Origin of the sequence: Streptomyces sp. NPDC015532, assembly GCF_043078065.1 — a bacterium.
Classification (GTDB): domain Bacteria; phylum Actinomycetota; class Actinomycetes; order Streptomycetales; family Streptomycetaceae; genus Streptomyces.
In genome coordinates this window covers 1-56569 of record NZ_JBIBSY010000029.1, presented here as the reverse complement: position 1 = coordinate 56569, position 56569 = coordinate 1, and the positions used below count along the sequence as shown (strand labels likewise).

Genomic DNA, 56569 nt, shown 5'->3' with positions numbered 1-56569 from the left:
ACCCCTCCCCCTGGACTCCTACGCCGACTCCCGCCGCACCGGCGCGTTCATCCTCATCGACCCCGCCGACGGCACCACCCTCACCGCAGGCATGGTCGGCGAGTCCTTCGCGGCGCCGCAGCCGGTCAAGGACGAGTCCGACGACGACGGTTGGGACTTCTGACATGAATCCCGTCGACATCTACTCCACGTTCGCGAAGGAGGGCGGCCGCGTCGGCAGCGGCGCCCTCGGCAGCGGGCAGGGCGGAGTGGCGCGATGTGCGCGATGACGTACGCGCACTGCCTGCGCGCCCCGTCCCCCCACGCTTCCCCACGTCCCCGGCTTCGCTCGGGCAGGGCGGTACCCCCGCCCCGGATGAGACGAAGACCTGCCGACCTTCCCGGCCACGATTGAAAACGTGACCGCCGGGCCACCGAGAGGAACACCTCCCGTGCCTGCCATCCGCTCCACGCGCTCCAAGTCGCTGAGCCGCGCCGTAGCCCTCGCCACCGCTCTTCCCCTGCTCGCTCTCGCCGCCTGCAGCTACGGCTCGGACGCGAAGGACGACACCAAGGCGAAGGTCGCCGCCGGGGCGAAGAAGATCGACGGACTCGACTCCGTGAAGATCGGCTACTTCGGCAATCTCACGCACGCGACCGCGCTGGTCGGCAATCAGAAGGGCTTCTTCCAGAAGAAGCTCGGCGCCACCGAGGCGAAGTACCAGATCTTCAACGCGGGCCCCTCCGAGATCGAGGCGCTCAACTCGGGCTCCATCGACATCGGCTGGATCGGCCCCTCGCCGTCGATCAACGGCTTCACGAAGTCCGAGGGCAAGAGCCTGCGCATCATCGGTGGTTCGGCCTCGGGCGGCGTCAAGCTCGTGGTGAACCCCAAGAAGATCACGTCCCTGAAGGACGTCAAGGGCAAGAAGATCGCGACCCCGCAGCTCGGCAACACGCAGGACGTCGCGTTCCTCAACTGGGCCGCGGAGCAGGGCTGGAAGGTCGACGCCCAGAGCGGCAAGGGTGATGTGTCGGTCGTCCGCACCGACAACAAGATCACCCCGGACGCCTACAAGTCCGGCTCCATCGACGGCGCCTGGGTGCCGGAGCCGACCGCGTCCAAGCTGGTAGCCGAGGGCGGCAAGGTGCTGCTCGACGAGTCGGACCTGTGGCCCGACAAGAAGTTCGTGATCACGAACATCATCGTGTCGCAGAAGTTCCTCAAGGAGCACCCGAAGGTCGTCGAGGCGGTCCTGGCGGGCTCGGTCGAGACCAACAAGTGGATCAACGCCAACCCGGACGACGCGAAGGCCTCGGCGAACAAGCAGCTGGAGGCGGACTCGGGCAAGGCGCTGCCGGCCGATGTCCTGGACCCGGCGTGGAAGTCCATCCAGATCACCAACGACCCGCTGGCCTCGACGCTGAACACCGAGGCGGAGCACGCGGTGAAGGCCGGTCTCCTGGAGAAGCCGAACCTGACCGGCATCTACGACCTCGCGCTCCTGAACAAGGTCCTCGCGGCCGCCGGCGAGAGCACGGTCGACGACGCCGGTCTCGGCGTCAAGTAAGCCCGTATCCCGATGAGTTCCCAGGAGGTGACGACCATGGCAACGACACTCGCCAAGGCCGCCGACGGCGCCGACACGACCGAGTACGCCGCCCGCATCGAGCACGTCTCGAAGTCCTTCGCCGGACCGGCGGGACACCAGCTCGTCCTCGACGACATCACCCTCGATGTCGCGCCGGGCGAGTTCGTCACCCTCCTGGGTGCCTCGGGGTGCGGCAAGTCCACACTGCTGAACCTGGTGGCGGGGCTGGACAAGCCCTCCGCCGGCACCATCACGACCAACGGGCGCCCGGCTCTGATGTTCCAGGAGCACGCCCTCTTCCCGTGGCTGACCGCGGGCAAGAACATCGAACTCGCCCTGAAACTGCGGGGAGTCGCGAAGGCCGAGCGGCGCGGGCGCGCCGAGGAGCTGCTCGAACTCGTGCGGCTGAAGGGCGCGTACGGCAAGCGGGTGCACGAACTGTCCGGTGGCATGCGCCAGCGCGTGGCGCTCGCCCGGGCGCTCGCCCAGGACAGCCAGATCCTGCTGATGGACGAGCCGTTCGCGGCGCTGGACGCGATCACCCGGGACGTGCTGCACGACGAACTGACGCGGATCTGGCGGGAGACGGGACTGTCCGTCCTCTTCGTCACGCACAACGTCCGTGAGGCCGTGCGGCTCGCGCAGCGCGTGGTCCTGCTGTCCTCGCGCCCGGGGCGCATCGCCCGCGAGTGGACGGTGGACATTCCGCAGCCGCGCCGCATCGAGGACGCCCCCGTGGCGGAACTGTCCATCGAGATCACCGAAGAACTGCGTGGGGAGATCCGCCGTCATGGCCAGCACTGAGACGAAGTCGGACGCGGCCGTCAAGGACAACGACGGGCTGGGCGGTCTGGAGGCGGGCCTCGACGCGCTGGAGTCCTCCGTGGCCGGCCGCAGCTCCTTCGGCACGACGTTCCGGGAGAAGGTGCTGCCGCCGCTGATCGCGTTCGTGATCGTTCTGGCGGCCTGGCAGGCACTGATCACCTTCAAGATCGTCGACGACCCGACCAAGCTGCCCTCGCCGTCCGACGTCTGGGCCGAGGTCCAGGACGCCTGGCTCCAGGGCACGCTGCTCGACTACATCTGGACCAGCGTCTCGCGCGGTCTCCTCGGCTTCCTGTTCGCCCTGGTGATCGGGACGCCGCTGGGTCTGCTGGTCGCCCGGGTGAAGTTCGTGCGCGCCGCGATCGGCCCGATCCTGTCCGGCCTCCAGTCGCTCCCGTCGGTGGCCTGGGTGCCCCCGGCCGTGATCTGGCTGGGCCTGGACAACAAGATGATGTACGCGGTGATCCTGCTCGGCGCCGTCCCCTCGATCGCCAACGGTCTGGTGTCGGGCGTGGACCAGGTGCCGCCGCTGTTCCTGCGGGCGGGCCGCACGATGGGCGCGACGGGCCTGCGGGGGACCTGGCACATCGTGATGCCGGCCGCGCTGCCCGGCTATCTGGCCGGTCTGAAGCAGGGCTGGGCGTTCTCGTGGCGCTCCCTGATGGCCGCGGAGATCATCGCCTCCTCCCCCGACCTCGGCGTGGGCCTCGGCCAGTTGCTGGAGAACGGCCGCAACGCCAGCTCCATGCCGATGGTCTTCCTCGCCATCTTCCTCATCCTGTTCGTCGGCATCGCCATCGACCTGATCGTCTTCAGCCCGGTGGAGCGGTGGGTGCTGCGCAGCCGCGGACTCCTGGTGAAGGGCTGACCCCGTCATGAGCAGGCCGGAGCGCCCCGTCCTCGTCGTCATCGCCCACGGCAGCCGCGATCCGCGGCACGCCGCGACGGTGCATGCCCTGGTACGCAGGGTGCGCGCCCAGCGCCCCGGCCTGCGTGTGGAGACCGGCTTCCTGGACTTCACCCTCCCTTCCGTGCAGGGGGTGCTGAACTCCCTGGCGGCCGAGGGCGTTCGTGACGTGGTGGCGCTGCCGCTGCTGCTGACCCGCGCCTTCCACGCCAAGTCGGACATCCCGGCGGTACTGCGCCAGGCGCCGTCGCGGCTGCGGATCCGGCAGGCGGAGGTGCTCGGCCCGTCCCCGCTGCTGACGGCCGCGCTCGAACGCCGGCTGTACGAGGCCGGGCTGACGCCCGCCGACAAGTCCCGGGCCGGGGTCGTCCTGGCCTCGGCGGGGTCCACCGACCCGGAGGCGATCGCGGTGATCGCAGAAATCGCGCGGGAGTGGCGGCACACCGGTTGGTGCGCCGTGCGGCCCGCGTTCGCCTCCGCATCCCTTCCCCGCACCGAGGACGCCGTCCGGGAGCTGCGCGCCCTCGGCTGCGAACGCGTCGCCGTCGCGCCGTACGTCCTGGCCCCCGGCTTCCTGCCGGACCGCATCGCCCGGGGCGCCGCCGGGGCGGACGTACTCGCCGACGTCCTCGGTGCCGCGCCGGAGGTCGCACGGGTCCTGCTGGACCGGTACGACGAGGCGCGGATGCCGTCGCTGGCGGCGCTGGGCGCCTGACTCCCCCGGGTTCGCGGGAGCGGCCCGGTGTCGCGCCGGGGATCAGTCGAAGGAGAGGCCGCCCGTCCGGGTCCGCTTGAGCTCGAAGAAATCGGGGTGAGCGGCGAGGACACGGAAGCTGTCGAAGAGTTCGGCGGCCTTCTCTCCGCGCGGAACGGCCCGGAGCACGGGGCCGAACCACACCGTTCCGTCGACGTGGAGGGTGGGCGTTCCCACATAGGCGCCGGTGTCCGCCTCCGTCCCGGCGTCATGGCTGCGGCGCACCGCCTCGTCGTACGCGGGGTCGTGGGCCGCGTCGGCGAGGGCGGCGGGGAGTCCGAGCTCGGCGAGCGCCTCGGCGGTCACCGCGTCGAAGTCCTTGGCTCCCTGCTGGTGGATACGGGTGCCGAGGGCGGTGTAGAGATCGCGCAGCACCTTCTCGCCGTGTGCCTCGGCCGCGGCCACCGCGACCCGTACCGGACCGATGGACCTGTCCACCAGATCCCGGTACCAGTCGGGGAGTTCGTTGCCGACGTTGTGCAGATACAGGCTCATGGCGTGGAACCGGAGGTCGAGCGGGCGGCTCCGCTCGACCTCCAGGATCCAGCGCGAGGTGATCCAGGCGAAGGGGCAGGCGGGGTCGAACCAGAAGTCGACCCGCGTGGGCGATGTGGTCGTCATACCGTCGAGGCTAGTCACGTGGTGGCGCAGAATCCCGGCCCAATCCCGCACGGAAATCTTGGGCCACTTCTCGGCTCGGCCCGTCCGCCGGATCGGCTGTGCCGTCGTAGCGGCGTGCCGACGTGGCGACGTGGCGGCGTGGCGGCGTGGCGGCCGTGGAGCGTTCCCTCGCCGGGCCCCGGGGCCACGCCTCCTCAGGTGCGCGGGGCCGACGCCTCCTCGACGAACACGTCGACCTCGTCCGGACCGTACGGAGTGCCCTGGTGGAAGTAGAGGAGCCAATCGTTCCCGGACAGCCGCCACAGGGAACTCCGGTGCGCCCGGCGGCCGTTGTTGTCGGTGTCGAAGGTCAGGTGGACCAGGTCGGCGGCGAGCTGCACCCCCTTCACACGGGAGGTCGTCGTGCGGCTTCCGTCCTCCGTCCCGGCGGCCAGCAGCGCGACGATCGAGGCGCGGTCCCAGATGCGGCCGGACGCGCCGAACTCGTAGAAGTCGGGGTGCAGCAGGGCGGCGACGAGGTCGGCCGAGCGGCGGACCGCCGGATCGAGGAGGCGCAGTTCGCCCTCGATGGCGGCCTCGACGGCGGCATTGCGCTCAAACACCGGTCAGCTCCTCCAGCTTGACGACAGTGTTCCAGTTCCGTGTGGTGACGAGGACGCCCTTGAGCAGTCTGGGCTTCGCCAGCGCTTCCGCGAGCTTGGAGCGGCCGAGGCCGTCGGGTGCGTAGAGGTAGAGGACGCGGTCGCCGAGGCGGAACTCCTCGGGGAGGAAGGCCGCGGGCTCGACGGAGGCGAAGCGCTCGGCGTCGACAGGCCCCGAGAAGTAGGTGACGTGCAGTTGCCTGCCCTCCAGCTCGGCGGCCGGGAACGGGCAGGCCTCCCTGACGGCCCGCAGGTAGGCGTGATCGCGGACGAGTACGCCGACGCCGAAGCCGAACTGCTTCTCGATGGCCCCGGAGATCTCCTCGGCGAGGGACTCCTCGTCCCCGCCGTCGCTGCTGAACACCGCGTTTCCGCTCTGGAGATAGGTACGGACGTCGCCGTACCCGAGTCCTTCCATCAGGGTGCGCAGCTCGGCCATCGGCACCTTTTTCGCGCCGCCCACGTTGATGCCGCGCAACAGCGCCGCGTACGTCGTCGTCATCCGAACACCATAGGCCGGGTGCCGCGCCCCCGGGGGTGGGCACGACGGCCGTACCCGCGGGGCCGCCCGCCGGCTTCCGGGAACCGGGCCGATCCCTGAGCGGCACCCCCGAGAAGTGCCGTTAGGTGTAAGGGGCTTCCGTCCTCCCCAGTGCGGAGAACCCGGGGTCCGCGGGGAGGAGCGGGAGGTCCGAGGGTTCACCGGCCAGTACGAGGAGACGCGCCTGCCGGGCCCCTACCGTCAATACGAAAGGTGGCGGCAGGGTGCTGTCACCGTGCGCAAGGGGGCAGGCCCGTCATGGGGAACGCAGACACACGGGTGCGCGGCATCGCCGCGCGAGCAGGCGGCTGGAGCGCCCGCCACCGATGGGCGGCCGTCGGAATCTGGGTGCTGTTCGTCGTCCTGGCGATGGGCCTCGGCTCCGCGGCGGGCCGCGTCGACGTCAAGGAGAGCGACCAGCTCAAGGGCGAGACGCACACCGCGGCCAAGATCATCGAGGACGCCGACATCAAGGAGCCGGCCAGTGAGACGGTCCTGATCCAGGCGAAGGACGCGGGCACCAAGGCCACGGACGCCGAGTTCCGGAGCGCGGTCGCCGCGGTCGTCGAGGCGGTCGGCGCCACCGGCAAGGTCACCGACGTGACCTCGCCCTACGACACGAAGACGATCTCGAAGGACGGCCGCAGCGCACTCGTGCAGTTCGACATGCGCGGCGACTCCGAGACGGCGGGCGAGCGCGTCGAGCCCGTACTGAACGCCGTCAAGGGGGTGCAGAAGGACCACGCCGGGCTGCGGATCGAGGAGATCGGCGGCGCCAGCATGATGAAGCAGTACGACGACGCGTTCGGCGACGACTTCCAGAAGGCCGAACTCTCCGCCGTGCCCGTGGCGCTCGGCATCCTGCTGATCGCGTTCGGCGCGCTCGTGGCGGCACTGCTTCCGGTGGCGCTCGCGGTCACCGCCATCATGGCGACGATGGGTCTGATGGGCGTCGTCAGCCATCTGATGCCGATGAGCGACACGGCCAACTCCGTGATGCTGCTGGTGGGTCTGGCCGTCGGTGTCGACTACTGCCTGTTCTATCTGCGGCGTGAGCGCGAGGAGCGCGAGGCGGGCCGTGACGCCGCGACCGCCCTGCGGATCGCCGCCGCGACCAGTGGCCGCGCCATCATCGTCTCCGGTGTCACCGTGTGCGTGGCGATGGCGGGCATGCTCTTCACCGGGCTCGCCGAGTTCGAGGCGATGGGCCTGGCCTCCCTGATGGTCGTCGCCGTCGCCATGGTCGGCTCGGTCACCGTGCTGCCCGCGCTGCTCTCCCTGCTCGGCGAGCGGGTCGAGAGGGGCCGCCTCCCGTTCCTGCACCGGGCCAAGCGACGCGACGCGAACGGCGGCCGGAGCAACCGTCGTCCGGCCGACGAGGGCAGCCGGTTCTGGAGCGCCGTGCTGCGCGTCGTGCTCGCCCGGCCCGCGATCTCCCTGGTCGTCGCGACGGGCACGCTGCTCGCCATCGCCGCTCCGGCACTCGGCATGAAGACCCAGCAGCTCACCCTGGACAAGGAGTTCGGCGACTCGCTGGCGATCGTCGGCACCTACAACCGGGTCAACGACGCCTTCCCCGGCGGCTCCGAGCCGGCCGAGGTGGTCGTCAAGGCGCGGGACATCGAAGCCGCCGAGGTGAAGGCGGCGCTCGCCGACTTCCGTACGACGGCGATCAGTTCGGGGGCCTCGCGCGGTCCGGTCGACATCAAGGTGCACGCGGAGCACAACGTCGCCTTCGTCTACGTCCCGCTGGTCGGCGACTCCGACCAGGACAAGGCGGAGAAGAGCCTGGAGCTGCTGCGTGACACGGTGCGCCCGCGGACACTCGGCAAGGTCGACGGGCTTCAGGCGCCCATCACCGGCCAGGTGGCGGGATCGCACGACTTCAACGACCAGCTCGTCGGCTCGGTGACCCCCGTGTTCGCCTTCGTGGTCGTCTTCGCCTTCCTCCTGATGCTGCTCTCCTTCCGGTCGCTGACGATCGCGATCACCTCGATCGTCCTCAACCTGCTCTCGGTGGCCGCCGCCTACGGCATCCTGGTCGCGGTCTTCCAGCACGGCTGGGGCGCCTCCCTGGTGGGCGCCGAGGGAGTCGGCGCCATCGTCGCCTGGCTGCCGCTGTTCCTCTTCGTGATCCTCTTCGGGCTCTCGATGGACTACCACGTGTTCGTGGTCTCCCGTATCCGTGAGGCCCGGCTGCGCGGTCGCAGCACCAAGGACGCGATCCGGCACGGGGTGGTCACCACGGCCGGTGTCGTCACCAGCGCCGCCGTCATCATGGTCGCCGTCTTCGCGATCTTCGGAACGCTGTCCATGCAGTCCATGAAGCAGATGGGTGTCGGCCTGGCGGCCGCGGTGCTCATCGACGCGACGATCATCCGGGGTGTCCTGCTCCCCGCGGTGATGGCGCTGCTCGGCGAGCGCAACTGGTACCTGCCGAAGTGGCTGAACCGGATGCCCGACCTCACCCACGACGAGGCCCCCGAGGCGGTCGCGTCGCCGGTGCCCCAGGGCGAGCGGGCCGGGGTCTAGCCGGCCCGCACCGGCCGCCCGCCGCCTCGGCCTCTGCCTCTGCCTCTGCCACTGCCACTGCCACGTGCTGGGTCGGACGGTCGGTCGCTCGGGAGAACCGCACACCGCACAGGGCCTGTCGGCCTCCTCCTCCGGGAGGGGCCGGCAGGCCCTTCATCCGGTCCGGCCTGGGGGAATGCGAGACTGACCGACGGACGGCGCGCACCCGGAGCCGTCGTACGCGAGGGCCGCGCGGGCGGCATGCGAGCACACGGAGGCGAGCGATGGACGAGGCACGGGCGCGGGACGTACTGGCCGCGGCGAAGGTGCTGCCGGGACCGGTACGGGACGCTTCGCTCCTCGCTCTCGGCGAGAACGCGGTGTTCGGCGCCGGTGACCTGGTCGTCAAGGTGGGGCGCGACGCCGAGCTCCACGACCGGGCACGCCGGGAACTGGCCGTCGCCGCCTGGCTCGCCGAGTCCGGCGTCCCCGCGGTGCGGGCCGCCGAGCCGGAAGCGCTGCTGATCGACGGACACCCCGTGACGGTGTGGCACCGGCTGCCCGACGCCGTCCGCCCCGCCGAACCGCGCGATCTGGCCGGGCTGCTGCGGGTGGTGCACGCGCTGCCCTCCCCCTCGTTCGCGCTGCCGCCCCGCGAACTCCTCGGCGGTGTGGAGCGCTGGCTGCGTCTGGCGGGCGACGCGATCGCCCCCGCGGACGCGGCGTATCTGCGGGAGCGGCGCGACGGCTTCGCCGCGGCGGCCGCCGCGCTCACCCCGCACCTCCCGCCGGGCCCGATCCACGGCGACGCGCTGCCCCGCAACGTCCATGTCGGCCCGGAGGGTCCGGTCCTGGTCGACCTGGAGACCTTCGCCGCGGACCTGCGGGAGCACGACCTGGTGGTCATGGCCCTGTCCCGCGACCGCTACGGGCTTCCGGCCGAGGCCTACGACTCCTTCACGGGGACGTACGGCTGGGACGTCCGGGCGTGGGAGGGCTGCTCGGTGCTTCGGGGTGCCCGCGAGACCGCGAGCTGCGCCTGGGTCGCCCAGCACGCGCCGACGAACCCCAAGGCGCTGGCCGAGTTCGAACGCCGGGTGGCGTCACTGCGGGACGGCGACGAGACGGTGCGCTGGTACCCGTTCTGACCTCACGCCGGTCACCGCCCGAGGCCGCCCGCCTGCCCGAGGCGGCCGGCCCGCCTGAGGTCGCCCGCCCGCCTGAGGTCCCCTGACGCCCGAGGTCGCCTGACGGGCGCTAACCCCGCCCCCGGGCCGGGTGAGAGGTGTTCGTCCGCCCCGGACCGGGTCAGACGTGTTCGTCCGCCAGGTCCCGCAGCGGCCAGGTCCCGTCCACCACCGCGTCCGTCTCGCCCTTGCGGCGCAGGAAGGACTGGAAGTCCGCCGCCCACTCCGCGTACCACTCGATCTGTCGGCGGTGCAGCTCGACGGGACCGAGGGCCGCGACCTTGGGGTGGCGGCCGGCTATCGCGCAGGCGAGCCGGGCGGCGGCGAGGGCGTCGGCCGAGGCGTCGTGCGCGGAGTCCAGGACCACCCCGTACTCGGTGCAGACCGCCTCCAGGTTGCGCTTGCCCCGGCGGTAGCGGTCCACGGAGCGGTCGATCGTGTACGGGTCGATGACCGGAGCCGGGTCCATGCCGCCGAGCCGCTCGCCCAGCGACGGCAGTCCGTACCTCCGCAGCTCGGCGGAGAGCAGTGTGAGGTCGAAGGCGGCGTTGTACGCCACGACCGGGACGCCGGTGCGCCAGTAGGTCACGAGGACTCCGGCGATGGCGTCGGCGACCTCGTCCGCGGGGCGGCCCTCGGCGGTCGCGCGCTCGTTGGTGATCCCGTGCACGGCGACCGCGTCGACCGGGATCTCCACGCCCGGATCGGCCAGCCATTCACGGCGGCCCAGCGGCTCTCCGCCCTTGACCTCTATCACGGCTCCCGTGACGATCCGCGACTCGCGCGGATCGGTACCGGTCGTCTCCAGGTCGAAGCCGATCAGCAGCTCCCGGTGCCAGCCCATGGGTGGCCCCCCTTCTTCGTGGTGCTTTCCCCCAGTGGTCTCCACGATCCCATGGGCCACTGACAATCCGGGGACCGCGTTCCACCGGGCCGGAAGAAACGGCCTTTCAGGACACAGGCCGCGAATCGGCCCAGGCCACCTCGAACTCCTCGCGATAGGTGGGGAAGAGCCCCTCCTCGCCGATCTCGTCCGGTTTGAGCAGCCGGCTTCCGCCGCGCAGCACCAGGACCGGCGCCTCCATGCCCCGCGTACGGCGCAGATAGGACTGCACGACCGCGATGCCGTCCGAGCCGTCCCCGTCGACGAGGTACGCGGTGAAGCGGGGCGTCTCGTCGTACACCTGGATCTCGAAGGCGTCCGGGTCGCGCAGCCGGGACCGCACCCGGCGCATGTGCAGGATGTTCATCTCGACCGACCGGCTGAGCTCGCCGCGCCGGATGCCGAGTTCGCGCTCGCGACGCTTGACCGCGCTGGACGCGGGGTTCAGGAACAGCAGCCGGGTGCGGCAGCCGGACTCGGCGAGGCGGACCAGCCGGCGCCCGGAGAAGTTCTGCACCAGCAGGTTCAGGCCGATGCCGATCGCGTCGAGCCGGCGGGCTCCGCCGAAGAGGTCCTCGGCGGGGAACTGGCGCAGCAGCCGCACACGGTCGGAGTGCACCCCGACGACGTCCGCGTAGCGGTCGCCCACGAGTTCCTCGACGGCGTCCACGGGCAGTCGGCGCGCGGAGGGCACATCGCTCCCGGCGCCCAGGATCTCCAGGAGCTTCGCCGCCGCCCGCTCGGCCTGGTTCAGGACGGCCTCGGACAGCGCCCGGTTGCGCGAGACGACGTTCCGGGTCACTTCCAGCTCGTCCAGGGCGAGTTCGACGTCCCTGCGTTCGTCGAAGTACGGCTCGAAGCACGGCCAGTGCTGCACCATCAGCTCGCGCAGCTGGGGCAGCGTCAAAAAGCTCAGCACGTTGTCGTCCGCCGGGTCGAGCAAGTACCCCTTGCGGCGGCTGACTTCGCGTACGGCGACGGCGCGCTGCACCCATTCCTGGCCGGCCGGGCCGGCGGCGGCTACCACCCAGTCGTCGCCGTGGACGGGTTCGTAGATGGGACGGAGAACAGCGGCCACGACCGCGCGCAGCCGCTGTTCGACCAGGTTCAGCCAGATGTAGGCACGCCCGGCCCGCTGGGCGCGCGTACGCACCTCGCGCCAGGCGTCGGCGCCCCAGTCCAGTTCCGGTCCAATGGATCCCATTTCCATCGGCCGTGCCAGGGACACCGCGCCGGGTGGGACATCTGTGGAGTTCCCCTCGTGACCCTCGTCACCAGGAGGCAGCTCCAGCCCTCCCGAGCCCACCCACGCACCGCCTTCCGCTCCCCCGAGCACTCCCCAGGGGCCAGGCCCCAATCAACGATCAAGGAAGGGTACTCCGGGAGCGGCGAGCGGTGCAGCCCGATGCACATGTCGTTTCCCAACTACCTTGGTTCGACATGCCCGTTCTGGTTCGCGAGCTCCGGAGGAGTGAGCGGATTCATAGCCGTCACGTCACGCGGGGCGATGGAGAATCCCTGCCAGTGGACCGGCATCGGCTGCTGGTCCTCGTCCCGGGCGACGTGGTGGAACCCCACGTTGACCCAGGCCACGGGGTGGGTGAGCGTCTGCCCGTCGATCCACTTGTCGACGGATTTGCCGTGCCCCGCACCGCAGTTGCGCAGGTTGTCGCTCGCGAACTGCTCGCACTTGTTGTACTCGGTGAAGTAGATGTCGTGCTTGGTGAAGGCACGGCCGAGGTACTTGGTGGTCGCGCCCGGGACGAACTCGTACGAGCGTGCGTGATTGTCCTTGTTCTTGCCGGAGTTGCTGACGATCCGCCACCAGCGCATGTTCTTGGCGTCGCCGGCGAGTTCCTTGCCGACCTTGGTGACCGTGGTCTTGTTGCTGGGGGCCTCCTGGCCCTGCGCGGGCGGGCTGACCACGGAGTCGTACTGCTCGACCTTGGCCTTGGACGAGCCGTCCAGGCCGAAGTTGAGCCGCCAGAAGACGTTGTGGCTGTGGCTCGTGGCGTAGTCCTTGGCGCCCTTGCCCAGCGGCCAGCCGCGGCCGTCGCCCGCGTCGTAGTCGAAGGGCGAGAGGCTGCCGGTGGCGCCGACGTTCATGTTGAGGGTGCCGTCGTCCTGGAAGCGCCACTCGGTGATGTACTCGTACCAGCCGACCTTGTTGACGGTGTAGACGAGCAGGTCCTTGCCCTGCTTCTGGAAGACCTTGTTCCCGGTCTCGGCCTCCATCCGGTAGGCGTGGCCGCGTGAACGGGTCGTGGTGCACAGGCCCTTGACGTTCGCGTGCTGCGGGTCCCAGGCGTCGGGGACCTTGACGGTCTTGATGGTGCCGCCGGGACACTCGGCGGGGACCATGTCGACCAGTCCCTGGCCGAAGCCCGCGCCGGTCAGGTCGCTGTACTCGACCGAGCCGTCGTCGTAGGGGACGTCGATCTGGGCGAGCTTGGCGGTGCTCAGGACCTTGATCGGCTGGGCCTCGCCGGGGGGCTGGTAGGAGATGTTCTCCAGGACGAGCCCGGCTTCGCTCTCGTAGTGCCAGCACATCCGCCAGGTGGTGCCGGTGGCGAGCTTCTGCTCGATCCGGTAGGCGGCGCTGCAGTCGGCGGCCGGGGCGGGAGCGGACCTGGGCTGGGCGACGGCCGGTCCCGCGGCCGTCGTCGCGCCGGCGGCCAGGGCGAGCGCCGAGACGCCCACGGCGGCCCGGCTGCGGGCACGGCTGTTTCTGTTGACGCGCATGAAGAAATGACTCCTTGCGGAAAGCTGTGAAGGTGGGAAGGAAAGACGGGCGGCGCTCAGCCGAGCTTGCCGACCTTGCGGGCGCTCAGGTCGATCACCAGGTCACGGCTGTCGATCCAGGGCCCGTTCTTGACCTTCGGGAAGAGCCGCACGCACCGGTGCTCGCCACAGGCGCCGAGGGCGGCGGGAGCGCCGGAGGTCGCGCGGTAGACCATGCTGTTGAGCATCAGCTGGCCGGGCGAGGTGAGTTCCTTGCCGGTCGCGTCCTTGAAGTCGGCCTTCAGGCCGGCGCCGAGCGGATCGGCGATCAGCAGCTGGGCGGCCTCGGTCATCTCGTCACGGCTGATCGGCGGCTGCACGCCGTGCTGGACGCCCGTCCGGTCGACCTTCCCGGTGTCGAGGTCGACGGTCTTGGTGACGAGCGTGTCGTCCTTGTAGTCGTAGAACGTGATGTCGGCGCGGCGCGGCGCGTCCGGGTTGTCCAGATCGGCCGTGTCGGGTTCGGCGAGGTCGACTCCGATGCGCTGTGGTCCGCGCGCGCCCTCGACGTTCTCGCTGGAGTCGAAGAGCGCCCGGTTCACCGCGATCCGCTCGGCGCGCCGCATCTCGTCGTCGGTCAGCGGGTCACGGCCCTTGCCCTTTCGGCCCTCGGCGGGCGCCCGCTCGACGACGCCGGGACGAACGGATCCGCCCGCCGCGTCCTGCCCCGCCTGCTGCGCGGTCCCGCCGCTTGCGCCGCTCCCGCTCGTCCCGCCCGATTCGTCGGCCCCCGCCGACCCCGGAAGGGTGACTCCGATCATCACGGCCGTCCCGGCCACCGCGATGGCCGCACCCGCCACCACCTTGCCCAGATGGCGGTGCACTATCTTGCGCACATTTCCCCCTACTCCCCCTACGTCCCCAGGAGTCGCTTGAGTCCCACTGGTTCGGCATACGAGATATGCCTGGTCGCGGGGTAAGAGGGATGTAAGTCATGTGAGGTTCCATCACTTTCGGGGAGACTCGGCTAGGACTCGCCCCCAGGGGCACGGCACTACTGGAAGAGTCAAATCCATGCAGGTCTGGCCTGGTGAGGCGTATCCACTCGGTGCCACGTACGACGGCGCCGGCACCAATTTCGCGGTCTTCTCGGAGGCCGCCGACCGTATTGAGCTGTGCCTTCTGCACGACGACGGCTCGGAGACGGCCGTGGAACTGCGGGAGACCGACGCGTTCGTGCGCCACGCGTACCTGCCCGGCATCATGCCCGGACAGCGGTACGGCTTCCGGGTGCACGGGCGGTACGCGCCCGAGCGCGGGCAGCGCGCCAACTCCGCCAAGCTCCTGCTCGACCCGTACGCGCGTGCGGTCGCGGGCTCCGTGAGCTGGGGCGAGGAGGTGTACGGCTATCCGTTCGGGTCACCCGACAAGCGCAACGACCTCGACTCGGCGCCGCACACCATGTCGTCGGTCGTGGTCAACCCGTACTTCGACTGGGGCGACGACCGGCGCCCCCGAACGGAGTACCACCACACGGTGATCTACGAGGCCCATGTGAAGGGCCTCACGATGCTGCATCCGGAGCTCCCGGACGAGCTGCGCGGCACGTACGCGGCGCTGGCCCACCCGGCGATCATCGACCACCTGACGAAGCTGGGCGTCACGGCACTGGAGCTGATGCCCGTACACCAGTTCGTGAACGACCACCGGCTGGTCGACATGGGCCTCAACAACTACTGGGGCTACAACACGATCGGCTTCTTCGCCCCGCACAACGCCTACGCCTCCTGGGGCGACCGGGGACAGCAGGTCCTGGAGTTCAAGTCGGCCGTCCGGGCACTGCACGAGGCCGGTATCGAGGTGATTCTCGACGTCGTCTACAACCACACGGCCGAGGGCAACCACCTGGGACCGACGCTCTCCTTCAGGGGCCTCGACAACGCCTCGTACTACCGTCTGGCGGACGACCCCCGCTACTACATGGACACCACGGGCACCGGCAACTCGCTCCTGATGCGCTCCCCGCACGTGCTCCAGCTCATCATGGACTCGCTGCGCTACTGGGTCACCGAGATGCACGTGGACGGCTTCCGCTTCGACCTCGCGGCCACCCTGGCGCGCCAGTTCCACGAGGTGGACCGGCTGTCCTCGTTCTTCGACCTCGTCCAGCAGGACCCGGTGGTCTCCCAGGTGAAGCTGATCGCCGAGCCCTGGGACGTCGGCGAGGGCGGCTATCAGGTGGGCAACTTCCCGCCTCTGTGGACGGAGTGGAACGGCAAGTACCGCGACACCGTGCGGGACATGTGGCGCGGGGAGCCGCGCACGCTGGCCGAGTTCGCGTCCCGGCTGACCGGCTCGTCCGACCTGTACCAGGACGACGGACGCCGTCCGCTCGCCTCCATCAACTTCGTGACCTGCCACGACGGCTTCACCCTGAACGACCTCGTGTCGTACAACAACAAGCAGAACCAGGCCAACGGCGAGGACAACCGGGACGGCGAGAGCCACAACCGCTCCTGGAACTGCGGGGCCGAGGGCGAGACGGACGACCCGGACGTGCTGGCGCTGCGGGGCCGGCAGCGGCGCAACTTCATCGCGACCCTGATGCTCTCCCAGGGCGTGCCGATGCTCAGCCACGGCGACGAGTTCGCGCGCTCCCAGGGCGGCAACAACAACGCGTACTGCCAGGACAGCGAGCTGGCCTGGGTGCCGTGGCCCGAGGAGGACTGCGAGCTCCTCGACTTCACGCGCGCGATGGTGTGGCTGCGCCGGGACCATCCCGTCTTCCGGCGGCGGCGCTTCTTCCACGGGCGGCCCGTCCAGGGGACCCACGACGAGCTCTCCGACATCGCGTGGTTCACCCCGGAGGGCCAGGAGATGACCCAGCGGGACTGGGGTTCCGCCCAGGCCCGGGCGCTGTCCGTGTTCCTCAACGGCAACGCGATCTCCGAGCCGGGCGCCCGAGGGGAGCGCATCGCCGACGACTCCTTCCTGCTGATGTTCAACGCCTCCCCCAAGCCCCTGGAATTCGTCGTACCGGTCGACCACGGCCGCCAGTGGCAGGTCGTCGTGGACACGTCCCTCCCGGAGGGAGTGGCCCCGGGTACGGGCGCGAAGGTCGCGGCCAGTGACCGGCTGACCCTGGTCGACCGGAGCATGACGGTGCTCCAGAGGCCCGCCTAGGAGGGCCTCTTCCCCGCCCCGCGCGTGTGGGTCAGTGCCGTGGGCCCACGCGCGCGGGGCGGGGCCGTGCGTGCCCTTCCTCGGCCCGCGCTGACAGAAAGGCGGCCGGAGGGGTACGTAACTGCGCATGACACCTGAGCGCCCCGAACCGGCGATCGCGGACTCGGTCGTCCCCGGCCCGGTCGTCCCCGTCGTGCCGACCGCCACCTACCGGCTCCAGCTCCAGCCGGAGTTCCCGTTCCGACGCGCCGAGGCGGCCGTGCCCTATCTGGCCTCGCTCGGCGTCTCCCACCTGCACCTGTCCCCTGTCCTGGAGGCCGTCCCCGGCTCGACACACGGCTACGACGTGGTGGACCACACGCGCGTACGGTCCGAGCTGGGCGGTGAGGAGGGGCTGCGTTCCCTGGCACGCACCGCGCGGGAACACGGCCTCGGACTCGTCGTGGACATCGTGCCGAACCACATGGCGATGGCCCCGCGCCACAACCACGCCCTGTGGGAGGTGCTGCGCGAGGGCCCCGGGTCTCCGTACGCGCGCTGGTTCGACATCGACTGGGACGCCCAGGACGGCCGGCTGCTGCTGCCGGTGCTCGGGGACCGCCTCGGCGCCGAGATCGGCCAGCTGAAGGTCGACGGCGACATACTGCGCTACTACGACCACGTGTTCCCGCTGCGCGAGGGCACCGCGCAGCTGCCGATGCCCCGGCTCCTGGACGCCCAGTGGTACCGCCCCGCGTGGTGGCGGCTGGCCCGCACCGAGCTCAACTACCGGCGCTTCTTCAGCATCTCGGAGCTCATCGGGGTGCGCGTCGAGGACCCGGAGGTGTTCGCGGCGACCCACGTGAAGATCCTTGAGCTCCTCGCCGACGGCGTGATCGACGGACTGCGCGTCGACCACCCGGACGGACTGGCGGACCCGGACGCCTATCTGTGCCGGCTGCACGAGGCGACCGGCGGCCGCTGGACGGTGGTCGAGAAGATCCTCGCGGACGGCGAGCCGCTCCCGCCCGCGTGGCCCGTGGCGGGCACCACCGGCTACGACGCGCTGCGGCACGTCGACGGCCTCTTCACGGACGAGGCGGGCGCGAGCCGGATGCTCGGCCGCTACCGGCGGTTCGCGGGCCCGCAGGCCGACCGGGGCGGCCACTGGGAGAGCACGGTGCGCCGGGCGGCGTACAAGGTGATCACGTACGAACTGGCCACGGAGGTCGAGCGCCTCACCCGCGAGGTGAGCGCGCTGTGCGCCGCCTCCCCCGACCCCGCCGCCCGCGACCACGCGCCCTGGGCCCTGGGCGCCGCGCTGCGGGAACTCCTGGTCCGGCTGGAGGTGTACCGGCCCTACCCGTCCACGGACGCGTCGGCGGTGGTCACCGAGCGGGCCGCCGCCGAGGCCAGGTCGGCGTTCCGGGTGCCCGAGGAGGCACATGCCGTGGATGTCGTACGGGGCCTGCTGCTCGGCCGGGACGGCGACGGGCCCGCGGAGGCCGCCTTCCGGGCCCGGTTCGCGCAGACGTCGTCGGCACTGCGGGCCAAGTCGGTCGAGGACACCGCGTTCTACCGCTACGTGCCGCTGCTGTCGGCGAACGAGGTGGGCGGCGATCCGGGCCGGCCCGCGGTGTCCCCGGACGACTTCCACGCCTACTGCGCGCGCGTGCAGCGCGACTGGCCCGCCACCGGAACCGTCCTGTCGACCCACGACACGAAACGCAGCGCGGACGTGCGCGCCGCCGTGTCGGTCCTCACCCAGTGCCCGGAGGCCTGGTCCGAGGTCCTGGCGGAGGTGGCCCAGGAGATGCCGGGAACCCCCGACCCGCACGTGGCGTGGGCCGCGTGGCAGACGGTGTTCGGACTCGGCCCGGCCACTGCCGAGGAGGGGGCCGAGGTCTACACGCAGCGCGTCCGGGACGCCCTGCTGAAGCACATCAGGGAGGCCGGCACGCGCACCGCCTGGACCGAACGCGACCCCGCGTACGAGGACGCGGTGACGGCGTTCGTCACCGACGGGCCGTGCGGGCCGCCAGGACGGCACGTGGCCGCCTTGCGGGCCTCGCTGGACCCGCACGTGCGGGCCAACGTCCTGGGGGCCGCCCTGGTCCATCTGACGATGCCCGGGGTGCCGGACGTGTACCAGGGCACCGAGGACGAGTACCGGGCGCTGGTGGACCCGGACAACCGGGAGGCGTTCACGCCGCGCGACCCGGCCGCGGAGAAGCCCGCGCTCACGGCCACCGCGCTGCGGCTGCGCGCCCGGCGGCCCGACGTCTTCGGCGACGCGGCGACGTACGCGCCGCTGTGGGCCGAGGGGCCTGCCGCCGAACACTGTGTGGCGTTCGTGCGGTCGGGAGAGGTGATCACAGCCGTCACCCGGCTGTCGCTGGGACTCGCCGAGGCCGGCGGCTGGCGGGACACCGTCCTCGGCCTCCCCGATGGGCGGTGGGCCGACGTGCTCCCCTCCGGTTCCGCGGAGCGGGAGTTCACGGGGCACGCGCGCGTGGCGGACCTCTTCGGAAGGTCACCCGTCGTGCTGCTGGAGCGCGTCAGCGCGGACACACCGGAAGGGTCCGGGGGGAACGGCTGACCAGACCCTCGGGGCGCGGCCGGGGCCCGGAGGCCCTGCGCAGGCCCGGCAGCACGGTCAGCAGGGCGCGCAGCCCGGCCTCCGCCGTGAGCCGGGCCAGCGGTGCGCCGAGGCAGTGCCGCGCTCCCGAGCCGTACGCGAGGTCGCCCGGGTCGGCGCGGAAGATGTCGTAGCGGTCCGGGTCGGCGAACCGGGCCGGATCGCGCCCCGCGGCGCCGAGCAGACACGCCACGGTGGCGCCCTCGGGTATCGGGCCGATGGCCTCGCGTGCCCGGCGGGGCACGATCTGGATCGGCGGGTCACGGCGCAGCGACTCGTCCCAGGCGGCGCCCGCCAGCCCGGGGCGGGCGCGGATCAGGTCGAGTTGGCCCGGATGGTCGAGGAGGTTGGCGAGGAACGACGCGAGGGCGCGCGCGGTCGTCTCGCCGGCCGCGCCCAGCACGGTCCCGGCGAGCTCGGTCACGGTCCCGTCCGGCAGCGGCCGTCCGTCCGGGCCGGCCGTGCACAGCGCGGACAGCAGGTCGTCACCGGGGTGGGCGCGGCGGCGGACCAGGTGGGGGCGCAGGTAGGCGTCGAGTGCGGCGCGGTGACCGCCGAGATGGTCGAGTCCCGTTCGGCACCAGGCGTGTACGCGCACGGTGTCCTCGTACGGCAGTCCGAGCGCGGTGACGGCCGCGGCGGCGGGCAGCCACCGGCAGAACTCGGCCACCAGATCGGCCTCCTGACGGGACGCCAGGCGGCTCGCGAGGACGTGGGCCGTGCGCTCGACGCCCGCCCGCAGAGCGTCCGTCACCTGGCTCCTCAGCGCCGCGGAAGCGAGGGCCCGGTACGCGTCGTGCGTGCGGCGCTCCGCGTGGGCCGGTACCGGGCCGGGTGACGGCGCGACGAGCCGCGGGTCCGCGAGCGCGGCGCGCACATCGGCGTACCTGCTGATCAGCCAGGCGCCGAAGGGCTCGTCGTGGACCAGGGGGAAGTTTCCGCGCAGGGTGCGGTAGAGCGGGTGGGGATCCCGCTCGGTCCCCGGATCGAGCAGGCTGGCGGGGCGCCCGCGCGGCGGCCTGTACGACCCGCACGGCCCGTCCGCCGAACGAGAGGACGGGTCCGACGGGTCCGACGGGTCCGACGGGTCCGACGGGTCCGACGGGGTGAAGAGGACCACCGACGCACGGGCCGGCGCCGGGGCCACGACCGACGGGGGCTGCGCGACCGCGCCGGACCACAGCGCCCGCGCATCCGCACGGGCCGGGGCCTGCCCACCCGTGGTGGCGTCCTCCGGCACCGGACCCGCCCCCGGCGGGAGCGGCTCGGCGTCCGACGGCGGGAGCGGGTCGGTGTTCGGAGGGGGCGGGATCGGGCGCGGGGGGATCGTGGGGGGCGCCGGCGGGGCGCCTTCGCCGGGAAGGCCATGTGGACACAGCACCGCGGGCCACCACCTCGGGTCTGCGCGCCGGACCCGCGCGCGGTTGTGTCCGAGTCGACCACCGCCCGCCCCGGACCGCAGTTCCCGTACACCCGGACGAGTGAATCGTGTACGTCGCCCCGGCTCGCCCGCCCGTGGCGCGCGCGTACGCCTGCGGCCTCCTCCCGAGCGCCCGTTCCGGGGCTCCCGCCCGGTACGCCGCAGGCCTGCGGGACGCCGTCCGCTCCGGCCGGAAGGGCCGGGCACCTTCCACCGCCCGTTGCCGGGGGAAAATGCCACCTGGGCTCCCCCGGGGCCGCGCCGACGCGTCCTTGACAGTTCTCCGAGACCGTGGAGTACTGCCAAAAGCGACGCAGGGCGGACAAGTCGGGGGTGAGTCATCTGCCGGAGTTGCGCTACCCCAGTGTGACCGAAATCGTGTCGTCCGCCTGGGCGCTGACGGCCCGCCGGCCCGACCTGTGCGTCCTCAGACAAGTGGGCGCCTCCCGCGCGGGCAGGCCCCTCCACCTGCTGTCCGTCGGTCATGCCCGGCGGGCGGTGCTCGTCGTGGCCGGGGCCCACGCCAACGAACCGACGGGCGGTTCGACGCTGCTGTCCCTGGCCGAACGTGTGCTGTACCGGCGGGAGTTACGCAGGGACACCTCCTGGCACTTTCTGCTGTGCGCGGACCCCGACGGGGCGAGTCTTCATGTGACACCCGCGCCACGGACCCTCCTCGACTACCACCTGGGCTTCTTCCGTCCGGCCGGACCCGAGCAGCCGGAGTGGTCGCCCTCCGTCCTGCCGCCCGACCGGCTGCCGCCGGAGACGCGGGCGCTGACCCGGGTCATCGACGAGGTGCGGCCCTATCTCCAGGTGACGCTGCACGGGACCGATCTGGGCGGCAGCTGGGTGCAGTTGACCAAGGACATCCCGGGCCTCGCGGAGCCGTTCGCCAAGTCGGCCGCGGAGCTGCGCATCCCGGTCGAGACGGCCGCCTCGGACGCCGCGGGCTGGCCCGCCTCCGGGCCCGGGGTGCATGTGATGCCGGCGCCCGGCTCGGACACGGCGTACCCGAGCATGCCGGACGACGCCCGGCACAGCACCTGGTACCACGCCCACCGGTACGGCGGTCTGACGGCCGTCGTGGAGGTGCCGATGTGGGCCAGCGACCTGGTGGACGATCCGGCGCCGCACCCCGCCCCCGCGGCGGCGTTGCGGCGCCTGGCCCAGCGGCTGGTGACGGACGCGGGCCAGGTGGAGGAGGTTCTCGGGCGGGCCCTGCCCCGGCTGCGGGGTCCCGACGGGCCGTTGCTGCGGGCCGCGAAGTGGGCGCTGGACCTGGTGCCGGGGCTGGCGGCGGACTGGTCGCTGCCACCCCCCGTGGACACGACGATGGCGTACGTGGGCAGCGTGGACGCGTTCGGCCGGCGGATACCGCTGCGGGCCGCGTCGATGCTGCTGCGCGTCCTCCAGGAGGCCGGCGACCGCGAGGCACCCCACCTCGAACAGCTGGTCGCCGGCTGGAGCGACGCCTTCGCCGAACGCTTCCGGGCCCGCTGGGTGCCGCTGGAGAACCAGGTCGAGCACCAGGCCCGTACGGTGATGGCGGCCGCCCGCCACGCACGCGACGGCGCCGTCTGACTCAGCGCGCCAGGTCGAACACCGCGCCCGTCCCTGCCCCCATCACGCAGGAGTTGGAGAACGTGTGCGTGTAGTCGACCCGGCGGCCGTCCCACACGCCGTACGCCGACGCCGTCACCGGTGCGTAGAGCATCGGGCACATGGCACCGGAGCGGCGCGGGATGCGGCCGATGTCGCCCCCGGCGGCGACGAGTTGCCGGCAGGCCAGGGCGGCGTGGGCGTGGCCCCGGGGCGGGTCGCAGAGCAGCAGGACGCCGCGGGCGTCACCGGCGCGGGCATCACGGGCTCGGGCATCCCGGGCTCGGGCATCACCGCCGCGGGCATCCCGGGCTCGGATGGCACCGGCTCGGGTGGCACCGGTTCGGGCGTCGCCGTGGGTGACGGCGAGGCGGAGCCAGTTGCCGGGCATCCCGTACCCGGGGGTCGCGTGGGCGGCGGGAGCCGCGCCCGCCAGGAGGAGCGCGAGCGGGACGAGCAGGCCGGCGCGGATCGCTCGAAGGGTTGTCGTCATTCCCCGTGCATCGGCACCGTGGCCTGCGCGGTCCAGCCGGAGTCACCCGAACGGGAACGTGTGCCGGTGTGGCGCCCGGCGAGGTCGAACGCCGCCAGCACGACCCGGGCCTGGTACTCGACCTGGCGCGCGACCGGAATCCAGCGTGCTCCGCAGCCGTCGCGGTAGTCGGCGCACCACGCGTCGATCAGCCGGTCGAGCTCGGGCAGCGCGCCGCACGGGTCCTGCCCGGAGGCGGTGACGAGCTGGTGCAGCAGCCCGGCCGTGCGCAGCGCGACCCTGCGACCGGCCAGGCGCAGGGCGGTGAGCCGGGCGGTGTCGAGCGAGGGCAGGGCGCGCCCCCCGGCGTCGCCCACGTCGGGGTCCCAGGAGTCGGCGAGTCCGGGTCCGACCAGTAAATAGTCGTCGACGGGCGCGAGCAGACGGGTCGCCTCCGGCGAGCTGCCGAGGCCGGGCCGCACCCGGGCCAGGATGTCCTCCAGGACCCCCGTGTCGTGCCGCAGGGTACGGCTGACCGAGCGCAGCACCGCGTCGGGATCGGCGGGCCGTGCCCGGTCCTCGACGGCGCCGACGCCCCACATGGGCGCCTCGACGATCGCGGTGACCGTGCCGTGCGGCTGCGGGTGGAACCAGGTGGAGTCGACGGCGGCCTCCGTGATGGCGGCGGCCAGGTCTCCCCGGCGCGGCGGCGGGACACGGTAGACGGCGGGGCCGAGCGCCGGCCAGTACAGGGTGTCGTAGGGGCCGAGTTCGCGCGGGATGCCGAGGCGGGCCGCGCTGTGCGCGACACGCTGGGAGAGGCCGGGCAGATCGCGGGTCAGCTCGACGAAGGCGCCGCCGACGTCGACGCCGTGCAGGGAGCACTGGAGGAACGGCCGCAGCTCGTCCTGGAGGCCCAGCAGGACGCGGGTCTCGGGCAGGGCGGCGGCGTCCGGGCCCTCGGGCAGCCATTCCGGCTGTTCGAGGAAGCCGGGCCGGAAGAAGTGCCGGAAGTAGTGGCCCAGCGTGTAAGGGCCCTGGAGCCAGGCCTCGTTGCGGCGGGAGCCGTCGGGGTCGAGGCAGAGCAGCAGGTTCCAGGTGGCGTCCGCGCCCTGGGTGAGGCGGGGGTCGGCGAGGGCCCGTTCGGCCAGCCGCAGGACGGTCGCGCCGCCGACGGGTTCGTTGGCGTGCGGTCCGGCGACGACGAGGACCTGGCGGCTGCCGTGTCCGACGGACAGGAGCAGCATCGGTGTGCCGGCCCGGGAGGTGCCGACGCGGCGCAGCCGGGCGTCGTCGGGGCGGCGTGCCACGAGGGCGGCGGCCCGGACGCCGAGTTCGTCCACGGTCGGGTAACGGCGCAGTGGCGGCAGGGCACACCTCCACTCGAACGATGCCGTCGTTCACCTGATGTGCACGAAGTACACACAGTCAGTCACGAATCCCGGGGGTACGTCAACACCACGGGAGCGAGAGGATGTTGCGGGGGCCGAGGGGTGAACCCCGGTCCGAGCCCCTCTCCGGGCGCGCCGGGGCTCCTCTCCCCTCCCGCGCGGCGCCCCCGGTTCAGGCCGAGGCGAGGCGGAACAGCATGCGGCCGAAGCCGATCTGGTCGCCGGCCTTCACGACGGACGCGCCGATGACGCGCCGTCCGTTGACGGTCGTGCCGTTGGTCGAGCCGAGGTCGCGCAGCACCCAGACGCCGTCCTGGCGGCGCAGTTCGGCGTGCACCCGGGACACGGTCTCGTGGTTGAGACGCAGTCCGCTGGCCGGGTCGCGGCCGATGCGCAGCGGGAAGGCGTCCCTGGGGTCGGGCAGCTGGAGCTTGGGCAGCCGTTCGGCCTGCCAGGCCCGGCGCAGCCGGACCGTGAAGCCGGACACGGCCTCCACGGTGCCGAACACCCGCTTCGACCAGCGCCGCGCGGCGGGCCCGTCGCCCGTGGGCAGGTCGGCGGTGAGCACGGCGAGTTCCTCGGAGCGGCGGGCGGACAGGACCAGCTCCATGCGTCGGATGAACGTGTCGTGCGAGAGACGGCCGAGGGCGACGCCGTCACGGAGGGACTTGAGCGCCCGGTCGCGCTCCGCGTCGGACAGCCGCGCGGGGTACGTGTGGAACTCGAAGGACGACGTCACGCTCGTGATTGTCGGCCAGTAACGACAGGGTGTCCAGAAGACGCGGAAACGGCTGGTCGAACCACGTGCGGCCGTTCGCGCGACCAAAGGGCGGCGAACACGCGGCAAAAGGGTGGATCGGAAAGCGAATTGATCTCCTGTGGAGCACCATGGACGGGCCGAGTCTTTGCGAGCCGACAAGGGGGAAGCGTCCATGCGATTCGAGGTGTGGGCACCACGGGCCGACCGGATGACGCTCCATTGCGTCGGTGTCACGAGCGCGTTGGAGCGTGATCCCGGGCGTGCGGGGTGGTGGACGGGCGAGGCCGAGGCGGCGGAGGGGACCCGGTACGGGTTCGCGGTGGACGACGGTCCGGTCCTGCCCGATCCCCGCTCGCGCCGTCAGCCGGACGGCCCCGACGGGCTGAGCGCCGTGGTCGACCCGGCGGGGTACGTGTGGCGCGCCGACTGGCCCGGGCGCCCGCTGCCGGGCGCGGTCCTCTACGAACTGCACGTGGGGACGTACACCCCCGAGGGCACCCTGGACGCGGCGGCGGACCGGCTCGGACACCTCGCGGAACTGGGCGTCACACACGTCGAGTTGATGCCGCTGTGCCCGTTCCCCGGCCGGCACGGCTGGGGGTACGAGGGGGTCTCCCTGTGGGCGGTCCACGAGCCCTACGGCGGTCCCGAGGCGCTGAAGCGGTTCGTCGACCGGGCGCACGGACTCGGTCTGGGAGTCGTCCTGGACGTCGTGCACAACCATCTCGGCCCGTCCGGCAACCATCTGCCCGCCTTCGGGCCCTACTTCACGGACACCCACCAGACGCCCTGGGGTTCCGCGGTGAACCTCGACGCGCCCGGCTCGGACGAGGTGCGCGCGTATCTCGTGGGCAGCGCGCTGGCCTGGCTGCGCGACTACCGGCTGGACGGGCTGCGCCTCGACGCGGTGCACGCGCTGCGGGACACCCGGGCGGTGCACTTCCTGGAGGAGCTGTCGGCGGCCGTGGACGCGCTCGCCGGCGACCTGGGCCGGCCGCTCTTCCTGATCGCCGAATCGGATCTCAACGACCCGCGGCTCGTCACCTCCCGCGAGGAGGGCGGTCTCGGGCTGCACGCCCAGTGGAACGACGACTTCCATCACGCGCTGCACACCACGCTGACCGGCGAGGCGCAGGGCTACTACGCGGACTTCGCGCACCCCCCGCTCACCGCGCTGTGCAAGACGCTGACGTCGGGCTTCTTCCACAACGGCACTTATTCCAGCTTCCGCGGGCGCCGTCACGGCCGTCCGCTCGACCGTGCGCGGGTCTCGGCGCAGCGGCTGCTCGGCTACACGCAGACCCACGACCAGATCGGCAACCGCGCCCAGGGGGACCGGCTGTCGGCCTCCTGCTCCCCCGGGCTGCTGGCCTGCGCCGCCGCGCTGACGCTCACCGGGCCGTTCACGCCGATGCTGTTCATGGGCGAGGAGTGGGGCGCCGCGACACCGTGGCAGTTCTTCACCGACCACACCGACCCCGAGCTCGCCGAGGCCGTACGGCGGGGCAGGCGGAGGGAGTTCGCGGCGCACGGCTGGGCCGAGGAGGATGTGCCGGATCCCCAGGACCCGGCGACCCGGGACCGCTCGTGTCTCGACTGGTCGGAACCCGAAAGGGCCCCGCACGCCCGCCTGCTGGCCTGGTACCGCGACCTGATCGCCCTGCGCCGGAGCCAGGCCGACCTGTCGGACCCCGACCTCGCGGCGGTCAGGGTCGCCCATGATCCGGCGGCCCGCTGGGTCGCCGTCCGGCGCGGGGACGTCCGGATCGCCGTGAACCTCGGCAAGGACCCGGCGGCGATTCCTCTCGGTATCCGCCGTGTGCGCGTCCTCGCGGCCTGGGACCCGGTCGAGGCACCGGGCACGGACGGGGTGCTGACCGTGCCGGGCGAGTCGTGCGTGGTGCTGACCCAGGCGTGAGGCCGTCTCCCGCGGGCGCCCCTAGGGCGCCTCGTCCGGGGCGTCCCGCAGGTCCGTGACCCGCTCCAGCAGGATCGGCTCCCAGGCGCGCGCCAACTGAGCCCGCCCGAGCGCCAGTTGTCCGGCGTCGGCGGCGCGGAGGCGGTCGGCGAGCCGGACGACGGTGTCGCAGCGGGCGAGCCACAGGCCGCGCAGACAGGGGCGGGCGGCGTAACCGGCGAGGGTGGCGGCGCGTACGGCCGCGGGGGCGCCGACCGCGAGGGCCAGCCCCGCGATGTCCTCGGCGGGATCCCCGGTCACCGCGCCGGTCCAGTCGAGGACGCCCCGTACCCGGCCGTCGGGGCTGACCACGAGGTGTTCGCCGAGGAGTCCGTGGTGCACGAGGACCGGGGCGCCGGTCTGCGCGCCGAGCTGCACGGCGGCGGGCGCGGCGAGCTGGTCGAAGCGGGCCGGGTCGAACTCCTCCGCGGGGAGCCGTTCGGCGGCCCGTACGGCGGCGGCCCGCAGGGCCTCCAGGGAGCGCTGCGGGGTCCTTGGCACCCCGAGCGTCTCGGCCTGCCGTACGGGGACCTCGCGCAGCCCGGTCAGCAGGTCGGCCAGGTCGGCCTCGCCGAGTGCCGAGACGGCCTGCTCCTCGCCCGGGACACCGGGCAGCTTGGTGTCCAGGGTGTAGGTCACTCCGCTCGCCCATTCGCCCTGCGCCACGCTCATGGGAACGGTGCCCCCGACGAACGGGCGGACCAGATCGCGCAGCCGCAGTTCACGGCGTTGCCGCAGGGAGGCCTCGCGGTCGGGGGCGAGCCGCAGCACATGGCGTCGGCCCACCCACCAGGTGTGCCCGCCCTGCTCGCGGACGGGCCGTACGTCCGGTCCCGGACCGGGTGCGGCGTCGTCGGAGAGCAGGGCTCGGACCAGCCGGCGGACGGTATCGGGGGTCGGTACGGGTGCCGGTGTCGGTGTCGGGTTCATGGTCGCGCCCTTGTCGTCCGGGGGCGGGGGCGTAGGGGTCGCCGCGTGGTGTGCGGGCACATGTCAGTCGACGATCACCATCTCGCGGGGGGTGTTGTTGAGCCGGCGTCCGCCGTCCTCGGTCACCGTGACGATGTCCTCGATCCGGACCCCGAAACGGCCGGGCAGATAGATCCCCGGCTCCACGGAGAAGCACATGCCGGGAACGAGGGGCTGTTCCTCGCCCTCGACCATGTACGGCGGTTCGTGGGTGGTGACGCCGATGCCGTGCCCGGTGCGGTGGATGAAGTACTCGCCGTAGCCGGCGGCCTCGATGACGGCGCGCGCGGCGCGGTCGATGTCCTGGCAGGCGGCCCCGGGACGGACGGCGCGGAAACCGGCCTCCTGCGCCTCGCGCACGATGTCGTGGACCTTGCGCTCCTCGTCGTCCGGTTCGCCGACGTGGACCGTGCGGGAGGTGTCGGAGCCGTAGCCGTCCTTGAGGCCGCCGAAGTCCAGGACCACCATGTCGCCGGCCTCGATCACGCGCTCGTCGGCCTCGTGGTGCGGGTTGGCGCCGTTGGGACCCGAGGCGACGATGGTGAAGTCCACCTGGGAGTGTCCGAACCGGCGCAGCAGATCGGCGAGGTCCTTGGACACCTCCGACTCCCTGCGGTCCGCGAAGCGCACCTTGCGGATCTCCTCGAACGCCTCGTCGGCGGCGGCGCCGGCGGCCGCGAGCCGCTCCAGCTCGGCCGCGTCCTTCACGGCCCTGAGCATCGGCAGGACCTCGGTCAGGGCCGCGTAGCGGGTGTCGGGGAGCCGCTTCTGCAGGCCGAGCAGGTGCAGGGCCCAGCCGTTGTCGCTGATGCCGAAGCGGCCCGCGCCGTCCAGGAGGGGCGCGGCGGCCGCGTAGGGGTCCGCGCCGTCGGTCCAGGCGTGCAGCGTCAGCGCCGGGGCGCCGGCCGACTTGGCCGCGTCGGGCGCCTCCAGGGTGGGCACGACGAGGGCGGGGTCGTGTCCCGCCCGCAGCACCAGCAGGGTGAGCCGCTCCGTCTCCACCGGGCGGTATCCCGTCAGCCACACCAGGTCGGGCCCCGGCGCGACCAGGACGCCGTCGAGTCCGGCGTCGGCCGCGGCCCGGGCGGCACGCCCCATACGGGCCTCGTAGTCGTCGGCGGTGAAGGGCGCGGGTGTGGCGGCGGTCATCCATGCCTCCGTGTGTGCGGAGTTCCCCAGGGGGCTACGGCAGCATCCTGCCCCTCCGGTGGGGTGTACGCGAGCCGGTCGTGAACGCGCCCGCTCAGCCCTCCAGGGCGAGGCGGGCTCCCAGGAGCAGCAGGACGCCTCCGGAGACCTGCTCCAGGCGCCGGCGCACGCCCGTCCGGGACAGTACGGTCTTCATCCGGCCGACGAACCACACGTAGACGCCGTAGTACCCCACCTCGTAGACCGCCCAGAGCGCGGCGAGCCCGAGCATGGCGGGCAGGTGCGGGGCGCCCTCGGGCACGAACTGCGGCAGGAAGGACATCGCGAAGACGGCCGCCTTGGGGTTGGCGAGGTTGAGCAGCAGCCCGCCCCGGTAGGACGCCCAGGCGCTCTTCTCCGCGCCCTCCCAGCCGCCGTCGGCCGCTCCCCTGGACCGGCGTGCCTGCCACAGCGTCTGGACGCCGAAGCCGACGAGCACCACGGCGCCGACGACCCGCAGGACGCCGTACGCCATCTCGGAGGCGGCGAGCAGAGCGGTGAGGCCGAACGCGGCGACGGCGCCCCACAGGAAGACGCCCGTCTCGTTGCCGAGCACGGTCAGGAAACCGGACCGCCTGCTGCCCAGGGACCGTTTGATGATCAGCACGGTGCTCGGTCCGGGCGAGGCCGCGATGAGGGTGCAGGCGCCGAGGAAGGCGACGAGGGTGCTCAGCATGCGGCCATCGTGACGGGCTCCGGCTCCGTTGACCAGCCCCTTTCTCCCGCGCCCGGCGCGATGGCCCCGTACTCGCGAGAGGGCCCGGACCGGGGCGCCTCAGGTCGCCGTGCCGGGGACCGCGGACAGACGCCCGCGGCTGCCGTTCGCGTGGCGCACCCGCAGGGTGACCTCCCGGCCCGGCCGCGCGTCCGCCACCGCGCGCGCGAGGTCGGCGGCCGAGGTGATGCCGGTCCCGTCGAGGGCGAGCAGGGTGTCGCCGCGCACCAGGCCCGCGCTGTAGCCGGGACCGGGGAGGCGCACCCCCACGATGAGCGCTCCCGCGCCGCCGTGGGCGTCGACGGCCTCGACGCCGAGGGTCCCGTGGACGGACTGCCGCTCGGACTCCCCCGGCCGGACCGGGCCACCGCCGGACCCCGCCATGGAGCCGGGGGCGGCCCGCGGCACAACGGACCCGGCTGCCCCGGCGCCCCGCGGCACGGCGGACCCGGCGGCCCGCGGCACGGCGGACCCCGCTGCCCCGGCGCCCCATGGCACGGCGGACCCGACGGACCCGGCGACCTCGGCGCCCCGTGGCACGGCGGACCCGGCTGCCCCGGCGCCCCATGGCACAGCGGACCCGACGGACCCGGCGACCTCGGCGCCCCGTGGCACGGCGGACCCGGCTGCCCCGGCTGCCCCGGCGCCCCGCGGCGCCTCGGAGCCGGCGGAGGGCTGCCCTGTGCGCCCGGACGCACCGGCCCGCTTCTGGAGGTCCGCCAGTCCGCTCACCCCGATCACGGTCGCGCCCATCGCGCCGAGCCCCACGCCGGACAGAACGAGAACCACCCCGGCGAACACCCCGGTCAGCAGGGTGGCCAGGCGTCTGCCACGGCGCCGCGACGCGTCCGGAACCCGGGCTCCGGGCCGACGGGTGCCGCGGGACGGACGGGGGCCGGACGGGTCCCCGCCCGGCATCGGCTTGGGGCGCAACGCGGTGTGTTCCATGAATCGCCTCCGGCGGACTCCGGCAGATGTTCTACGGACCGTCCCTGTTCGAGAAGGCGCCGGGCTCCTCGTCGGTGCGGCGGTCGTGTTCTGTGATGCGTCGTCGACGAGCACCACGACGTCGCCCCTGCGGCCGCGGCGTTCCGGCGCCGGCTCCCGCCCCCTGCCGATCCGTCAGAACGGAACGGGCTGCGCCCGAAGGGCCGGCGGCGGCACGGGAACCTGGTCCGGTACGAAGCCGTGGGCGCGCCGGGCCAGGTCGGCCGCGCCGTAACGGCGGCAGTCCTGGTGCCACTTCAGGATTCCGGCCAGCCAGTTCTGCAGCTCCACCACATAGCCCTCCATGATCCCGCGCACCTCTTCGGAGAGCTTGAAGTCCTCGTACAGGATGGGCAGTTCATGGGCGGCGACGTGCTGGAACTGCTCCATGCGCTGGGTCATCAGGTCATGGACGATGCCGAGCGCGGTCGGATAGTCGCAGCCGAAGAAGTTCTGCACGACGAGGATGCCGTTGTGCACCTCTCCCTCGTACTCGATCTCCTTCTGGTACGAGAAGACGTCGTTCAGGAGCATCGCGTAGTCCATTGCCGCGTTCTCCAGGGAGCGGACGGGTCCGCTGCGGTAGACCTCCGGCGGCACGGCGGGACCGTGGCCGAGGCGGCACAGGCCCATGGTGAGCTCGGAGCCGAAGGTGGCCCGGCGCATCTCCAGGTAGTCGACCGGGTCCGGGATGCGGTTCTGCATCTGGTTGGACAGCTCCCACAGCCAGCTCTCCGTCATCACGTCGACGGCCGCGCGCAGGGTGCTCCGGGCGTCCGGGGTCATCTTCGCGGTGGTGCGCCGCCACAGGTCGATCAGGCCGCGTTCCATGCCGTTGACCGGAACGGGGGCCTCCTCGCCGTCGACGGGCATGCAGGCCGACAGACGTGCGGTGGTCAGCTTCGCGGCGGCCAGGTCGCGGCGGTTGCCGAAGAGCAGCGGGTAGTAGTCGTCGCCGTAGGTGCCCCAGGCCAGCCACTGGGAGCTGAGGTCGAGGCTCTCGGGGGTCGCGTCGGGGTGGATGCCCGCGGCGCAGAGCGGAAGGTCGTAGGCGATGAGTTTGTCCTCGTCCCAGACGCCCTCCTGGAGCATGCCGGTGGTGTGCATCCAGGTGACGAGGCGGTCCCGGGCACCCGCGAGGTGCGGGCTGAGGGTGACCTCGAAGGGCATGTGGAAGTCGGGCAGCACGGAGGGTCCGACCTTCTGGAACGGGACGTGGGTGTACGCGCGCAGCCGCTCCGCCCCGGCCGCCGAGAGCAGCGCCCCGACGTCCGCGGCGGACGTCCCGAACCCGTTCATGGCGAAGGGCCTGGCCTCGTCGACGGCGCCCTCGTTCATGTAGCGGCTGGAGCGCAGGTGCCATTCGTGGCCGCCGGACTGCCAGTCCTGGAGACCCTGGGCGTACGCCGCGACGGCGCCGGTCTCCGGCGCGGTGAGTCCCCTCTCCACGGCCAGCGCCGGTACTTCGGTGAGCGCGGTGTGCTCGAACTGGTGGAGGCGTGAGGTGAGGATGTCGTTGACGGTCTCGGCGGCCTCCTGTGTCGTGCAGCCGAAGAACGTCTCCAGGACGAGCACTCCGTTGCTGAGTTCGCCCTCCTCCTCGACCTCGCGCTGGTAGGAGAAGAGGTCGTTGCGCAGGTGGACACCGTCGGAGAACGTCTCCATCAGGACGCGCAAGGGCCTCGACTCGGCCACGCAGGCGGGTACTTCGGCGGTCGCGTACTCGACGAGGCCCGCCGACCAGGGGGCGCCGCCCACCTTGCGGCGCATCTCGATGTACTCGACGGGGTTGGAGATCCGCCCTTCGTTGATGTTGGACAGTTCCCACATCGACTCGTTGAGCAGATGCTCCGTGGAGACGGCGAACCGCCTGCGCCAGTCGGTGGACATCGAGGGCACCGTGCGGGCCCACAGGTCGGCGAGTCCCGCCTCGACGGGATTCTCCGGCTCGGGGACGGGGGTGGACAGGTCGAGCGGCATGAAGAGCGGGAGCCTGTCCAGGTAGGCCTTGCCGCCGGCGCGGTCCTGGGTGCGCTTGAAGGTCTCCAGGAAGTGGTCGTCGAAGAAGAACACCCACACGTACCAGTCCGTGATGAGGGAGAGGGCCGGTCCGTCGCAGTCGGGGTGGGTGTAGGCGCACAACAGGCCGTAGTCGTGGGCGTCGAGGTCGGACTGCTCCCAGATGCCCGACCCTTCGAGCATGCCCATGTCGCGGGCCCACGCGACCGAGTGCGCCCGCGCCTCGTCCAGGTGCGGGTTCAGCCGGGCGGTGTACGGCATGTAGAAGTGGGGGAGTTGGAACGGCTGCGTCATGGCCGGGCCCTACCCAGGGCCCCGCGCGCACATCCGCAGGCCAGGCCATGATCACACCATCGCGTGAACCGTGCCGAAAGCCGCACACGACGGCCTCCCGGTCAGCTCGGGACACCCCGCCGCCCCGCCGTCTCGCCTCCGCCGCGACGCGGCCCCCTTGCCGGCCCGGCCCCCGCCCGCCACCGTGTCCCTATGGTCTTCCTCGCACTCCCCCGTGCCGCGCGCGGCGACGCCGCCGGCGTGGTGGGACCCGGCCCGTCCGCCGCCCGCCCGGTGTCCGTTCGGATGGAGCCGGACCCCGGACGGCACACCGGGGGGCCGGCATCGTGAGCGCGGCTCCGCCTCGGGACGCGCCACCCGTGCCGGACGTCTTCGACCCGCGCCGGTACGCCGACGGAGTGCCGCACGCCGCCTACCGTGTCCTGCGCGATCACCACCCCGTGGCCTGGCAGGACGAGCCCGAGGTGCTGGGCTGGCCGGCGGGCCCCGGGTTCTGGGCGGTGACCCGGCACGCGGACGTGGTCCGGGTGCTCAAGGACTCGGTGACGTACTCCTCGTTCCTCGGCGCGACCCAGATCCGCGATCCCGATCCGGCCGACCTGCCGTTCATCCGGCGCATGATGCTCAATCAGGACCCGCCGCGGCACGGCGCCTTGAGACGTCTGGTGAGCCGCGCCTTCACCCCGCGCCGCGTGGACCACTTCGCGTCGGCGGCACGCGAACGGGCCCGCACGCTGATCGGGCGGGCGGTGCGGGAAGCTCGCGCGGGCGACGGCACCAGCGACCTCGTCGGCGCCGTCACCGACGAATACGCGCTGCTCAACCTCGCGGACCTGCTGGGGGTTCCGGAGAGCGACCGGGGACTGCTGCTGCACTGGACGCGGCGGGTGATCGGCTACCAGGACCCCGACGAGGCGGACCCCGTCGCCCTCGGCCCGACGGGGAAGCCTGTCGATCCGCGCTCCCCCGCGATGCTCGGCGACATGTTCGCCTACGCGCGCCGGCTGGCCGCGTTCAAGCGGCGCCGTCCCGGTGACGACGTACTGACCACGCTCGCCACCGACACCGAACTCGCCCCGGAAGAAATGGAGATGTTCTTCTTCCTGCTCACGGTCGCGGGCAACGACACCGTGCGCGGCGCGGCCCCCGGGGGCCTTCTGGCACTGGCGGAACACCCTGAGGCGTACGACGGCCTGCGCTCGGGCCGCCACCGTCTCGACACGGCCGTCGAGGAGTTGCTGCGCGTGCACCCGCCCGTGCTCACGTTCCGCCGGACGGCCGCCGTGGACACGGAACTGGCCGGCCGGCGGCTGCGCGCGGGTGACAAGGTGGTCGTCTTCCACGCCTCGGCCAACCACGACGAGCGGGCCTTCACCGACCCCCACCGGCTCGACCTGTCCAGGGCCCCGAACCCCCATGTCTCCTTCGGTGACGGCCCGCACGTCTGCCTGGGCGCCCACTTCGCCCGGCTCCAACTGCGGGTGCTGTACGAGGAGACCGTGCGGGCCGTGCCCGCGCTGCGCCCCGCCGGGCCGCCCGGACGACTCGTCTCCAACTTCATCAACGGCATCAAGTCCCTGCCGCTTCAGGTGACTTGACAGTTTCCAGGAGCCGGGCGCGCGGTCATCCGTGTCGCGCCTGGATCAGCGCGTGGGTTCCGCCGGTGCGCCAGCGCTGGCCCTCGGCGGCGTCGAGGGCCGCCTCGACGGCGGGGGTGAGTCCGACGACGACATCGGACTTGAGCGTCCGCAGCGCGGCCACCGGGCCGGGGAAGTAGGCGGTGGCGGCGGCGAACGGGGTGGTGGCGGGGTAGAGCCGGTCGCCGATGAGCCGGCGGTAGTTCAGATCACCCTTCAGCAGGGTCACGTCGGCCGCGGCGAACTCCCGTCGGAGGTCGTCGGGCAGATCGGCGTACGGCAGCGGGCCGCAGGCGAAGGGGTGGGTCCGGACGGTGAGCCGGCCCTCGGACAGGGCCGCCCAGAGACGGTTCCCGGCCTCGCCGGCCGCTCCCTTCGCGGCGGCCAGCCGGCGCAGAGCGTCCAGCACGTCCGCCGCCGTGGCGTCGGACACGTAGTACGGGTACGGCTTCACGTACAAGTCGGCCCGCCCGATCCGGCCGTGCCGCAGCAGGTGGTCGACGAGGAGGAGGTCGGGGATGAGTTCCCGGCCCGCGTTGTCCGCGACGAGGCAGAGGGTGCCGCCGTCGAACAGGGACCGCAGCACGTCGGCGTCGTTCGCCACGAGCTGGGACTCGGCCGCCGTCCGGCCCCCGGGGCCGTCCAGCCTGAACCCGAGGTCGGCGCGGTTGCCCCACAGCGAGCCGTGCAGCAGCGCCTCCTCCTGTTCCCCGGCCGGCCGCCGCGCGAGGTCGTCCAGCGCGGCCAGTTCCTCGTCGGCCTCCGGGGTGTCGAGCTCGGCGAGCTTGAAGGGGCGGAAGGGGTCGATGCCCTGCCACGGGCCGGGCACGAAGTAGCCGACGGCTTCGAGGAGCTTGCGGTAGAAGTAGCTCTCGGACCACAGGAACGGCAGGTCGAACCAGGACCGGCCGTAGTGCTCCCGGCCGCCCCAGGCATCCCACCGGCCGCGGTCCGCCGCCGACTCCAGGAGCGGTTCGACGACCCCCTCGGCGCAGTTCCTGAGCAGGGCGTCGAGCGCGTGGCGCTGTTCGGGACCGTACGGGAAGGCGTCCCGCACCTTCCGGATGAGCGCCGGATGCCGCTGCGCCAGCACGCTCCAGGGGAAGGAGCCCCGCACCGAGCTCACGACCACCGGGGCGTCGTCGGGGTCGGCGGCCGAGGGGGCGGGGGCGTCGGGATCGCGCATGCGGCTCACCGTACCGGCAGAACAGAAGGGGCCGTCCGACGCGGTGCGCGCCGAGCGGCCCCTCCCCCCGTAGAGCCCAGCGGTCGGCCCAGGCCCTGTCGCCACATCCCCGTCGTCCGCCCGAAAGACAGACGGGGATGTGACGACAAGGCCTGGATCGGTCGGCTTCGAGCCGTCGACCGTCGCGGTCCCGCGCGGCCCTGTCCTGGATCCGGGACGCGCGGCTGCCCTCGGCGGTCGCGCTGAACCATAGGCAGGCGGCCCGGCGGAGGGATAGCGGGAAAACCCTCGATCCGGCCGGTGTCAGGCCCTCGCCCGCCCGTGACACGACGAGGTGGTCCCGATTCGCGCGGATTGCGGATCCGGCTGAACACTCCACGCTCCGGATCCGTATCCCCCCGTACCCCGTGCGAGGAGTGCGACCCGGCCGCGCACGGTGGCCCGCCGCTTCGCCCACGCACCGAGGAGACGTTCCGGATGACCGCCTACCGCACCGCCACCGCGGCCGCTGTCGCCCTGGCGGCTCCGCTGCTGCTCACGACGTGGGCGGCGGGCACCGCGTCGGCGCACGGCGCGCCGACGTCTCCGGTCAGCCGGGTGTACGCGTGCTCGCCCGAAGGCGGCAGCCAGAACAGGACGGCGGCCTGCCAGGCCGCGATCGCCGCGAACGGCTCGCCCTTCACGGCGTGGGACAACCTGCGGGTGGGCGGGGTGGGCGGCCGGGACCGCTCGGTGATCCCGGACGGAAAGCTGTGCAGCGGGGGTCTGCCCGCCTACAAGGGCCTCGACCTGGCCCGCTCCGACTTCCCGGCCACGCGTCTGACGCCCGGCGCGGCCATGACGATGAAGTACAGCTCGACGATCGCGCACACGGGGACCTTCAAGCTCTATCTGACCAAGCAGGGTTACAGCCCGACGCGGCCGCTGAAGTGGTCCGACCTGCCGGACAGGCCGTTCGCCACGGTCACCGATCCCGCCCTGGTCGGCGGTGCCTACCGGATCAACGCGACGCTGCCGTCCGACCGCACCGGCCGCCAGATGCTGTTCACGATCTGGCAGAACTCCAGCACGACGGACACCTATTACTCGTGCTCGGACGTGGTGTTCTCCGGCGGGAGCGGGGCCTCGAAGCCGGCCCGGAGCACCGGGACCCCGGGGACCGCCGGGAGTGGTTCCGCCGGCAAGAGCGCCAAGAAGACCCCCAAGGCGACACGGTCGGCGTCCACGGCACCCAGTCCTGAGGTCCCGTCGCCGTCCACCGACTCGCCTTCCCCCGCGGCCGGTTCGGAGTCCGCGAAGGCGGGCACCGACGATCTGGCACCCGCCGCCGAGAGCACCTCGGGCGGCGGCCCCGGACTCCCCCTGGTCGCCGGAGGAGCCGGCGCGGCCCTGCTGCTCACTGCCGGCGTCGCGGTCGTGCTGCGACGCCGGCAGTGAACCGGGCTCCCGTGGGGGCTAGTTGACGAACACCGCCGGGCTGTCCGCCTGGCTGGTGTCGGTCACGGGGGCGTACTTCGCGGTGAAGTAGCCGTTCGCGAAGCACAGTGACGAGCCGGAGAACTTGGTGAACTGCTGGCTGGTGAAGCTGAGGCTGTTGTCGGAGTTGTCCGTCGTCCCGGTGAGGCTCGCCGCCCGGTAGACGCAGGTCAGCGTGCCCAGCAGGGAGCGCAGCTTGACCGTGGTCTGGATGGTGGAGCCGGCGGCCGGGGTGACCGTGACGCTTCCGTCGGAGCCCACCGCGGTGCTGTAGGGCAGGTTGTCGACCGTGATGCTGGTGACGCCGAGGACGCCGACGACGTTGCTGCTGCACGAACTGGCGCCGAAGGTGTGGCCCGTGAGGGTTTCGGTGGCCGTGCCGGGGGACGCCGGGTTGTCGGCGGCGGTCGCGGTGAAGGTCGACGCGGAACAGGAGACGCCGCTCGTTCCGGTGCTGCTGGAGTAGAGCGTGGCGTTGGTGCCGCTCGCCAGCGAGGCGGTGAGGACGTCGCCGACGGCGACGGGGGTTCCGCCGGCGCTGCCGGTGGTGAGGACCGCGACGTCGTCCGCGGAGGCGGGGACGATCGCGGACGCCGAGAGAGCGGCGACGGCGCCGACGAGGGCGAGCAGGGATCGAGTACGCATGGGGGGTGCCTCTTCTCCGATGGGGGTGTGGGTGCCTGACCGCGCCGGGGCGCGGGGGTGCGGGTCGAGAAGGTTGGCGCGTGTGCGGGGTCGAACGGGCCGCGCGCGACGGCGGGCCGGGACAGCGGGGCCCGCCCGCGGGAGTGGTGCGGTGATGGACCGCCGCCGGTCCGTGACGCCTTCTCCGTGCGCCACGGGCCGGCGGCGACAGCCGGGCGACCGGTACGGCCCTCGGGGGGAAGGCGACCGCGCCGGTGCCACGGGTTCGGGGAGTGGCCGAGGGGCGCGCCTGTTCGGCGTACGTGCCAGGGCCGCTCCGGAACACGCCATGACCGCCCCGCAGAGAGCGGGGTCCGGGAGGTGGGCGCGTCGGTGGACGGATCCGGCGCCACGGATCCGGGAAACAGGGAGAGTTGTAGACCTGATGGAGGGTCAACGTCAAGGCGCTGAAGGGAAGTTGGAGGTCAGCGCGGCTCTCCGGGCGACGCGTGTTCACGGGTGGGGCACAACAGGCACGGGTTTCCCACACGTGCCTTGACCCGTGCATGTAACCCCCGGTAACTTCCTCGAAGGCTACTGCCGCGTAACGAGAAAGCCCTTGCAACCGCCGGGAGGCGCGAGGAGGCGTACGCGGCAGCCGCTGTCCGCGCCAGGACAACGTGCCACTGAGCCCCACCCGCATCGATACCAGCATCGAACGTGCCCAGGGAGCAGACATGGCTTCGTCCTCGGACGCCACGGCGTCCAACGGTTCCACGCCCGAGACCCCGGAAAGCGGTTCAGCCGCCGGACAGGAGCGGCGCGGCCGGGTCCGGCTGCGCCGCGCCGCCGTGATGGCGCTGCCCGCCACCGCGGTCGCCGCGGGGCTGATGATCGCGACGGCACAGGGCGCCCTCGGTGTCCAGTTCGCCATCTCCGGCATGCCGTTCACGGTCACCGCGACCGAGCTGAACGGTACGGGCTTCGAGCAGTTCGGCGGCCTCGACAACATGGCCGAGGACAGCCCGAACGCCGGCGACACGGGCGGCCAGGTCCTCATCGTCACGTCGGCGATCAAGAACGCGACCCTGGATCACCTGTGCCAGAGCGTCGACCTGGGCGGCACGAACCTGCTCATCACGGCCGGCAGCGGGGCGGACAAGGTCCAGGCGACCAACCTGACCACCGACTCCACGGAACTGTCCGGCAACGCCTCCTTCAACAACATCGAGATCGGCAACGACGCCAGCACGCTCGACAAGGCCGGGGTCCAGGGTCCCAAGGGCGTGTTCAGCCAGCAGGCCGACACCGTGCGCATCGCGAACCTGCGCCAGACCAACTACGCGACGACGGCCGGGGTGTTCAAGCTCCCGGGCCTCAAGCTCCGCTTCAGCGACCAAGCCTGCTGATGCGTACCGAAGCGCGGACGGACGACTCACGGGACCTGAGGGACGCCTTCCGGCGGTGGCGCGCGAACCGCCCCTTCTGGGGCGGGCTGCTGCTCACCCTGGCGGGGGCGGAGATCCTGCTCACCGAGAAGGCGTCGCTGAAGGTCGTCCTGCACATCGGGATGCAGGGCCTCGCGGGCTACCTGCTGCCCACGGTGATGCTGCTGTGCGGCCTGCTGATCCTCTTCAACCCGGCCCAGCGCCTGTTCTACTCCCTGCTGGGGATCCTGCTGTCGCTCGGCACCTGGGTCACCTCCAACCTCGGCGGCTTCTTCATCGGCCTGCTCCTCGGAGTCGTCGGAAGCAGCCTCGCCTTCGGCTGGCTCCCCGACCAGAAGCCGCGCAGGCGGCTGCTGCGCCGCGAGCACGCCTGAGGCGGACGGTGCGGCGGGAACCCGACCCCCCACTGGCTTGCCCGCGCGCCCAGGGGAGACGGAATTGCCTCTACGCGCAGGGAAGTTGACACCGTACGCAGCCGGCACCCGGCGCGGACCGAGGGCCCCGCGCCGTCGCGTAGCGTGACGCGCCGTATGCGTATAGGTGTTCGGCTGCCGGGAGGTTCCTGATGGAAAGTCCACGTCCTTTGGTGATCGACGTGACCGGACGCGACATCCATGGGGAGGCCGCCCGGATCCGCGAGAGCGGACCACTGGCACGGGTGGAGCTTCCCGGGGACGTCGAGGCCTGGGCGGTGAGCGGTCCCGAGCTGCTGAAGCGGCTGCTCACCGATCCCCGGGTGTCCAAGGACGCGCGGCGGCACTGGCCCCTGCTGGCGAACGGCGTGATCACGCCCGAGTGGCCGCTGTTCGCCTGGGTGTCCGTACGGAACATGTTCACCGCGTACGGCGGTGACCACCGGCGTCTGCGCACGCTGGTCTCCAAGGCGTTCACCGCCCGCCGCACGGCAGCGCTCCAGCCGCGCATCGAGGAGATCACCCGGCAGCTCCTGGACCGCGTGGCGGAGGCCGGGCACGGCTCCCAGGTCGTCGACCTGCGCGAGGAGTTCTGCTATCCGCTGCCGATCCAGGTGATCAGCGAACTGTTCGGACTGCCCGAGGAGCGGGGTCCCGAGCTGCGCGAGCTGGTGGACCGCATGTTCGACACCTCGGCCGACCCGGGTGAAATGACGTCCGCCTACGGCCGGTTGTTCGTCGTCCTGAGCGAACTCGTCGCAGCCAAACGGGAGTCGCCCGGCGATGACCTGACCTCCGGGCTCATCGCGGCCCGCGACGACGAGCACGGCGGCGCGCTCAGCGAACAGGAACTGCTGGACACCCTGATCCTCATGGTGAGCGCCGGTCACGAGACGACGGTCAACCTCATCGACAACGCCGTGCACGCCCTGCTCACCCGTCCCGAACAGCTCGCGCACGTCCGGGAGGGCCGTGCCGGCTGGGACGACGTGGTCGAGGAGACGCTGCGGGCGGACGCGCCGGTCGCGAGTCTGCCGCTGCGGTACGCCGTCGAGGACATCGCTCTGTCCGAACTCGGCGGCCCCGACGGGACCGTGATCGCCGAGGGCGAGGCGATCCTCGCGGCCTACGCCGCCGCCGGACGCGATCCCGAGCGCCACGGCAAGGACGCCGATCAGTTCGACGTCACCCGCGTCGACAAGGAGCACCTCGCCTTCGGCCACGGTGTGCACCGCTGTCTGGGCGCGCCGCTGGGCCGCCTGGAGGCCCAGGTCGCGCTGCCGGCCCTGTTCGCCCGCTTCCCGGATCTCCGGCTCGCCGTCCCCGAGGAGGAACTGAGGCCGGTCGACTCCTTCATCTCCAACGGCCACCGCTCACTGCCGGTCCGTCTTTCCTAGGGACCTCCCAGGTCGGATTCCCGGGGTCCGGGTTCCCGGGCTCCTGGCTCGGGTCATTCCCCGTGCCACCAGGCGGCCGCCCGCGCCCAGGCGCTCCGAGGGCGGCCGGCCTCGGGGGCCCAGGGCTCGAACGCGGGCGGCGGAAAGGGGTCGGACGACGACCGCTCCGGGCCGTCGACGCGACCGTCCCCGAACCGTCCGCCGCCGGACCGTCCCTCCCGGAACCGCCCGTCCCCGGGCCGTGCGTTCCCGGAGCGTTCGACGGCCGGGGCCGGCGGGAAGCTCACCGGCAGGGCGGCGAGCGCGCGGTGGAACGGGCCGGGACGCCACCGGAGGTCCTCCACGGGAACCGTCAGTTCCATGTCGGGGATCCGGTCCAGGAGCTTCTCCACCGCGACGGAGGCGATCAGTCGCGCCGGACCCTGCGCGGGACAGGTGTGCGGACCGGCGCTCCACGCCAAGTGGGCCCTGTTGCCCGTGCGCTGACTGCTCGTCAGCGCCGGGTCCGTGTTCGCGGCGGCGAGGCTCACCACCAGTGGATCGCCCGCGCGCAGGGGCGTGCCCTCGTACACGACGTCGTACCGCGGGTAGTGCACGGCGTAGTTCGCGATCGGGGGGTCGGTCCAGAGCACCTCGTCGAGGGCGTCCTCCACCGGCAGGGTCCCGCCGGACAGGTCGCCCGCGAAGCGCTCGTCGGACAGCAGCAGCCGCAGGCCGTTCGCGATCAGGTTCTGCTGCGGTTCGGTGCCTGCCCCCATCAGCACGGCGAGGGTGTGGATCAGCTCCTCGTCGGTCAGCGCGGCCGGGTGTTCCATCAGCCAGGACGTCAGGTCGGGGGCCGGCCGGTGCCGCTTCAGCGCGACCAGGTCGAGCAGCGTGTCGATGAGCAGGTCGTACGCCTTCTCGGCGTCCACCCCGTCGAACATCCCGGACATGCCCTCGACCAGCCGGACGCCGTGCCCGACGGGACAGCCGAAGAGATGGTTGAAGACGAGCAGCGGCAGGACCTGCGCGTACTCGCCGAGCAGATCCGCCGTGCCGCGCGGCGCGAACCGGTCGATGAGGGTGTCGGCGCTGCGTTCGGCGTAGCCGCGCAGCGTGGCGGACTCGACGCGGGCGAGCGTGTCGGTGATGGCGCCCCGCAGCCGGCCGTGCTCCTCGCCGTCGGTGAACAGGGCGCTGGGCCGGTACATCATCATCGGGAGGACCGGGCTGTCCGCCGGGACGGTGCCGTCGGCGAGATCCCTCCAGTGCCGCGGGTCCTTGGAGAAGGTCTCCGGGCTGCGCAGGACGTGCAGCGCGGCGTCGTACCCGGTGACGAGGGTGGCCCTGACGCCGGGGGCGAGTTCGACGGGCGCGGTCGGTCCCGACTCCCGCAGCCGTCGGTAGACCTCCGTCGGATCGGCCGCGAACTCCGGCCCGTACAGGGACTGACGGGCCGGACAGCCGGGGGGAGGTACGGCGTTCACGCGTTCTCCAGTTCGCCGGTGCGGGCCAGCAGATGGGTGACGAGGGCGATCAGGGTCTCGGTGGCGGAGACCCGGTCGCGGGCGTCGCAGCGCAGCAGCGGGGTGGAGGGCAACAGGTCGAGGGCCTCGCGCACCTCGTCGAGGCTGTACGCGGGCCTGTTGTCGAAGTCGTTCAGGGCCACGGCGTAGGGAACCTCCAACTCCTCCAGCAGGCCCATGACTTCGAAGGAACGGTCCAGGTGGCGGGTGTCGGCGAGAACGAGGGCGCCGAGCGCTCCGCGCGTCAGGTCCCGCCAGAGTCCGGTGAAGCGCCGCTGCCCCGGGCCGCCGAACAGGTAGAGGACCAGCGTGTCGTTGAGGGTGACGCGGCCGAAGTCGAGGGCGACCGTGGTGGTGACCTTGTCCCGGGTGCCCGTCAAGTCGTCGACGAGGGAACCGGCCTGGGTCATGACCTCCTCGGTGCGCAGCGGGCGTATCTCGGAGAGCGCGCCGACGAACGTGGTCTTGCCGACCGCGAAGTGGCCCACGACCAGCAGCTTCACGGCGTTCCGCACGCCGTCGGGCAGATACGCGGTCTCAGAGGCGGGAGCGCAGTCCATCGAGCACCTCCTGGAGAACGCGGGTGTCGGTCGGCGGACCGGCGGAGGGGATCGGCGCGCGGGTGACGAGGTGACCGCTGTCCATCAGGTCGGCGACCAGCACTTTGGTGACGCTGACGGGCAGTTCCAGATGGCCAGCCACCTCGGCCAGCGACAGGGCCCCGGGGCGGCACAGTTCCATCAGCCGCCGCGCCTCGGGGCTCAGCCCGGTGAGCGGCGGGCCGGCGGCGGCGATCAGCAGCGTGACGAGGTCGAGGGTGTTGCGTGTGGGCTGTGAGCGGCCGCCGGTGACGACGTACGACCGCACCAGCCGTTCCCCGGGACGACGTCCGGGCGGTGTCATGCCGGGCTGCCGGTGTCCTGCCGGGCGGGGCTGGTCAGCTCCTTGCCGAGTCGGTCGACCATCTTGTGCATGCGGTAGCTGACCGCCTCCATGTCGACGTTCTCGGTCGTGGACACCGCGAGGTGGGTGCCCTCGCCCGCAGCGACGAGGAAGACGTACCCGTGCGCGAACTCGATCAGGGTCTGCCGCCAGGGCGTGTCCGGGCTGCCGCAGAACTCGGCGGTGCTGCGGCTGATCGACTGCACGCCGGACAGGCCGGCGGCCAGCCGCTCGGCGTCGTCCCTGCCGATGTCCGCGGAGTGGGCGCGGAGCATGCCGTCGGTGGACAGCAGGATCGCGTGCCGGGCTTCGGGCACCTTCAGGACCTCGTCGAGCATCCACCCCAGCTCGTTGGTCATGGGCGCGGTCATCCCTGTGTGCTCCCTTCGATCGAGTGCGGTGTTCCGTACGGGGTCCCGGCGGCGCTCGTGGGCACCTCGGGTCCGTCCGCCGACGCTCCGGGGCCGTCCACCGCCCCGGAGACGCTCGTCTCCCCCGGCACGGGGGCGTCCTCCGATGTCACGGAGCCGTCGGCGGGCGCGAGGGTCTCGGGCCTCGCGGGAGTGTGCGGCGGTTCGGGGGCGGCCGGGATGCCGGTGGTGTCCTGCTCCGCGCGGCCGAAGCGGGTGCCTCGGGCGAACGCCCCCATGCGCCGGGCGTTCTCCTCGGCCGACCGCGCGCTGACGTCCTCGGCGGGCACGGCGGCGGACTGTCCCGCGAGGCCCGGCGGCCCCGGGACCCGGCGCCGCCGTTTCGGCAGGCCGCCGGCCGTCGTCGTCTCGACGGGCTCGGCCGACCGCCGGGTGGGAAGCACCGGCGGCGCGCCCGTCGCCCTTCGGGCCGGCGGCGAGGGCTCGGCCCACGGGGGTGCCGCCACGGCCGGGGCCGGATGCGTGAGCAGTGTCGTGGGCAGGAACACCACCGCTCGCACGCCGCCGTACGGGGACCGGGTGTCGACCGAGACGCTGAATCCGTACCGTGCGGCGAGTACGCCGATGACGGCAAAGCCGAACTGCGGAGGGTCGTCGAGCCGGGTCACGTCCACCAGGTCGCGGCCGGTCAGCAGTCCGGCCGCGCGCTCGACCGCCCCTCCGTCCATGCCGACACCGGCGTCGTCGATGACCACGCAGGCGCCGTTGTGCGCCGCCTGGACGGTGACCTCGACGGTGGTGTCGGGCTGCGAGTGGCGTGCCGCGTTGTCCAGCAGTTCGGCGACGGCGAGGACGACCGGTTCGACGGCACGGCTCTCGACGGCGATGTCGACCTGTCCGTTGACGCGGACGCGCCGGTAGTCCCGGACGCGGGAGGTCGCGCCCCGCACCACCTCGATCAGCTCGGAGGTACCGCGCTGCCGTCCGGGCCAGGAGCCGCACAGGACGGCGATCGCCTGGGCGCGGCGGCCGAACTGGGCGTTGGTGTGGTCGATTTCGAGCAGGTCGCGCAGGACGTCGGGGTGATCGTGCCGGTCCTGCATCTCGGCGATGGACACCTGCTGCTCGTTGGCGAGGGCCTGGATCGAGCGCATCGACGCCTTGAGCGCGGACTTCGCGGACCGGTCGGCCCGCGCCTGTGCGTGTCCCACCGCTTCCGAGAAGTGTTCGAGGACGCTGTCGAGGTGCTTCGCGAAGTCCGTGCCGGTCAGGCGGGCTTCGAGCGGAGCGGTGGCCGGGACGCCCGGCGTGGCGTGCGGGTGCGGGGCGTCCTCCAGGGTGGACAGGCGGACTTCGGCCAGATGGCGCAGCTCCTCGTCGCGGGCCCGCAGGTCCTCCGTGAGATCGTCGGTCCGCCGGCGCTGCCGCGTGCTGATCCCGCGCTGACGCAGCAGCAGCACGGTGACGGCGAGCAGTCCGGCCGCCAGGAACCAGGACGCGGCCTCCGGTATCCGTTCGATCATGGTCCTCAAGTCCTCTTATGCGGAAACGCATTGCTGGGGCACGAGCTGGAACAGTGAGGGGTGGGGCGCGAGTTGGCGGGGCGCATGACGGTAGCCGCGCGTCGGCGTTCGCGCTTTCCCCTGCGCGCAAGGAAGTTGCCGCCATGCGCACCGGCTGTGTGCACTAGGCTGACACGGTGTAACTGCCCTCATCCGTACGGGAGTCGATGGTGGCCTTGCTCACGGGGAACTACCTGGTGGAAGCCCGGTCGACGGGTGCGGTGGAATCGTCGGAGCGAACCGACTTCTGGAGCGAGCACATCGGGTCGTACCAGTCCCGGATGGGCTACCGGTACAGCCGCACCGACGACTTCCGCGGCGAGACGGTCCGTCAGCGCTCCGAGGCGTATCAGCTCGTCAGGTTCCGGTCGGACGAGATCGAGTACAGCAGGACCGCACGGCAGATCCGTGAGGAGCCCGACGAGGACTACCGGTTACTGCTGCCGCTGACCGGGGAGATCGTCCTGCGCCAGGACGGTCACGAGGCACGGCTGACACCGGGGACGGGCACGCTCGTCTCGTTCGGGTCGCCGTTCCAGTGTGTCCAGGACGCCGCCACGCAGGCGTTCGTCCTCACGATCCCGGCCCGCGAGCTGGACGGCCCGCTGAGCCGCAAGTCGCCGCTGGCCACCGGCCTCGACCTGAGCAGGGGTCTCGGCCGTGTCGTCCGCTCGATGCTCGACGGTCTGTACGCCGAGCGCGACGATCTCACCGATGCCCAGTTCAACGCCGTGTCCGACCGGGTGGTGGAACTGCTGTGCATGCTCATCACCGGTGACGACCGCCCCGACGGCGGCCGTCATCTGTCCGACGTGGAGACGGTGGTGCGCCGCCACGTCCGCGAGAACGCCGCCGACCCCGGCCTCACCGGTACGTCCATGGCGCGCGCGCTCGGCTGGTCGCTGCGCCAGATCCAGCTCGCCCTTCAGCACGCGGGCACCACCCCCCGCGACCTGATCCGCGAGGAGCGGCTGCGTCTGGTCCGCGAACGGCTCCGCTGCGGCGACTGCGAACACCTCACGATCACCGATCTGGCCTACGCCTCGGGGTTCTCGTCGGCCAGCGCGCTGAGCACCGCCTTCCGGCAGCGCTTCGGGGTGAGCCCGCGCGAGATGCGCAACGGTGTCCGCGGGACGTGACCGCGCACCCGGGCCCCTCCCCCGTACCACCACCCACCCGGGCCCGCCCCCGGCCGCCACCTCCGCCGCGCCCACGGACGATCACGTCCTGGGACAATCGGTACAGGACGGAATCCCGGTCCAGGACGGGATCCCGGTGGACGACGGGCTGCTGCCCCGGGAGTGGAGATGGATCTGCGGCAGATGGAGGTCGTGGTCGCGGTGGCCGAGGAGGGCGGTTTCACCGCGGCGGCCCAGCGGCTGCACGTGGTGCAGTCCGCCGTGTCGAGCGCCGTCCTCGCGCTGGAGCGGGAGCTGGGCACCCCGCTGTTCGACCGCACCACGCACCGGGTGTCCCTGACCCCGGCGGGCGAGGCCTTCGTCCCGGCGGCGCGCGCCGCTCTGCGGGCGGCGGAACAGGCGCGGGCGACCGTCGACCTGGTCCGGGGACACCTGCGGGGCCGGGTCACCATCGGCACGGCGCAGGGCGTCTGGGCCGACCTCCACCGGCCGCTGGCCGCGCTGCGGGCCGAGCATCCGGGCGTGGTGGTGCGGTTGCGGCAGGGGTCCATGAGCGACATCCGACGCGGGCTGCGCGAGGGCAGTGTCGACCTGGCCGTGGTCGCACTCGACCGGCAGCGGCAGCGCGGTCTGGTGACCCGGCTGCTGTCGTACGAGGAGATGGTGCTGGTCTCCGCGCCGTCACGCCCGCTCGGCGGAGCCGGCCCCGACGGCACGGTCACCCTCGCCGAGGCGGCCCGGCTGCCGCTGGTGGACTTCGCGCCGGGCTGGGCGATCCGTCTCTGTACGGACCGGGCGTTCCGTGCCGCCGGTGTGGAACGGGAGACGGCCTTCGAGGTCGACGACATCGTGGCCGCGGCCGAGCTCGTCCGCAACGACCTGGGCGTCTGTGTCATGCCCGCCTCGATCGCGGGACGGTTCCCGGGCCTTTGGACCCACGCGTTCGCCCGGCACGCGCCGCACTGGAAGATCATGATGGTGCACCCCCGGGGCGATCCCCCTCCCGCGGTCGGCGCGCTCCTGCGGCACATGACCTGAGGACGCGCTCCGGCCCCGGCCGAGCCGCCGGCCCCGCTCAGGCGGACGCCGCGGGACGGGTGGACGGACGGGCGGGCGGCTGGGGGGTCAGCCGGTCCAGACCCTTGCGGTCGTAGTAGCGGGTCATCGCGAAGCCGAAGACGAGGGCGAGCACGGAGCCGACGGTGATCATGAGCCAGGCGCGGCCGAGCCCGGCGTCGGCCCGCGCGTCGAAGAACAGGATGGCGCGCACCCCGTCGCTGAGCTGGCGCATGGGCTCGAACACGGACAGGAACCGGTAGAAGCCGGGGACCGCCTGGAGCGGGACGGTGGCGCCCGAGGACGGCAGGCCCAGCACGATGAACACGAACATGGACACGAGCTGCCCGATCCCGCCGAACGCCGCGTTGATCGCCTGGACGCCCAGTCCGACGGCCAGGCTCGCGCAGTAGGAGTAGATCCACAGCAACGGCAGGTGGGTGGCGTCCATGCCCAGGATCGCGACGGTGGCCAGCATGACCAGGGAGACCGTGAGCACGGTGATCCCGGCGGTCATGACCATCTTCAGGAGCAGGGTCTGGGTGCGGCTGATCGGCACGGTCGGGCGGCGGGTGTGCCAGGGGCCGATCTCGTTGTCGGCGTAGCCGAGGGCCGTGTCGACGCCGGTGCTGATGAGGTTGCCGCCGAGGAAGCCGGCCAGCACCAGGAGCAGGGTGTAGTAGAACGCGCTCAGCCCGAGACCGCTGTGCGCGCCGATGGGGTGTCCGATCCTGGTGACGACCTGGACGGGGTCGGCGAGGAGCAGCCGCGTGGTGGCGTCCGCCCGCGCGGTCGCCGGGGACGCCGTCAGCTGCTTGCCGATGGTCGTGGAGCTCCGCTGGGCGGCCGCCGTGGTGATCCGGCTCGCGAGGGACGAACCGAGGCTGCCCATACCGGGGTTGGTCAGCACCGTCATGGTGGGCCGGACCGTGGCGTTCGCCGTGGTCAGCGCGGTCAGCGAGTCGGTGAAGTTCCGGGGGACGACGAGGGCTCCGTAGATCTTGCCGGAGGAGAGTTCGTCCTGGGCCTGGGCGCGGGTGAGTCTGCGCCAGCGGGCCGTGCCGGAGGTGTCGCCCCCGACGATGGCCGCGGTGACCTGGGTGCCCGCGTTCTGCCGCTGCCCCGGGGGCGGTTGACCGGTGTCCTCGTTGACCAGGCCGATCGGCAGGTGACGCAGATGCCCGTTGGGGTTGACGATGCCGCCCATGTAGAGCAGCGACAGCAGAAGTGCGAGCAGCCCCGTCAGCACGGTGGGCACCAGCCAGAGCTTCGGGCGCCGCAGGAGCGTGGCGGCGCGCGCCTGGGCGGGGGCACCGGCGGAGGCGGCCGCGCCGTCGTCCGTACCGTCGCGACCGCCGGGGCGGGTGACGGCACCGTCGTCCGCGCCCGCCCCGCGCGTGGGCTCCTCGGCGCCGTCGTCCGCGGGGTGATGGCTGTCGGCGTCCATGGTTCTCCGTAGGTTCCGGGGCGGCACGGGAGCGGCGATGGGCGCGCGGCCCCCGGCCGGGGAGTCCAGGGCCGCACGTCAGGCCAGGATCGGGGGTACGCGTGCACCTCGGACGCCGACTCGCCGAACCCCCGGGCACAAGGTCCGCCACCGGGACTCGCAGCCCACACCCCACCGAGCCCACCGGGCATCCGACACCAGCGTCGACACCTCCGGCACCGGGACGGTCTGGCGACCACCCCGGGCTCAACACGTCATCGGCCACAGCGTCCTGACGGTCTGGATCCCGCTGCTCCCGGGCACGCTCATCCTGTCGCCCCTGGTGCCGCGAGGTGCTGTGAACCGCGTCGACGGGGATCCGTCCGCCGCCTGCGCCGGGTGTACGAACGATGGGCTAACGTTCGCTTCCGTGAGAAGCCATCTGCGCATATGGATCGCACTGGCGCTGTCCGCCGCCGGTCTCGCTGCCCTGGTGGACAGACTCGCGCCCACAGCGCACCTCCTCACCGTCCTGCGCGACTGGTGGCCCCTCGCCCTGGTGGCCCTCGGACTCGGCGGCACCCTCCGGCTTCTCCTCGCCACCAAGAACGTCCTCCGCGGCCCCCTGGCCGTGGCCTTCGCCGGCGGTCTGCTCCTCCTCCTGACCCGCGACCCCCTCCCCGACTCCGTCCGCCCCTACCTGTGGCCTCTGGCGCTGCTGCTCGCGGGCACGTTCATGCTCGTCGGCATGGCGATCACCACGCCCTCCGTCGACGGGTCGCTCGTGACACGCCTGATCTCGGTGGCGGAGGCGAGAAGCGTGGTGTGGCCGCGCGGGGAGTTCTCCCTCGCCACGGTCACCGCCGTCGCCAGCGGGTGTGTGATCGACCTGCGGGGAGCACGGCTCCACGAAACGGTCGACAGCAACGGCAGGGTCGGACACGAGGCCAGACTCGACGTCACGGCCGTGCTCAGCGGGATCGACATCGTGGTCCCGGCGGACTGGGATCTCAAGGTCGAGCGCTATTCCGCCGGTTGGCGCCGACCGCAGCCGCTCGCTCCCGGTCCGCCGGCGAAGCCCACCCTCCACATCAAGGGGCTCTCGCTGCTCGGCGGGATCGAGATCCGTACGTCCGACGAGGTGTCAGGGACCCGCTGAACCGCCCTGTCCACCGGATCCGCCGCTGCCGGTGTCGTACGTCAGCGGGCGGGGCCGCGCGGTGTCGTCGTCCCGGGACCAGTAGTACATGAGCCGCTTGTTGAGGGCGCGTTCCTTCGTCGTGTCGGCCGGCATCGCGAGGTTCATCTCCTGCAACAGCTTCAGCCGGTAGACATCGAACACCGCCGCGACCGATTCCCCGTAGGTCGTGGCCGCGTGGACAGAGGCCCGGTAGGCACACCACGACAGCACGGCGAAGACCGCCGGAAGCACCAGCCACCGCGGGTGCGTCAGCAGGAGTCCGGCCGTGGTGGCCGAGGTGAGAGCGAAGGAGAGGCACAGCCGGGCCGCGGTGTCGAGCTGGTTGCGGTCGTCCGAGATCGAGCGCAGCACGTCCTGGGGAAGGACGTAGTACAGACGCGGCCATGCCAGCAGGGCGTCGAGGTCGTAGGGACGGCCGGCCCGTTCCTCGGCCGCGCGAAGCCGGTTGCCCAGGGTGGTCGGCAGGACGGGTGCCTGGTCGGGCATGAGAGCGAGCCGGAACCGCGCGGTCGCGGTGCCCGGTTCGTCCGGCAGCTGTTGCTTCTGCCAGGCAAGCCTGGACCTGCGGTTCTCGTGCACCCAGGTGCGCAGCCGGGCCAGCCGCCCGAGCGGTCCCGTGGGGCTGACATAGCCTTCCAGGAGCCGGATGGAGGCGAGTTCGAGCGGCTGCAGCAGCAGCCCGGCGATGAGCGCGCCGGCTGTCGCGACCACCGCACCGGCCCAGCCGTGCGAGCCGGCGTTGCCGAGAAGCCGGCTCATGGTGGGGGCGTGGGAAGGCGCACCGCCGAGAACCAGCGCTACCACCACGGTGATGAGCAGGGCGGAGGGAAGGATGTTGACGAACTTCAGCCTCGGAGTGAGGTCCGCGTCCACGACTCCCAGCGCGCTCAGCTGACTCATCCGCTCTCCCCATGACTCGCGCAGCGAAAGAAGGACGCGTGGTGACGGGCCTCGACGTAGGCGTCGATGGGCGTGTCCACGGCGCACCCGGGCTCCGGGCACCTCACGTCCAGGTTCCGGTCACCGTCCTCGGCGGGATGACGGGTGCTCAGTCCGTGATCCGGACAGTGATCACGGTTCGTGGGACGGAGCAGGAACCGGGCCCAGCGGCACCCCTCGGGCGCCGTGCAGATGAACAGGCGCGCGTTCGCGAGAGGCCAGCCGTGTCCCGGCATCCTGCCTCCGGAGAATCTCATCTGGAGGCGGAGGAGCAAGCGCACCGCCGTGAGCGGCCCCGGTCTGAGCGACGGCATGAAGTCCCCCTGCGCGGGAAGAACGAGGGACCTAGAAGGTAGGCCCCCCGGTGCCACCACGTCGAGGGCACGTCACAGTCGAGGGCGCCCCACCACAGCGGGCCTTCGCGGAGCCGGCCCCGGTCGCGCCCCGAAGGCGCCTCGGCGCCTTCGGGGATGCAGCCCGCGTCAGCCCTCGTCCGGGGTCAGCCGCAGCGAGATGCTGTTGATGCAGTACCGCTGGTCCGTCGGCGTCGCATACCCCTCACCCTCGAACACATGACCGAGGTGCGATCCGCAGCGGGAGCAGCGCACCTCCGTCCGCACCATTCCGTGCGAACGGTCCTGGATCAGCTCGACGGCGTCGGTGTCCTTCGGGTCGTAGAAGGACGGCCAGCCGCAGTGCGACTCGAACTTCTCCGTGGAGGTGAAGAGTTCGGCGCCGCAGGCGCGACAGGAGTAGACACCCTTCGCCTTGGTGTCGGTGTACTCGCCGGTGAAGGCGGGTTCGGTGCCCGCCTTGCGGAGCACCGTGTACTCGGCCGGGGTCAGCTCCGCGCGCCACTGCTCGTCCGGCTTTTCGATGTCGTACGACATGAAGCTCAACCCCTCACGTTCAAGGAGGCCCGCCACGGGGCCACGGTCACTCGGCCAGGCGGGCGAGGATCTCGGGTCCGAGATCCGTCACGTCGCCGGCGCCCATGGTGAGAACGAGATCACCGGGCTTCGTCATTCCCGCGATGACGGACGGGACCTCGGCCTTGTCGTGGACGGGCGTCACCTCCGCGCCCGCGGTCCGTGCGGCCTGGATGATCAGCTCGCTGGTGATACCGGGGATCGGGTCCTCGCGGGCCGGGTAGATGTCCAGGACGACCGAGGAGTCCGCCAGCGACAGGGCCTCGCCCATCTCCCTGCCCAGTTCCTGGGTACGGGAGAACAGGTGCGGCTGGAAGACCACGAGGATGCGGCCCGAGGCCCCGGCGCGCATGGCCTCCAGGTCGGCGGTCATCTCGGTCGGGTGGTGCGCGTAGGAGTCGACGACCTGGACGCCGGCCGCCTCGCCCTTGAGCTGGAGGCGGCGCTTCACTCCGGTGTACGAGGCGAGCGCGGGGGCCAGCTCGGCGGCCGGGACGCCGAGGGCGACCCCCGCGGCCAGCGCCGCCACCGCGTTGTGCGCGTAGTGGCGGCCGGGTACGGAGACCGCGAAGGTCAGCTCGGCGCCGTCCAGCAGGACCGTCACCTCGCTCTTCAGGCCGTGCGGGACCACGGAGAGCACCCGGACGTCCGCGTCGGCGGCGTCTCCGTACGTCACGACGCGCACACCGCGGCCGGTGACCCGGTGGGTCAGCTCGCGGGCGCCCTCGTGGTCGGCCGAGATCACCAGCGTGCCGCCCTCGGTGACGCGGTCCACGAACGTCTCGAAGGACTCGTAGATCTCTTCCATCGACGCGTAGTTGGCGTGGTGGTCGAGTTCCACGTTGAGGATGATCGCGACCTCGGGCGCGTACTTGTGGAAGCTGCGGTCCGACTCGTCGGCCTCGGCGACGAAGATCTCGCCCTCGCCGTGCAGGGCGTTCGAACCGGGGGCGTCGAGGTCGCCGCCGATGGCGTACGACGGGGCGAGGCCGAGCGACGACAGGGACACGGCCAGCATCGAGGTGGTGGTCGTCTTGCCATGGGTGCCGGCGACCGCGATCGGGCGCAGGCCGTCCATCAGCCGGGCGAGGGCGTCCGAACGGTGGACGACCGGGATGCCGAGCTCGGCCGCGCGGGCGAGCTCCGGGTTGTCCGCGCGGATCGCGGAGGAGACCACAACGCAGGTGGCGTCGGGGGCGAGGTGGCCGGCCGCGTGCCCGATGTGGACCGTGGCGCCCAGCGCGCGCAGCGCCTCGGCGGTGGCGGACTCCTTCGCGTCACTGCCCGCGACCTGGGCTCCGCGCTGCGCGAGGATCTTCGCGATGCCCGACATCCCGGCGCCGCCGATGCCGATGAAGTGCGGTCGGTCCATCGCGGTAGGAAGGCCGGGTGCCATGCGTGTTTCTCCCCAAGATCCGGTACGAAGGTGGGCGCGCTCTCCCGAGGGGAACGCGGGCCCAGCCTATGGGGTGCGGCGGACAGCGCCTCACAAGGGACACCGGCGGACGCGCCCGGGCGCCCGGGGACTCACGCCCGGGCCGCCCCCATGTCCCCGGTTCCGGGAGCCCGCTCACGCCGGCCCCCGGAACCGGGAGCAGGCTCACGCCTTGCTGTGCGAGAACAGCTTCAGGACCGGCACGCCCACCTTGTGGCGGGCGCGGGAGGCCCAGTCGCGGTGGAAGAACTCCTCCACGTAGTGGGGGTCGGTCAGCACGATGACCTCATCGGCCTCCACCTGGTCGACCAAGGTCTTCAGCGCGTCGAGGGGATGGTCCTCGATGAGCCGGCCCTCGGCCGTGCTGCCGGACCCGCGCAGCGCCAGCAGCGACACCTCCAGCGCCCGCTCGCCCTGGCCGGCGGCCTCCTCGCCCTCCGGGGTCTCGCCCTCGTGGGTCGCCTCGTCGAGCTCGCCCATCGCGACGTCGTCGATGGCCCGCAGCAACCGGTCCGCCTGGTCGCCCCGGGGCTGGAGGAGCACGTGGAAGGCGACCACCTCGTCACCGTGCAAGGTGGTCACGAACTCCACGTCGGCGGACGTCAGGGCCTTCTCGATCATCAATACGCTCGTGAACACGACAGGCGCCCTTCTCGTCCGTGGGCCGTCCCGGCCCCCTGCGGAAACCATCCTGCCCCGTAACAGCACGGGTACTGCGCGAATTAGTGTGCCCGGCCGAAGAGAAACGGAATCTACTATTCCGACTGTCGGCCGGATCGACCGTACCGGCTGTACAGGAACCCGGCCTCTTCCAGCAGGGACACCAGTTCGAAGTGCTGGGGAACCGGTACCGAGGGCCCTCCCGCGATCCGCTGGGCGTCACCCGCGGCGAGCATCGGGGCCAGCGTCAGACACATCTCGTCCAGGACACCGGCCGCGATCAGCTGGCCCAGCAGCCTCGGTCCGCCCTCGGTCAGCAGCCTGGTGTGCCCGAGGTCGCCCAGGGCCCGTACGGCACGCGCGGGGTCGACCCCCATGCCGTCCCCGGCGACCACCACCCGCACACCCGCCCGCTCGGCCTCGGCGACCCGGTCCGGCGCCGCCGCGGCCCCGGTCAGCACCAGTGTGGGCACCAGGGGCGAGGTGAACAGCGGCAGCGCGAAGTCCAGGTCGAGGCTCGCCGTGACCACCGCGATCGCGGGCGCGGGACCCTGCCCGGCGGCCTCCCGCAGCGCCGCGAAGGCCTCACGCGCGCGGGCCGGCCGGTAGCCCTCCTGCCGCACCGTCTCGGCTCCGACGACCACGACGTCCGCGAGCCCCCTGAGCACACCGAAGATCCTCATGTCGGTGGCGTTCGAGATGGGCTGCGAGCGCCCGTCGTGCTGGGCGGCGCCGTCGAGCGTGGAGACCATGTTGGCCCGGAGCCAGGGCCACCGGACCTCGGGATAGGCGTACGCCTCCGCCAGCTCCCCGAGCCCCCACTCGCGTTCCGTCGCATCCGCCCCGGAAGCCTCGCGGGAGGCCTCGGCTGCTGTTTCATCGGTCACAGGGAACAGGCGTCGCATGACGTGCAGTCTGGCACGCGGCATAGAGTGGGGAACCGTGTCGTCCACCTCCACCGCCTCCGCGATCGACCCGATAGCCGAAGCGGCCCCGCTGTCCCTGTGCGCCCGCGAGCCGCACGTCCCCGCCGACCGGCTCGTCGCCGAGATGGTGCCGCCGCCGCGCTTCGACTCGGTGCGCTTCGCCACGTACATCCCGGACCCGAACCAGCCCAGCCAGACCGAGGCCGTAGGCATCCTCGAAGCCTTCGCCGGGGGTCTCGGCGGGGCGCACGCCGTGGGTACGCCCAAGCGGAGGCTGTTCGGCCGCGGCAAGGCCCCGAAGACGCCGGCCGGGCCCCGGGGTGTCTACCTGGACGGCGGTTACGGCGTCGGGAAGACCCACCTCCTGGCCTCGCTGTGGCACGCGACCCCGGCGGAGCCCGCGCTCAAGGCGTTCGGCACCTTCGTCGAGCTGACCAACCTGGTCGGCGCGCTCGGTTTCCAGAAGACCGTGCAGACCCTCTCCGGGCACCGTCTCCTGTGCATCGACGAGTTCGAACTCGATGACCCGGGCGACACCGTCCTCGTCTCCACCCTGCTCGGCAAACTGGTCGACGCGGGCGTGGCACTGGCCGCCACCTCGAACACGCTTCCGGGCAAGCTCGGCGAGGGCCGGTTCGCCTCCGCCGACTTCCTGCGGGAGATCCAGGGCCTGTCCGCGCGCTTCCGTTCGCTGCGCATCGACGGCGAGGACTACCGCCACCGCGGACTGCCCGAGGCTCCCGCCCCGTTCTCCGAGGAGCAGGTCACCAAGACCGCGTACGCCACCGACGGCGCGTCCCTCGATGACTTCCCGCACCTGCTCGGCCATCTCGCCCGCGTCCACCCCAGCCGGTACGGCGCCCTGACGGACGGGATCAAGGCGGTCTGCCTCACCGACGTCCAGCCCGTCCCGGACCAGTCGACGGCGCTGCGGCTCGTCGTGCTCGCCGACCGGCTGTACGACCGCGAGGTACCGGTCCTCGCCTCCGGAATGCCCTTCGACCGGCTGTTCAGCGAGGAGATGCTGAACGGCGGCTACCGCAAGAAGTACTTCCGCGCGATCTCCCGGCTGACCGCGCTCGCCCGCGACGCGAAGGGGCTCGTGGAGGGCGACGGATCCTAGGATCCGTCCTCCTCGCGCGTCCGCCCCGCGCAGAGCGGGGCGGCACCGGCCGCGCCCGCCCTCCACGGGACCCGTTGCCAGGCACTCCGCCGAACGCCCTTCCTGGCGCCCCGCCCGCCCTCTTCCCCGCGGGCGGGCCCGCCAAAGACCGCGCTCCCGCGACGTAAAGTGGAAATATCAGGTAATTCGGGCGGCCTGGAAGGTGGTCCTGATGATCCAGGAACTCATCGCGGCGATCGCGGTGACCGCTTCCGCCGGTGTGGTCTACGTCGCGGCCGGTGCGAGGGTCGTCAAGCAGTACGAACGCGGCGTCGTCCTCCGCCTCGGGCGGCTCGCGGGGGAGGTCCGCCCTCCCGGCTTCACCATGGTCGTGCCGTTCGTGGACCGGCTGCGCAAGGTCAACATGCAGATCGTGACCCTGTCCGTGCCGGCCCA

At 72.2% G+C, this 56569-nt stretch carries 49 protein-coding genes; 20 read left to right on the top strand and 29 right to left on the bottom strand.

Features of this window, described 5'->3' with window-relative positions:
* Positions 1-431 precede the first annotated feature (431 nt).
* From ACF07B_RS42360 to ACF07B_RS42345, 4 genes are read left to right on the top strand one after another with little or no spacing between them, the layout of a single operon-like run.
* A complete protein-coding gene (locus tag ACF07B_RS42360; RefSeq protein WP_369482314.1) occupies positions 432-1550 on the top strand; it encodes an aliphatic sulfonate ABC transporter substrate-binding protein in 1119 nt (372 codons plus the stop codon).
* Positions 1551-1586: 36 nt separating this feature from the next.
* Entirely contained in the window at positions 1587-2375 is a 789-nt protein-coding gene (locus tag ACF07B_RS42355) for an ABC transporter ATP-binding protein (RefSeq protein WP_369482315.1), read from the top strand.
* On the top strand, positions 2362-3264 hold the full coding sequence (locus tag ACF07B_RS42350) for an ABC transporter permease (RefSeq protein WP_369482316.1): 903 nt from the start codon (positions 2362-2364) through the stop codon (positions 3262-3264). The genes ACF07B_RS42355 and ACF07B_RS42350 overlap by 14 nt, the downstream gene beginning before the upstream one ends.
* A 7-nt stretch (positions 3265-3271) precedes the next feature.
* Positions 3272-4018 (top strand): sirohydrochlorin chelatase, encoded by a 747-nt coding sequence (locus tag ACF07B_RS42345; protein ID WP_392182866.1) that lies wholly within the window; start codon positions 3272-3274, stop codon positions 4016-4018.
* Between the two features lie 42 nt (positions 4019-4060).
* Here the strand turns inward: ACF07B_RS42345 and ACF07B_RS42340 are convergent, their stop codons facing one another.
* From ACF07B_RS42340 to ACF07B_RS42330, 3 genes are all read right to left on the bottom strand, one after another.
* Positions 4061-4678: a DsbA family protein gene (locus ACF07B_RS42340; RefSeq protein WP_392182865.1), complete on the bottom strand. Its 618-nt coding sequence runs from the start codon at positions 4676-4678 to the stop codon at positions 4061-4063.
* 194 nt (positions 4679-4872) lie between these two features.
* Entirely contained in the window at positions 4873-5280 is a 408-nt protein-coding gene (locus ACF07B_RS42335) for a nuclear transport factor 2 family protein (RefSeq protein WP_362405258.1), read from the bottom strand.
* Positions 5273-5821: a DUF1697 domain-containing protein gene (locus tag ACF07B_RS42330; protein ID WP_369482319.1), complete on the bottom strand. Its 549-nt coding sequence runs from the start codon at positions 5819-5821 to the stop codon at positions 5273-5275. Before ACF07B_RS42330 ends, ACF07B_RS42335 begins: the two co-directional genes overlap by 8 nt.
* Before the next feature lie 297 nt (positions 5822-6118).
* Between ACF07B_RS42330 and ACF07B_RS42325 the strand changes: the two genes are divergently transcribed.
* Positions 6119-8392: an MMPL family transporter gene (locus ACF07B_RS42325; RefSeq protein WP_392182864.1), complete on the top strand. Its 2274-nt coding sequence runs from the start codon at positions 6119-6121 to the stop codon at positions 8390-8392.
* Between the two features lie 263 nt (positions 8393-8655).
* Entirely contained in the window at positions 8656-9519 is an 864-nt protein-coding gene (locus ACF07B_RS42320; protein ID WP_392182863.1) for a phosphotransferase enzyme family protein, read from the top strand.
* A 160-nt stretch (positions 9520-9679) separates the two neighbouring features.
* Here the strand turns inward: ACF07B_RS42320 and ACF07B_RS42315 are convergent, their stop codons facing one another.
* The 4 genes from ACF07B_RS42315 to ACF07B_RS42300 form a co-directional block, all read right to left on the bottom strand.
* Positions 9680-10402 (bottom strand): 3'-5' exonuclease, encoded by a 723-nt coding sequence (locus ACF07B_RS42315; protein ID WP_369482322.1) that lies wholly within the window; start codon positions 10400-10402, stop codon positions 9680-9682.
* Positions 10403-10508: 106 nt separating this feature from the next.
* Positions 10509-11747: an SAV2148 family HEPN domain-containing protein gene (locus ACF07B_RS42310; protein ID WP_392182862.1), complete on the bottom strand. Its 1239-nt coding sequence runs from the start codon at positions 11745-11747 to the stop codon at positions 10509-10511.
* Positions 11748-11866: 119 nt separating this feature from the next.
* Entirely contained in the window at positions 11867-13183 is a 1317-nt protein-coding gene (locus ACF07B_RS42305; RefSeq protein ID WP_392182861.1) for a copper amine oxidase, read from the bottom strand.
* A 56-nt stretch (positions 13184-13239) separates the two neighbouring features.
* The gene (locus ACF07B_RS42300) at positions 13240-14058 is read right to left on the bottom strand and encodes a Tat pathway signal sequence domain protein (protein WP_369482325.1); all 819 of its coding nucleotides are present in this window, start codon (positions 14056-14058) and stop codon (positions 13240-13242) included.
* A gap of 178 nt (positions 14059-14236) precedes the next feature.
* On the opposite strand from ACF07B_RS42300, the gene glgX reads away from it, so the two are divergent.
* The gene (glgX, locus tag ACF07B_RS42295; RefSeq protein ID WP_362405235.1) at positions 14237-16345 is read left to right on the top strand and encodes a glycogen debranching protein GlgX; all 2109 of its coding nucleotides are present in this window, start codon (positions 14237-14239) and stop codon (positions 16343-16345) included.
* 127 nt (positions 16346-16472) lie between these two features.
* Entirely contained in the window at positions 16473-18923 is a 2451-nt protein-coding gene (gene treY / locus ACF07B_RS42290; protein ID WP_392182860.1) for a malto-oligosyltrehalose synthase, read from the top strand.
* On the opposite strand, the gene ACF07B_RS42285 is transcribed toward treY, so the two are convergent.
* Positions 18883-20202, bottom strand: coding sequence for a cytochrome P450 (locus ACF07B_RS42285; RefSeq protein ID WP_392182859.1), 1320 nt, complete (start codon positions 20200-20202; stop codon positions 18883-18885). The genes treY and ACF07B_RS42285 overlap by 41 nt on opposite strands.
* A gap of 513 nt (positions 20203-20715) precedes the next feature.
* On the opposite strand from ACF07B_RS42285, the gene ACF07B_RS42280 reads away from it, so the two are divergent.
* Complete coding sequence (locus ACF07B_RS42280; RefSeq protein WP_392182858.1) at positions 20716-21966, top strand: M14 family zinc carboxypeptidase; 1251 nt, start codon at positions 20716-20718, stop codon at positions 21964-21966.
* Between the two features lies 1 nt (position 21967).
* On the opposite strand, the gene ACF07B_RS42275 is transcribed toward ACF07B_RS42280, so the two are convergent.
* The 3 genes from ACF07B_RS42275 to ACF07B_RS42265 all read right to left on the bottom strand — a co-directional run bounded on the left by ACF07B_RS42275 (position 21968) and on the right by ACF07B_RS42265 (position 24586).
* Positions 21968-22477 carry an SSI family serine proteinase inhibitor gene (locus ACF07B_RS42275; RefSeq protein ID WP_392182857.1) on the bottom strand — a complete coding sequence of 170 codons (510 nt, stop codon included), beginning with the start codon at positions 22475-22477 and terminating at the stop codon, positions 21968-21970.
* A complete protein-coding gene (locus ACF07B_RS42270) occupies positions 22474-23799 on the bottom strand; it encodes a M14 family zinc carboxypeptidase (protein WP_369482331.1) in 1326 nt (441 codons plus the stop codon). The genes ACF07B_RS42275 and ACF07B_RS42270 overlap by 4 nt, the downstream gene beginning before the upstream one ends.
* A 220-nt stretch (positions 23800-24019) precedes the next feature.
* A complete protein-coding gene (locus tag ACF07B_RS42265; RefSeq protein ID WP_392182856.1) occupies positions 24020-24586 on the bottom strand; it encodes an FHA domain-containing protein in 567 nt (188 codons plus the stop codon).
* 193 nt (positions 24587-24779) lie between these two features.
* Here ACF07B_RS42265 and treZ point away from each other — a divergent pair, with 193 nt between their 5' ends.
* Positions 24780-26525: a malto-oligosyltrehalose trehalohydrolase gene (gene treZ / locus ACF07B_RS42260; protein WP_392182855.1), complete on the top strand. Its 1746-nt coding sequence runs from the start codon at positions 24780-24782 to the stop codon at positions 26523-26525.
* A gap of 21 nt (positions 26526-26546) precedes the next feature.
* On the opposite strand, the gene ACF07B_RS42255 is transcribed toward treZ, so the two are convergent.
* The 5 genes from ACF07B_RS42255 to cyc2 all read right to left on the bottom strand — a co-directional run bounded on the left by ACF07B_RS42255 (position 26547) and on the right by cyc2 (position 32736).
* Positions 26547-27494 (bottom strand): aminoglycoside phosphotransferase family protein, encoded by a 948-nt coding sequence (locus tag ACF07B_RS42255; protein ID WP_392182854.1) that lies wholly within the window; start codon positions 27492-27494, stop codon positions 26547-26549.
* A gap of 63 nt (positions 27495-27557) precedes the next feature.
* Positions 27558-28682 carry an aminopeptidase P family protein gene (locus ACF07B_RS42250; protein ID WP_369482334.1) on the bottom strand — a complete coding sequence of 375 codons (1125 nt, stop codon included), beginning with the start codon at positions 28680-28682 and terminating at the stop codon, positions 27558-27560.
* A gap of 94 nt (positions 28683-28776) precedes the next feature.
* On the bottom strand, positions 28777-29397 hold the full coding sequence (locus tag ACF07B_RS42245; RefSeq protein ID WP_384238354.1) for a LysE family translocator: 621 nt from the start codon (positions 29395-29397) through the stop codon (positions 28777-28779).
* 99 nt (positions 29398-29496) lie between these two features.
* Positions 29497-30384, bottom strand: coding sequence for a PDZ domain-containing protein (locus ACF07B_RS42240; protein ID WP_392182853.1), 888 nt, complete (start codon positions 30382-30384; stop codon positions 29497-29499).
* 174 nt (positions 30385-30558) lie between these two features.
* Complete coding sequence (gene cyc2 / locus ACF07B_RS42235) at positions 30559-32736, bottom strand: germacradienol/geosmin synthase Cyc2 (RefSeq protein ID WP_392182852.1); 2178 nt, start codon at positions 32734-32736, stop codon at positions 30559-30561.
* A gap of 326 nt (positions 32737-33062) precedes the next feature.
* Here cyc2 and ACF07B_RS42230 point away from each other — a divergent pair, with 326 nt between their 5' ends.
* Positions 33063-34334 (top strand): cytochrome P450, encoded by a 1272-nt coding sequence (locus ACF07B_RS42230; protein WP_392182851.1) that lies wholly within the window; start codon positions 33063-33065, stop codon positions 34332-34334.
* A gap of 25 nt (positions 34335-34359) precedes the next feature.
* On the opposite strand, the gene ACF07B_RS42225 is transcribed toward ACF07B_RS42230, so the two are convergent.
* Positions 34360-35559: a damage-control phosphatase ARMT1 family protein gene (locus tag ACF07B_RS42225; protein ID WP_392182850.1), complete on the bottom strand. Its 1200-nt coding sequence runs from the start codon at positions 35557-35559 to the stop codon at positions 34360-34362.
* 477 nt (positions 35560-36036) lie between these two features.
* Here ACF07B_RS42225 and ACF07B_RS42220 point away from each other — a divergent pair, with 477 nt between their 5' ends.
* Positions 36037-36996 (top strand): lytic polysaccharide monooxygenase, encoded by a 960-nt coding sequence (locus ACF07B_RS42220; RefSeq protein WP_392182849.1) that lies wholly within the window; start codon positions 36037-36039, stop codon positions 36994-36996.
* Positions 36997-37014: 18 nt separating this feature from the next.
* Here the strand turns inward: ACF07B_RS42220 and ACF07B_RS42215 are convergent, their stop codons facing one another.
* Positions 37015-37680 (bottom strand): Tat pathway signal sequence domain protein, encoded by a 666-nt coding sequence (locus tag ACF07B_RS42215; protein WP_384236458.1) that lies wholly within the window; start codon positions 37678-37680, stop codon positions 37015-37017.
* 716 nt (positions 37681-38396) lie between these two features.
* On the opposite strand from ACF07B_RS42215, the gene ACF07B_RS42210 reads away from it, so the two are divergent.
* From ACF07B_RS42210 to ACF07B_RS42200, 3 genes are all read left to right on the top strand, one after another.
* A complete protein-coding gene (locus ACF07B_RS42210; RefSeq protein ID WP_369482342.1) occupies positions 38397-39068 on the top strand; it encodes a DUF6230 family protein in 672 nt (223 codons plus the stop codon).
* On the top strand, positions 39068-39481 hold the full coding sequence (locus ACF07B_RS42205) for a DUF6114 domain-containing protein (RefSeq protein WP_369482343.1): 414 nt from the start codon (positions 39068-39070) through the stop codon (positions 39479-39481). The genes ACF07B_RS42210 and ACF07B_RS42205 overlap by 1 nt, the downstream gene beginning before the upstream one ends.
* 191 nt (positions 39482-39672) lie before the next feature.
* Positions 39673-40917 (top strand): cytochrome P450, encoded by a 1245-nt coding sequence (locus ACF07B_RS42200; protein WP_392182848.1) that lies wholly within the window; start codon positions 39673-39675, stop codon positions 40915-40917.
* A 53-nt stretch (positions 40918-40970) separates the two neighbouring features.
* Here the strand turns inward: ACF07B_RS42200 and ACF07B_RS42195 are convergent, their stop codons facing one another.
* Genes ACF07B_RS42195 through ACF07B_RS42175 form a run of 5 tightly spaced genes read right to left on the bottom strand, consistent with a single transcriptional unit; the run spans position 40971 to position 45261 of the window.
* Positions 40971-42386 carry a cytochrome P450 gene (locus ACF07B_RS42195; RefSeq protein WP_392182847.1) on the bottom strand — a complete coding sequence of 472 codons (1416 nt, stop codon included), beginning with the start codon at positions 42384-42386 and terminating at the stop codon, positions 40971-40973.
* Positions 42383-42985 (bottom strand): ATP/GTP-binding protein, encoded by a 603-nt coding sequence (locus ACF07B_RS42190; protein WP_392182846.1) that lies wholly within the window; start codon positions 42983-42985, stop codon positions 42383-42385. The genes ACF07B_RS42195 and ACF07B_RS42190 overlap by 4 nt, the downstream gene beginning before the upstream one ends.
* On the bottom strand, positions 42963-43328 hold the full coding sequence (locus ACF07B_RS42185) for a DUF742 domain-containing protein (RefSeq protein WP_369482347.1): 366 nt from the start codon (positions 43326-43328) through the stop codon (positions 42963-42965). Before ACF07B_RS42185 ends, ACF07B_RS42190 begins: the two co-directional genes overlap by 23 nt.
* The gene (locus tag ACF07B_RS42180) at positions 43325-43738 is read right to left on the bottom strand and encodes a roadblock/LC7 domain-containing protein (RefSeq protein WP_369482348.1); all 414 of its coding nucleotides are present in this window, start codon (positions 43736-43738) and stop codon (positions 43325-43327) included. Before ACF07B_RS42180 ends, ACF07B_RS42185 begins: the two co-directional genes overlap by 4 nt.
* Positions 43735-45261 (bottom strand): ATP-binding protein, encoded by a 1527-nt coding sequence (locus tag ACF07B_RS42175; RefSeq protein WP_392182845.1) that lies wholly within the window; start codon positions 45259-45261, stop codon positions 43735-43737. The genes ACF07B_RS42180 and ACF07B_RS42175 overlap by 4 nt, the downstream gene beginning before the upstream one ends.
* A gap of 209 nt (positions 45262-45470) precedes the next feature.
* On the opposite strand from ACF07B_RS42175, the gene ACF07B_RS42170 reads away from it, so the two are divergent.
* Positions 45471-46439 (top strand): helix-turn-helix domain-containing protein, encoded by a 969-nt coding sequence (locus ACF07B_RS42170; protein ID WP_392182844.1) that lies wholly within the window; start codon positions 45471-45473, stop codon positions 46437-46439.
* Between the two features lie 168 nt (positions 46440-46607).
* Positions 46608-47477, top strand: coding sequence for a LysR family transcriptional regulator (locus ACF07B_RS42165; protein ID WP_392182843.1), 870 nt, complete (start codon positions 46608-46610; stop codon positions 47475-47477).
* 37 nt (positions 47478-47514) lie between these two features.
* Here the strand turns inward: ACF07B_RS42165 and ACF07B_RS42160 are convergent, their stop codons facing one another.
* Positions 47515-48942, bottom strand: coding sequence for a YhgE/Pip domain-containing protein (locus ACF07B_RS42160; RefSeq protein ID WP_392182842.1), 1428 nt, complete (start codon positions 48940-48942; stop codon positions 47515-47517).
* Positions 48943-49351: 409 nt separating this feature from the next.
* Here ACF07B_RS42160 and ACF07B_RS42155 point away from each other — a divergent pair, with 409 nt between their 5' ends.
* Positions 49352-50080, top strand: a complete 729-nt coding sequence (locus ACF07B_RS42155) for a hypothetical protein (protein WP_392182841.1) — start codon at positions 49352-49354, stop codon at positions 50078-50080.
* On the opposite strand, the gene ACF07B_RS42150 is transcribed toward ACF07B_RS42155, so the two are convergent.
* The 5 genes from ACF07B_RS42150 to ACF07B_RS42130 all read right to left on the bottom strand — a co-directional run bounded on the left by ACF07B_RS42150 (position 50066) and on the right by ACF07B_RS42130 (position 54990).
* The gene (locus ACF07B_RS42150) at positions 50066-51022 is read right to left on the bottom strand and encodes a hypothetical protein (protein WP_369482353.1); all 957 of its coding nucleotides are present in this window, start codon (positions 51020-51022) and stop codon (positions 50066-50068) included. The genes ACF07B_RS42155 and ACF07B_RS42150 overlap by 15 nt on opposite strands.
* Positions 51023-51543: 521 nt before the next feature.
* Positions 51544-51951 carry a peptide-methionine (R)-S-oxide reductase MsrB gene (gene msrB, locus ACF07B_RS42145; RefSeq protein WP_362405151.1) on the bottom strand — a complete coding sequence of 136 codons (408 nt, stop codon included), beginning with the start codon at positions 51949-51951 and terminating at the stop codon, positions 51544-51546.
* Positions 51952-51997: 46 nt separating this feature from the next.
* Positions 51998-53386 carry a UDP-N-acetylmuramate--L-alanine ligase gene (gene murC, locus ACF07B_RS42140; protein ID WP_392182840.1) on the bottom strand — a complete coding sequence of 463 codons (1389 nt, stop codon included), beginning with the start codon at positions 53384-53386 and terminating at the stop codon, positions 51998-52000.
* A 204-nt stretch (positions 53387-53590) separates the two neighbouring features.
* Complete coding sequence (locus tag ACF07B_RS42135; protein WP_369482356.1) at positions 53591-54064, bottom strand: indole-3-glycerol phosphate synthase; 474 nt, start codon at positions 54062-54064, stop codon at positions 53591-53593.
* Between the two features lie 116 nt (positions 54065-54180).
* Positions 54181-54990, bottom strand: coding sequence for a pyrimidine reductase family protein (locus ACF07B_RS42130; protein WP_392182839.1), 810 nt, complete (start codon positions 54988-54990; stop codon positions 54181-54183).
* On the opposite strand from ACF07B_RS42130, the gene zapE reads away from it, so the two are divergent.
* Together zapE and ACF07B_RS42120 are read left to right on the top strand one after the other, a co-directional pair.
* Positions 54989-56134, top strand: coding sequence for a cell division protein ZapE (gene zapE, locus ACF07B_RS42125; protein WP_384236437.1), 1146 nt, complete (start codon positions 54989-54991; stop codon positions 56132-56134). The two genes, ACF07B_RS42130 and zapE, sit on opposite strands and share 2 nt — an antisense overlap.
* Positions 56135-56345: 211 nt before the next feature.
* The coding region (locus tag ACF07B_RS42120; RefSeq protein ID WP_392182838.1) for an SPFH domain-containing protein at positions 56346-56569 on the top strand (224 nt) is incomplete at its 3' end.

Bases quoted from the DNA above. Each gene is read 5' to 3' on its own strand.
- ACF07B_RS42355 (WP_369482315.1), top strand. From the start codon at position 1,587: ATGGCAACGACACTCGCCAAGGCCGCCGACGGCGCCGACACGACCGAG.
- ACF07B_RS42350 (WP_369482316.1), top strand. From the start codon at position 2,362: ATGGCCAGCACTGAGACGAAGTCGGACGCGGCCGTCAAGGACAACGAC.
- ACF07B_RS42345 (WP_392182866.1), top strand. From the start codon at position 3,272: ATGAGCAGGCCGGAGCGCCCCGTCCTCGTCGTCATCGCCCACGGCAGC.
- ACF07B_RS42340 (WP_392182865.1), bottom strand. From the start codon at position 4,678: ATGACGACCACATCGCCCACGCGGGTCGACTTCTGGTTCGACCCCGCC.
- ACF07B_RS42330 (WP_369482319.1), bottom strand. From the start codon at position 5,821: ATGACGACGACGTACGCGGCGCTGTTGCGCGGCATCAACGTGGGCGGC.
- ACF07B_RS42325 (WP_392182864.1), top strand. From the start codon at position 6,119: ATGGGGAACGCAGACACACGGGTGCGCGGCATCGCCGCGCGAGCAGGC.
- ACF07B_RS42320 (WP_392182863.1), top strand. From the start codon at position 8,656: ATGGACGAGGCACGGGCGCGGGACGTACTGGCCGCGGCGAAGGTGCTG.
- ACF07B_RS42315 (WP_369482322.1), bottom strand. From the start codon at position 10,402: ATGGGCTGGCACCGGGAGCTGCTGATCGGCTTCGACCTGGAGACGACC.
- ACF07B_RS42305 (WP_392182861.1), bottom strand. From the start codon at position 13,183: ATGCGCGTCAACAGAAACAGCCGTGCCCGCAGCCGGGCCGCCGTGGGC.
- glgX (WP_362405235.1), top strand. From the start codon at position 14,237: ATGCAGGTCTGGCCTGGTGAGGCGTATCCACTCGGTGCCACGTACGAC.
- treY (WP_392182860.1), top strand. From the start codon at position 16,473: ATGACACCTGAGCGCCCCGAACCGGCGATCGCGGACTCGGTCGTCCCC.
- ACF07B_RS42275 (WP_392182857.1), bottom strand. From the start codon at position 22,477: ATGACGACAACCCTTCGAGCGATCCGCGCCGGCCTGCTCGTCCCGCTC.
- treZ (WP_392182855.1), top strand. From the start codon at position 24,780: ATGCGATTCGAGGTGTGGGCACCACGGGCCGACCGGATGACGCTCCAT.
- ACF07B_RS42255 (WP_392182854.1), bottom strand. From the start codon at position 27,494: ATGAACCCGACACCGACACCGGCACCCGTACCGACCCCCGATACCGTC.
- ACF07B_RS42250 (WP_369482334.1), bottom strand. From the start codon at position 28,682: ATGACCGCCGCCACACCCGCGCCCTTCACCGCCGACGACTACGAGGCC.
- ACF07B_RS42245 (WP_384238354.1), bottom strand. From the start codon at position 29,397: ATGCTGAGCACCCTCGTCGCCTTCCTCGGCGCCTGCACCCTCATCGCG.
- ACF07B_RS42240 (WP_392182853.1), bottom strand. From the start codon at position 30,384: ATGGAACACACCGCGTTGCGCCCCAAGCCGATGCCGGGCGGGGACCCG.
- cyc2 (WP_392182852.1), bottom strand. From the start codon at position 32,736: ATGACGCAGCCGTTCCAACTCCCCCACTTCTACATGCCGTACACCGCC.
- ACF07B_RS42225 (WP_392182850.1), bottom strand. From the start codon at position 35,559: ATGCGCGATCCCGACGCCCCCGCCCCCTCGGCCGCCGACCCCGACGAC.
- ACF07B_RS42220 (WP_392182849.1), top strand. From the start codon at position 36,037: ATGACCGCCTACCGCACCGCCACCGCGGCCGCTGTCGCCCTGGCGGCT.
- ACF07B_RS42215 (WP_384236458.1), bottom strand. From the start codon at position 37,680: ATGCGTACTCGATCCCTGCTCGCCCTCGTCGGCGCCGTCGCCGCTCTC.
- ACF07B_RS42210 (WP_369482342.1), top strand. From the start codon at position 38,397: ATGGCTTCGTCCTCGGACGCCACGGCGTCCAACGGTTCCACGCCCGAG.
- ACF07B_RS42205 (WP_369482343.1), top strand. From the start codon at position 39,068: ATGCGTACCGAAGCGCGGACGGACGACTCACGGGACCTGAGGGACGCC.
- ACF07B_RS42200 (WP_392182848.1), top strand. From the start codon at position 39,673: ATGGAAAGTCCACGTCCTTTGGTGATCGACGTGACCGGACGCGACATC.
- ACF07B_RS42190 (WP_392182846.1), bottom strand. From the start codon at position 42,985: ATGGACTGCGCTCCCGCCTCTGAGACCGCGTATCTGCCCGACGGCGTG.
- ACF07B_RS42185 (WP_369482347.1), bottom strand. From the start codon at position 43,328: ATGACACCGCCCGGACGTCGTCCCGGGGAACGGCTGGTGCGGTCGTAC.
- ACF07B_RS42180 (WP_369482348.1), bottom strand. From the start codon at position 43,738: ATGACCGCGCCCATGACCAACGAGCTGGGGTGGATGCTCGACGAGGTC.
- ACF07B_RS42175 (WP_392182845.1), bottom strand. From the start codon at position 45,261: ATGATCGAACGGATACCGGAGGCCGCGTCCTGGTTCCTGGCGGCCGGA.
- ACF07B_RS42165 (WP_392182843.1), top strand. From the start codon at position 46,608: ATGGATCTGCGGCAGATGGAGGTCGTGGTCGCGGTGGCCGAGGAGGGC.
- ACF07B_RS42160 (WP_392182842.1), bottom strand. From the start codon at position 48,942: ATGGACGCCGACAGCCATCACCCCGCGGACGACGGCGCCGAGGAGCCC.
- ACF07B_RS42150 (WP_369482353.1), bottom strand. From the start codon at position 51,022: ATGAGTCAGCTGAGCGCGCTGGGAGTCGTGGACGCGGACCTCACTCCG.
- msrB (WP_362405151.1), bottom strand. From the start codon at position 51,951: ATGTCGTACGACATCGAAAAGCCGGACGAGCAGTGGCGCGCGGAGCTG.
- murC (WP_392182840.1), bottom strand. From the start codon at position 53,386: ATGGCACCCGGCCTTCCTACCGCGATGGACCGACCGCACTTCATCGGC.
- zapE (WP_384236437.1), top strand. From the start codon at position 54,989: ATGACGTGCAGTCTGGCACGCGGCATAGAGTGGGGAACCGTGTCGTCC.
- ACF07B_RS42130 (WP_392182839.1), bottom strand. From the start codon at position 54,990: ATGCGACGCCTGTTCCCTGTGACCGATGAAACAGCAGCCGAGGCCTCC.